This is a genomic window from Mucilaginibacter sp. (assembly GCF_965277465.1).
Taxonomy (GTDB): Bacteria; Bacteroidota; Bacteroidia; order Sphingobacteriales; family Sphingobacteriaceae; genus Mucilaginibacter.
In genome coordinates, this window is sequence record NZ_CBDICW010000001.1 from 461,371 (window position 1) to 519,041 (window position 57,671).

Here is a 57,671-nt window from a genome sequence, read left to right on the forward strand (position 1 = left end):
CGCTAAGGCCATTAAATTTAAAAAAGATATTCAAATTACTTATCCGATGGCGCTTGATCCCGGAGCAGAAATATTCGGCAAGTTTGCTTATAAACAAGCTGGAATCGCGAGGGACATTGTCATAGATCAAAATGGCAGGATAGTCTTTCTGACAAGGCTCTTTGATCAGAAAGAATTTGAAGAGATGACCTTGAAGATTAAGAGTCTCCTGTCCAAATCCTTATAATGATAACGTAGCAACGCGATGATGCCAATCGGAATTACTTATGGGGAAGGAGTTGTTAAGGAAACCCGTTAAATAAAATCGAAATACAGCGCATTGAGCATGAATTGTGCATTTTTTTAATTAAAGGTTGCTCTAAACGCCAGGGGAGAAAGATCGGTTTTTGATTTGAAAAATTTGCTAAAAGACTGAGGATGTTCAAAGCCCAACCGGTAAGCAATTTCACTCACTGAAAGATCGCTTCCAACCAATATTTCTTTTGCCTTTTCAATAAGCTTCAGGTGTATATGCTGTTGTGTGTTATGCCCGGTTAAAGATCTTAATAAATCGCCCAGATATCTTGGTGATACGCCCAACTGTTCCGCCAGCAGTTGAACCGATGGTAATCCTTTTAGTAAGGCGATTTTATCATTAAAGTAGTTATCTAATAGTCGTTCTAATTTCTCAAGTACCAGGTTATTAATCGGCTTTCGGGTAATGAACTGTCGCTTGTAGAAGCGTTGGCTATAGTTAAGCAGCAATTCGATTTGCGATAGGAGAACATCCTGACTGATGTCGTCTATGGCCGTCTCCAGTTCTTCTTCTATGTTTTTCGCAATTGCACTTATAATGGACCGCTCTTTACCGGATAGATGAAGTGATTCGTTAACGGAATAAGAGAAAAAATTGTAACTTTTGATTTTGGCATCCAATAGGTAATTTCGCAGAAAATCGGGATGTATCAACAACGTAAAACCGGCGTCCGAAAATGGCGTGTGCATGATCGTTAGCGGCTGTCCCGGAGAAGTAAATATCATTCCTCCTTCATCAAAATCGTAAGTGGTTTGACCATATTTAGTTTTGCAGCCTGCAGATTCATTGTAAGTGATGTTGTAAAAATTCATCATAAAGGATGGGCTGAGCATGTCCCCGGTAATTTGCACTTTACTGTAATCTAATAGACTGATCAAAGGATGGAGCGGCTTCGGCAAGCCAAAAGCACGTTGGATCTCCGTTATAGAATTGAAGATACGCGGTTTGTTTTTTTGCGCTGATTTCATTTTTTGTCCTTTAATTGCCGGTAAATTAAAAAGTATTTACCGGCAATGTGTTGTTAAATACTGATTAACCTTGAACCATTCCACGGACAAAGTCTCTAAAAGCCTCATCGCCAATCGCAAGTCTGTGCGCGTATAAGTTTTTCGCGTCTTCACCGCATACATAACGCAACGTATTTTTGCCGTCTGTTGCGGCCTCGTAGACTACTTCTGCAATCTGTTCTGCAGTTGTAACGTTAGTGCCTGAGCCGATCACGGCTAAAAATTTATTTAGCAAGGTTTCATAGGCAGGGTGAGAAGCGATGACTGAACTTGCTCCATTATCGGTGGCAACAAGACCGGGCTCTATATTTTTGATACCAATACCAAATTCGTTCAGTTCATAGGATAGACTTTCGCTCCAACCTTCCAAAGCCCACTTACTGGCATCATAAATTGAACTTACTGGGAAACCTGCAAGGCCTGCACTGGAGGTTGTCGTGATAAAAAGACCGGCCTTTCTTTCACGAAAATATGGGATAAAGGCTTGTGTAACCCGGACAACGCCAAAGAAATTAGTTTCCATTTGCTGAACCAGCTGTTGATCGGTAATAGCCTCCAAGGCTCCCAGTAAGGTGTAGCCGGCATTGTTAAATACTATATCTACAGGTCCGAGTGATAAAGTTTCCTTTACAGTGTCCTTAATTTGCTGAAGGTTCGTTACATCCAGCGGTAGTAAGGTTATATTCTCCAATAAATTTAATTCCTGCTCATTTTCGGGTTTGCGCATCGTTGCGATCACATGCCATCCCTTGCCAGCAAAGTGTTTTGCGGTGGCTTTTCCAATCCCGGTAGAGGCACCCGTAATAAAAATTGTCTTTTTCATATATTTATTTTAATACAAAAGTCCCTAATCACAACTTGCTGGACGTAACTGATTTGGTAAATTTTGTAGCCAAATTGGTAAGCTTTATATTGTTATATACAAATTTTTGTCGCTTACTCTTCTTGGTTCACTCATAACTAAACGTTAGTTATATATATAAAGTGCAATTCACCCACTGCTCCGAATCACAGGTTGGGCGCGTTTCCCTGCGACCTAATGGGAATTTCTCAAGCAATTTTATGGAAAGTTGTTAATTAAGCAGGAAAACACCCCGGTGACAGAGCTTCTGCTTTTTGAATTAATTAATGCTGGGGCTGGCAATATTGATATTAATAATCATTAGATATTAATTTATAACCCATGCCGCGTAAACTGACAATTTCCACACCTGGCTCATCTTTAAGCATTCTGCGCAGATGGGCCATAAATACATTCATACTTTTGGAATTATAGTAGTTGTCATCCCCCCATATCTCCAGCAGCGAATCCTGCCGTTTTAAAATGTTGTTTTTATGAAGCAATAACATTTCGAGCAGCGCAACTTCTTTGAAAGAAAGCCTGTATTCACCTGAACTGGTTAACAATTTCTGGTTAACAGTATCCAGCTCGCAATTCCCAAAATGATAAACGGTAACTCTCTTATCAGTAGACGCATCCGACCCGAACCGCTTCAGCAAGGATTCGATCCTTACCAATAATTCCCCCATATTAAATGGCTTTTTAAGATAATCATTTCCACCGCTCTTAAAGCCGTTAATAACATCTTCAGGAAGTGATTTTGCACTTAAAAAAATAATAGGTGTTTTAGATCCCAGCCCCCTTATGTCATCAGCAAGCTTATAGCCGTCTTTTAAAGGCATCATAATATCGAGTATACAAATATCCGGCTGCGCGCTTTTAAACAGGTCAAAAGCCTCCTGCCCGTTACGCGCCTGCAAAACTTCATAACCGCTTTCCACCAGGCCATCTGTAATGATGCCGGATAAAACCGGCTCATCTTCCGCATATAACACTTTCATAGCTGCTTAAATACTGGTAAATACACCATAAATTTACTTCCCTTTCCCTTCTCACTCTGAACATTAACACTACCTCCGTGCATTTCAATGATCTGCTTTACATAATTCAGGCCGAGCCCGGAACCTTCAACATGCGGCACATCGTAAGCGCTGGAAACCCTAAAAAAACGTTCAAATATTTTATCATGGTAGATCGCTTCAATACCCGGCCCGTTATCTTTGATACTGATCTTCACTGTATCTGCATCAGAGGTACAGACAACCACAACATGTACACCCGCCTGGCCATACTTCAGCGCGTTCTCAATCAGGTTGTAAAAGACATTGGTCAAGTGAACAGGATCTCCGCTAACAAAACAGGGTTCTTCCAAAGGCTCGTATATAATTTTCGCATTCTTATTAATGACCTGAACGCTCATCGAAGCTACAACAAGCTTAAGGCATTGCTGAACGTCGTAAAGTTCCTGGTGCAGTTTAATATTTACTTTATCTAAATCATCCAGCCGGAGTGCCTTATCAATCATCTGTTTTAATCTTTGCAGTTCTGTTTTACTGATCTCTAAATAAGTGTTAAGTTTTTCGGGTTTAGCCAATAAATTATAGCGGGTGATAGAATCCAGAGCAACTTCGATAATGGCAAGCGGCGTTTTAAGTTCATGGGACATGTTATTGGTAAATGCCGCTTTAGCTTCTGCATACAACTGTTTGTTGGCGATGGATTTCAAGATATAATAACAGGCGAAACCAATCAGCAGGATAAGGACAAATGCTGAACAGATGTAAATACGCATCCGCCATAAAACCAGACTGTCCAAACCTGGCACGATCAGTTCGTATTTATTTTTGGATCTGAGGTCATAACTATATTTACGGGAACGGAAAGCAGGATGGGTTACCGGATTGTTGATACTATATGTTATTTGTTCGTCATTGTTCCGGTATCGGAAGGCTCCGTAATAGGCGTCCACATTTAAATCAGCCTGTTTCAGCAACACTTTTACGGTGCTGTCCATCTTTAACACAGAACGCTGGTCAATCGCTAACATTCCGGGGCTTACTTGCTTTGGAGAACTAGGAGCCATTGCGACATGATTCACCACAGTCTTTCCGCTGTAAACCTGTAAGTGAATATTAACCACAACACTGTCCCTGAACGCGGAAGAAGCAAAGGAGCTGTTTAAGTAACGGTTAACCTCGCTGTCAGTGATCGCGTCAAACGCAGTTTTCAAATTGATCCATCTGGGGGACAAAAAAAATTGCCGATAGTCGCCGTTTCCACTTTTATCTCCCAACAGGTTCTTGTACATCGCCTCTCTTGAAGCTTTGTTCACCACCTGTTCCAGTTCCTCTTCAACAAGCTGATATTGTTTTTTGAAGAGCTGGTTAAGCCAAATCAGCTGCAGACAGACGGCCAGCAGGATAATGCCAGACATAATTGGAATTAAATACCTGTTTGCAATAATTTTCACAGAACAAAAGTGGTCAATAAAAGTGACTGAGTTTCAGCATACTTAAGATTTAACCTTATTTAATCTTACTTAACCTGCCTTAATCTTAACCCGTGGTAGGTTTGCTGTATGAAAAAGTTACTGATAATGTTCATTTTAAATCTGCCATTTTTGTTAATCGCTCAAACACGGATTAAGGGAATGGTCACTGACCGGTCAGGCCATCCGCTTGATGCGGTAACCATAGCGTTAAGCCAGCAAAATAATGCGGCGACTTATGCGCTTGCCGATTCAGGGCGTTTTACTTTGAATACAAAGAGTCGCGGGTAGTTTTACCCTCACTGCCACACTTATCGGATATAAGACCATTATAAAGTCTATAACGCTGCCGAAAGATACGCTGCTGATTATTATGGAGGAAACTGCAAAGCAGTTAGGCATGGTTACCATTTCAGCCACGAGACCTGTCATTGAAAGAAAAATTGACAGGGTCGTATTTAACGTAGAAAACAGCATTGTCGCCAGCGGCGGAAGTGCCTGGGATGCCATGACCAAAGCACCGGGCGTTCAGCTGAACAGCGGCAATACACTGGCTGCTGATAAAAAAAATGTAACGGTATATGTCGATGACCGGCCGCTGCATTTATCGGCCGATGAGCTGACCACCTATCTTCAGGGGCTTCCCTCAGACGCGGTTTCAAAAATAGAGGTCATTACAAACCCGCCGGCAAAATATGATGCAGAAGGTGGGGCGATCATTAACATCGTAACCAAAAAATCAAAATCGGATGGATTGAATGTCACCCTGAATTCCGGCTATACACAGGCGACCTATGGAAGCTATAATGCCGGGGCGATTTTCAATTACCGTAAGGATAAACTGAATGTTTTCGGCAGTTACAATTACAGCAACAGGGATAAAGATTATAAAGAAACAGACTTTGTAAACTACAATACCCCAGGTAATCCTTCTTTCTGGAACAGTGATGTTGTTAATCACCGGAAATCAGCAGTCAATAATTATAAACTTGGGGCTGATTACCGGCTCAGTAAAAACCAGGTAATCGGATTTCTGGTTACCGGCTATAATGCGGCTGGTAACGGGCATAGCGAAACCAACACTTCCGTAGCAGGCGGCAGCAACGCAACACCTGATTCCCTGCTTCATACCATAACGAACAGTAAAAGCAATACCACCCAGATCGGGTTTAACGCGAATTATACGCTGAAAATCGATACAACCGGAAAAAGTTTGACCGTAGATTTTGATTACCTTCCATTTAGGTCAACTAACAGGCAGTTTCTGGATAATTATTCCTTCCTGCCTGACGGTAGCCCTGCATCAGCCCCTTATCATATATATACCCCAACCACTCAGGGTATCAATATATACTCGGGAAAGGCAGATTATACCAGCAAATTATTTAAGCGCTGGACATTGACATCAGGAATAAAGTACAGCAGCATAAAAACTGACAATACCTTTAATTATTTTAACAACGCAGGTGCGGTACCCGTTCTGGCCAGTAACCAGAGCGATCATTTTACCTACACGGAAAATACAGCAGCATTGTACACCAGCATTAATGGAACCGTAGGTAACTGGACATTCCAAGGCGGTTTACGCGGTGAATACACAAACAGCCGGGGTTTTTCAGCTACACTTGATTCGTTAAATAAACGTAGTTACTTTAAGCTTTTCCCTACCGCTTATGTGATTTATAAACTAAACGACAACAGTGATCTGCAACTGACCTACAGCTACCGTATTCAGCGTCCCGAATATTTCAGGCTGAACCCCTTTAAAACCTATGTTACACCTTATTCATTTGTTGAGGGAAATCCTGCATTACAGCCTTCATTTGTTCAGAATATAGAACTTGGCTATACCTGGAAGAAGCAGTACAACATCACAGGTTATTACAATGTTACACATGACATGTTCACCTACGCAACGGTACAGGATAACGTGGATCATCTCCTTTATACTACCCAGCAAAATCTCGGCTTCAGTTCGAACGCAGGTGTCCGCCTTTCAGCGCCATTTAATCCGGCAGGATGGTGGGAGGTTAACGCCACGGCTGATTTCTCCCGGCAAACTGAAAGGTCAGCATACTTGCAGGGAAGTTACGATTACCATAAGTTAACTTTCAGCGGGACCGTTGACCAAGCCTTTACCATAAACAAAGGTGCGGGGTTGAAAGCAGAATTAAACGCTTGGTATAACACGCCGCATATTGCCGGAATATTTGATATCGCACGAACTTATGATGTTAGCTTCGGTATCCGTAAAACAGTTTTTCATGACGGAACGGTGAAACTGGCCGCAAGTGATATTTTCTATGGAAATTCATTTAATGTGAGTTCACACTACCTGAACCAGGATAATGGCTCACTCATGAAAGGCGATACACGAAATATTAGCCTGTCATTTAGCTACAAATTCGGTAAGAATGTAAAGGATGCGAAGAAAAGGGAAACTTCAAATGAGGACGAAAAAAAAAGGGCGCGCTAATGTAACAAACCGGGCATTTTGTAAAAATTAAATATCAGACCACCTCATATACTTATTACCTTGCTTAAATTTCAACAAACATGACTTTGAGAAACTTATTCGTGACCGCGCCTTTAGTACTATTTTTTTACTTTGGCTGCCATGCGCAAATCAAAAACAATCAAAAATCAATCATAATTCCTTTTGAAGCTCCCAAGTGGGATACTACTGCCGCAAAAGCGGAATTTGTCACTTACAAAGGTGTAAAAGCTATTAAAATGCACCCCAACGGCGGACAAATCAATTTGAAAGGATTAATCTTTACTAATGGCACCATCGAGTTCGATACGCAGCCGATCGATGCGGAAACAAGGGGCTTCGGTCCGATAGGCATATACTTCCGTCAGCAGAATGTAAAGGAAAGCGAATACGTTTACCTGCGAACCAAAAGGGATGATAGCAAGCGCGACAACGATGATATCCAATATGCACCGGTTGTAAACGGTGTGCTGCTCTTTAATATGATGTCGCCTTATGATGGGCCGGCACCTGTACACAACAAGGAATGGAACCATGTTAAGCTGGTAGTTTCCGGTATGCAAATGCGCATGTATGTAAATGATATGAATGAGCCCGTTTTAGAAATTCCAAGATTGGAAAGTAGCAGCAAAGCAGGAACAATCGGATTTGACGGGCTTGCCTATTTTGCAAATTTGACCATTAAGCCAAATGATGTAGGAAATATATCTCCCCTGGAAGGAATTGACCCTACTAAACACGATATGAATTATATCCGGCAATGGGATGTTACTTCCTCAAGGATCAAGGGACAAGGAAGAGAACTAACAACCGGTGATCTGCCCAAAGACTCCACGCAATGGAACGGGATTACTGCGGAAAGGCGCGGGGTTGTCAACTTATCCCGCAAATTTGGAGCAAGCGACACCAGCCGTTACGTTTGGTTGAAAACCACCATTAATTCAACAAAGGATCAGGTTATGCAGATGCAACTTGGTTTTTGTGATGAAGTCTATGTTTTCGCGAATAATAAATTAATTGATGCCGATAAAAATCAATTCGGACTTCCGCTCGCCAAATTTCCGAACGGATGCCTAAATATTGATAATTCGATGGTCAACATCCCTCTTAAAGCCGGTTCAAATACACTGCTAATTGGTGTGGTAAATAACTTTTATAGTTGGGGCATTATTGCCAGGCTCAGGAATTTAAGCGGAATTACGCTGACAAATTGAAAGGTAGTTTACTTGGCGCACTGGCTTGTCCATTGTTGCCGAGAAGAAGGTAGTTACCATGAAGTCTGCTTAATTGACTTGAAACTTTCCTGCATGGCTGTTATGCGCTTAAATTAGCCCACTTAAGTTATATAGAAGTCTTAGGCGATTATTCTCTTCAGCTTTTGCTGACCGTTGCAGGGACTTATCAGGAGTTTTCAGACACTTAAAGCGCGGCAAACCCACACTTGACCATTGACTGCTCAATAGACCAACATTAAAGGGCACCCTGTAGGTTCTTTTGGACTAAATGAGGTAACGTGTGCTGATAAAATACAGTTAAGCAGAAGGGCTAATATCCATTGTCTGCCCATTGTTGTCAATAACACTTTTAAGCATATTTTTTGCAAGGCTAATTTCAAAATCATCTATTTTGGTAACCCTTAAATTTAAACTGTTTATTTCATCAAGCTGTTTAAGGCATTTTGAAATAATTTTCAAAGCCTTAAAATCTGTTTTATCTGCTAAAATGCTCATAACGATTAATTTATAAAGGGGGTGTTTAGCCCCCTGTTGGTTATTGTTAGTTTAACGTATTACCATGTTTGGCAAATTCAGTGCATAAATCAAAGGCGGTTTGACTGCGTTGCAACCCCGTCCCGTACATGATGCTTTTAAATTTGCTTTCATCATCCTTGAAGTTTCGGACATTCTGAAAATATCCCGTAACCGCATTGTAAGCACCAAACAAAGTTCCTTTTGTGGTCGCTTCCTGCTGTGTTGGGCTGGTTAGGGCATATTCCATAACACTACTTACCATATTATTATAAGTAGTGCTTAATTCGTCCTGCTTCCCGTTTTGCAGATTTTGCAATACTTCCTTATTCGGTGCCATTGCAATTTGTATCAAATGCTTAACGGCATTATCTGTAATACGGATTTTCGACCAATGGTTAAACACTTCTTCCAGTTCGTCGGCTAACTGGTTGGTAATCCCTAATAATTGATGTGCTTGTTTTAGCCTTTCGTTTGCGCTGGCGGTATGCCGTATTTTAATGCCGTTGCTATGGTTACGCATGGCAGCGTTTAACGTATTGGCGCAAACTATCCTAACAGGTGTAAAAGCTGCGGTAATACTGCCGTAACCATCGTGCGAAGTAGTTAAAAACAAATACTGCTCTATTAAATCATCTTTTCCAACCCTGATATAATCGGGCAGTTTAGCGGTAATAAAAATACGCTCCCCTTTGCCCAACGCTCCGGCGGTTTCGTATAAAATCCCGTCCTTACCCCCTACGATGCTATCGAAAAACTCAAAGGCGTTTACATTCTGTACCACTTCGTAATCTTTGCCAACTACGCCCAAAACTTGTTCAGTATCGTTGCGGATGGTGGCGTAAAAATCGGGCACTTCAATTTCGGGGATTAAAATATCCATGTCGGGGTCGCCTGTATGATTTTCAGTATCATACGTAAATAAAGGGCGTTTTTCAACGGTGTAGTTTAACCCTGCGTGTATAATCGCTTCTGCGCTCGTGGGATAATCTGTAATGATCTGCCCTAAGTTGTGCCAGGCTTTTTCCTTTACTGAAAAAAAACTGTGCTTTGCTGTTTGCTCGTTATAATTAAGATTGTGTGCCATTGTTGTTTTTGTTTAATTGTTCTTTATTCAGTTTAATAATCTCTGTTTCCAATACTTCCACATTGTCGGTACTGCCGATGCTGTATTGGGTTTGGTTTTCCAATTCTTTCATAGCATCCTGTATATGCTGGTACTTGGTTTGGATAACCACTTTGATAAATAGAAATACGGTGTCTGTCCTCATTGGATTAGTTGTAATTATTAATGAAATCGTTTAACTCGGAATTGAAAACTGTGGGGTTTTCATTTGCTAATTGCTGTGCATAACCATCCCAAAAAATTTGGTTGGTTAATTCGATAAATAATTCTAACATTGTCTTAGCTTTTAAGAAAATAGAAGTTTTTAAAAACGCTCCCTGCAATTCAGATGCAGGGGGCGTTTTCCATTAATTAAGCGGGAATAATGATACCTGCTTCAATCTGCGCCAGTTTGTCTAGACAAAGGGCGTTCACATACTGCGTTACATGAAAAATGATTACCGGGTTTTTAGTGGTAAAGCTTTTGCCCTTGTCATCTGCAATGGTTAGTTCGCACCGGGAATAATTGGTTATCCCGCTTTCTTCGGCTTCATCCTTTTGGTTAACCTCAAAAGCTTCCAAACTTTGGATTGTATCCATTAATTTATCCCGTTGCACCTTACGGCGGTGCAGTTCTTCCACCAATTTTAACGTACTCTCTAAATTCAGTACAGGTTTAGCGGGTTTTACTTCCTCGGCAACTTTCTTTGGTTCTTCTGCCTTTGGCTGTTCTGCCACAAATTTGGGACTGTTCTCCGCCTGTACTATTTCTTTAGGCTGTTCGGTTGCCTGTACGGGTACAGGGGTTTCCGTTTTCTTCGGTTCGTCCTTTTTGGCTTCGCCGTTTAAAGTGGTACTTACAGGCAAATTGTTTGCCTTTGCAGTTTCGTTATTGTTACCTGTGATATTTGCCCTGTTATTGTTAATCTCTGTTGTTTTTACTTCTGCGGTTTTCATAATTTCTAATTTTTAAAAGTTTTTAATAAATTCAGTAATTGCCCTAATGAGGCGTTTTGCAATGGCGGGGCGGTTTGTCCGTTCCGCTGTTGGGCTGTGTGTGGTGGGCTTCTGCCGTTTGCTGTTTTCATGGTTGCTTTTCTTTTTAAAGTCAGTCGGCAGGGCCTCCTGGCTTTTTGTTAAGCAACCTCACCTGAACACAAGCCCTTTGTAAGGCAAGACTTTGCGAAAAAAAATACGCTTGCGAGGAACGAGCAAGGAAGATTTTTTTTCAGCAAACCCGCAGGGCCCCGGTCTTGACGTCAAAGGGCTTGTTCAGAAATTTGCTAACCAAAAAGCCTGGGGGAATTTTTAAAAGGACATAGAAAACAGTATTAGAAAACAAGGAGTGGCGGTAAAAAGTTCGTGTGGTTTGGGTGAGCGCAGGCGATGCCCAAATCGCACGGTCTTTTAAAATGCAGGGAAGCGGCTGAATGAGGGACGAATGAAGTGACTGGACCTGCTGAGATACCTGGTGTCAATGCGGCTTGGCATAGTCAGTATGGTGCAGATTATTCACCAAAGCTTATAGGAGTTTATTGTTTTTTTGCCGACGATAATAATTACATTGATTTGAAATTTAAAGTTTAGCCACCATTTGCCGGGCTTCCTGTACCAGTTCCTCTTTTTCTTTAACCGATGTTGTGAAGCCGAAATTTTCCCGTGCTTTGGCATATTGGTTTAGGATGTATTGGAATTTGATTTTGAGACTTTCTTTGGTTTCCAGTTTTTCCGCGATTGTTTTAATCAGACGCTCCGTTTCCGCTGATTTTTCGATGTGTGCCTGGTGACTATTTATTAAATCTTTATTCGCTTTCAACACCTGACCGTTAAAGCAGTCCAGTATTTTGATTTGGGATTGTACCATGCGGTCAACTTCGGTCTTGACAGGAATTAGTATTTTTTCTTCCTGCGCCCGGATGAAGCGGATGTAAGTGTCATGATTTTTAACAAGCGTATTTTTAAGTATTTCATCATTGATGTCAGAAGGGTCCTTTTTGGTACGGTGGAAATATTCTACCATCTTATTGAAGAACTGGAACTTGCTTAAGCTGAATTTTTGGGAAAGTTTACTAAGCTTTTCGTCTGTCTCCGCTGAAAAACGGAGGGTCTTGCTATAATTGTCTTTTGTGCTCATTTTGTTTGTACTTATAAGGTGACTTATGGTTATTTCGGCCTTGCCGATAGTCCTGGGGCCTCAACTTATACCAGGAGTATAAGTTAACCCCCCGTAGCGATAGCGTAGGGCAAGCAAAGTAGGGCTCTGCCCAACTTCCGCTTGCTCCATTTTTTTTCAAAAATGGACGCGGTTAAAACTCCAAACGATGCTTCGCACCGAAGCCGCTTGCCGGCTGCAATACCGCTTCGCGGGTTGCACCGGGGCGGCGCTTGTCCCTGTGGGCTAAATTCGCTGTCGCGGTGAATAAGAAATGGCAGCTACTTCACTTTTAACAATTACAAATCATCCGATTTATACCCAATTCTTTTGCGCGGTATCGGTTCATTTTTCTTTTCCAATAGTTCATCCAAATAGCGGAATACGATCTCCATGTTTTTATCCTGGTTATCCAACTTTGATTTTATTTTTTCCACCTCTAATCGTAAATCAGTATTATCAAACAGCATTTGCCGCAGTTTGGTGAAAATGCGAATGATCTGTATGTTGACCTTAATCGCCCGTTCGCTGTTTAAAACGCTGGATAACATAGCAACTCCCTGTTCGGTAAAACAAAAAGGAACATACCTTAAACCTTGTTGGTCTGATTTGGAGGTCACAAATTGTGACCTCCAAATTTGAAATTCCTCTTTATCCATTTCAAACATAAAATCCTCCGGGAACCTTACGATGTTACGTTTTACAGACTGTTTCAAAACCTTTGTTTCTACTTGGTATAGCTTAGCCAGATCACGGTCTAACATAACTTTATGATCCCTTATGTAATAGATTTGGTTCATTACTATTTCATCGGGTATTAGTGCGTTCTCTTCCATAATTTGGATGCTTTTAATTTGTCTTAAATTAACTTAAGGTCGCAAATTGCGACCTTAAGTTTTTGAGTAATTTATTCATTAGCAAATTTTTTCCTAAGCAATGCCATATCCTTACTGACTTTCAAATCCAAAACTTTTGCATAATGCTGTGTGGTTTTAATATTGGTGTGACCTAACATCTTGCTCACACTTTCGATAGGTACGCCATTAGATAAAGTTACCGTTGTAGCGAATGTGTGCCGGGCCATGTGAAATGTGAGCGTTTTAGTAATACCGCATATATCAGCTATTTCCTTTAAGTAGCTGTTCATCCGTTGATTACTCAAAACAGGCAAAACAAGGTTCTTATTTACGCATTGCGGGTGATCGGCGTATTTGTTTACAATGTCGGCGGCTATGGCTAATAACGGTATTCTTGAATTGGTATCTGTTTTTTGCCTTGTTGTAAATATCCATTGTTCACCGTCAACACCTTTAGCTATTTGGTGGCGTTGTAATTTCTGCACATCTGCATAACATAAGCCGGTATAACAGCAGAATACAAATATATCCCGCACCTGTATCAGCCTTTCAATAGTGATACCCTTAATCACTATGGCCTCCAGTTCATTCTGCATTAAAAACTCTTTTTCTTTCGCTTTGGCCTTTGATCTGTAATTGATAAATGGATTATCACTTAACCATTTGTTAGCTAAACAATTGTTAACGATCTTTTTTAGGTGCTTTACATATTTGGCGGCAGATACCCCGCTGCATTTGCATACCGTTTTTAGGTAAAATTCATAATTGACAATAAAGGCATGGTTCAAACTTTTAATATCCATATCAGCTATGCCATATTGATGCTGCACAAACAACGACAAGTGTTTATATGAACTGCGATAACTTTTAAGGGTGTTGGCTACAAAGCCATTGCCAATTAATGCTTTTACCTGGTCGTTATGCTCATTAAATAACGCTACTATATAGTAGGGTTTTTCTGCACGGCCAATAAATTGATTACGTAACCTGTCGGCGGTAATACTTTCACCTGCTCCAATTAGTTGCTGGTGCGCATTCATTACTTTGGCTTGCAACGTGTCTAAGTAACTGTTTAAAGCCCTTACTTCCGATTTAGTGCCAATGCCCCGCCCAGCGTGGTTGTTCCACCCTGATGGCTCACAATCCCGTCCGGCAGACACTTCCGAACGTTTGCCATTAACGGTGATACGCATATAGACAGGCATGTTACCTGATACGTAAGCTTTTTGTTTCTTTAAATAAAAAAGCAGATTGAAATTAGTTTTCATGATTACAAGCATTAAAAAGTTAAACAAATGTATGCTTGCAACTAATAGGTATCAAGATGTTCAATTATTGAACTGGTTGACAGTCAATAATTTACAGCGTTTTTGGTGAGTAGTAACTTGACTTTATGGTACTCACCGAATTACTCACTTTTTTAACGTGATTTGGTGCATATTTTGGTGTTTTGACCAAAAAACAAAAGCCTGCAATCATTTGATTTGCAGGCTTTTATCGTATTTTGATATTGATTTTAGTGGTCCCGACGAGAATCGAACTCATATCTAGAGTTTAGGAAACTCCTATTCTATCCGTTGAACTACGGGACCGGTTTGCTTTACGCGGATTTTGAATGTGCAAATGTGCGAATTTTGAACGAGTTAGTCAACAAACATTTGCAGTTATGCGTATTTGCCTTTTTAACGTACTAATTGCAGTTGCGCACTACCTTATTACCGATCCGTTATGCATCTCCTCTGTAGGCGAAACAAAGCTTAGCTTGCCTTCGCTGTTCTCGGCCATCAGGATCATTCCTTGCGATAGTATGCCTTTTATTTCGCGAGGTTCAAGGTTTACCAGGATGCTTACCTTTTGGCCTATAATGGCTTCGGGCTCGTAATGCTCGGCAATGCCCGATACTACGGTGCGCTGGTCAATCCCGGTATCAATGGTAAGCTTCAGTAGCTTTTTTGTTTTGGCAACTTTTTCGGCCGCTAAAATAGTGCCGGTGCGGATATCCATCGTGGCAAACGATTCAAAGTTGATATTTTCTTTAGCGGCAACAACCTCAACTTGTTTTTGCGGGGCCGATGCTGCTTTTTTATCTATCAGTTTCTGGATCTGGAAATCAATCACCTCATCCTCTACCTTTTCAAATAAAAAGGCTGATGGGTTTAGCTGGTGCCCGTTCTCAAAAGCTATTTCCTGCTCAAAGGCTATTGCGCTAAATGACAGGTTAAGCATGCCTATTATTTTTTTAACCGTAGCCGGTAAAAACGGCTGCATACACGCTGCCAGGTGGCCGATAATCACCAAACAGTTATGCAACGCCGTCTTAGCGTCTTCGGGGTTGGTTTTGATGGTTTTCCAGGGCTCTTTTTCGGTCAGATAACGGTTACCCAAGCGGGCAATATCCATTGCGCTTTGCAATGCCTGCCTAAACCTGTATGCCTCTAAATTTACTTCTATCTCTCCATAAAAACGACTGATCTCTGCAGCCAGCGTTTCATCGGTCAGCACAATTTTACCGGCATCGCTTTCAATCTTACCGTCAAAAAACTTGTGCATCAATATCATTACACGGTTTACGTAATTACCTAAAATGGCAACCAATTCGTTATTAACACGTGCCTGGTAATCTTTCCAGGTAAACTCGCTGTCGCTGGTTTCGGGTAATATAGAGGTAAGTACATAGCGCAATTCGTCCTGCTTACCCGGAAACTCTTCCAGATATTCATGCAGCCAAACAGCGTGGTTGCGCGAGGTAGATAGCTTATCCCCCTCTAAATTTAAAAACTCATTGGCAGGTACATTTTGCGGCAAAATATATTCGCCATGCGCATGCAGTATAGATGGGAAAATGATACAATGGAAAACGATATTGTCCTTACCAATAAAGTGCAGCAGGCAGGAGTCGCCAACATCTGGAGTTTGTTTTTTCCAGTATAGCTTCCAATCCTTGCCATTATCAAGGGCCCATTGTTTAGTGGCAGATATATAACCTATCGGCGCATCCATCCAAACATAAAGTTTTTTGCCTTTGGCTTCTTCCAAAGGTACGTCAATACCCCAGTCAAGGTCGCGGGTCATGGAGCGGGGTTGCAAGCCCGATTTAAGCCATGATTTACACTGGCCAAATACGTTTACCTTCCAGTCGCCTTCTTTGGTATCAATCCACTGTTCAAGCCAGGGCTGATATTTATCAAGCGGCAGGTACCAGTGTTTGGTTTCGCGCAAAATGGGTGTTTTTCCGCTCAGGGTCGATACCGGGTTAATCAGGTCAGTTGGATTCAGCGAGGTACCGCAGCGCTCGCACTGATCGCCGTAGGCATTCTCATTTTTACAGTTTGGGCAGGTACCAATAATATAACGGTCGGCCAAAAACTGCTGGTAATCCTCGTCATAATATTGTTCCGAAAACTTCTCTATAAACTCATCCTTCTCGTAAAGGTTCAGAAAAAACTCCTGCGAAAGATCATGGTGTATGGGCGATGAGGTGCGGTGATAAATATCAAAAGCTATCCCGAACTCTTCAAAGCTGTTTTTTATCTGGGTATGGTACTTGTCAATAATTGCCTGCGGGGTGGTATCCTCCTTTTTGGCTTTGATAGTGATGGCAGCGCCATGCTCGTCAGACCCACAGATATAAACCACATCCTTTTTTTTAAGGCGAAGGTAGCGTACAAAAATATCGGCAGGTAAATATGCACCGGCCAAATGGCCTATATGGAGCGGCCCATTAGCATACGGCAATGCCGATGTTACTGTAAACCGTTTAAATTTATTAAGCTTTGACATTAAATAGTAATAATTGTGCAAAGATACCTATTTAGTCGCGAAAGTCCGAAAGCGGGGAAAGTCCGAAAGTTTTTTTATACTTGGTGATGGATACACATTTATCAGCCATAACTGCCCTGCCCGAGATTCCTTTTCTTAAAAAAGGAGATAAGATAGCAATCACCTGCCCGGCCAAGAAACTGCCTAACCCCATGACGGATGCCATAACCCTGCTGCAATCATGGGGCTTAGTAGTTGTTTTGGGCGATACCGTTACTGCCAGCTATAACCAGTTTGCCGGCGATGACGCCTTTAGGGCGAAAGACCTGCAGCGCTTTATTGATGACGACAGCATTAAGGCTATTATTGCTGCACGCGGTGGATACGGAACTGTGAGGATGATTGACCTGGTTGATTTTAGCCGTTTTGCCCAAAACCCAAAATGGGTAATAGGTTTCAGTGATATTACGCTGCTGCATGCGCACTTGTTTGCAAATTACAATGCACCCAGCATACACGGGCAAATGCCCATGACCATTCCCGATGCTTCGGCCAGGTCATTGGATACCTTAAGGAAAGCTTTATTTGGCGAGGAGATCAGTTATCAGCTTGCACCAAATACAATGAACCGGCAAGGTGAAGGAAGCGGCCTGCTGATAGGCGGCAATCTTTCTATATTGCTCTCGGCATCAGGCTCGGTTTCGGATATGGATTACCGGGATAAAATATTGTTTATTGAGGATATTGGCGAGTACCTGTACGCGGTAGACCGGATGCTGCGCACCCTGAAACGCGCAGGAAAGTTAGCACACCTGGCGGGGATAATAGCCGGGGGCTTTACCGATATAAAAGATAATGACATCCCCTTTGGGCAAACCGTACCCGAAATTATTATGGACATAGTTAAAGAATATAATTACCCGGTATGCTTTGATTTCCCGGCAGGGCATGTGCCTGATAATTGCAGCCTGATATTAGGGAAAACGCTAAATTTGTGTGTAACAGCTACAGGCGCAAGCATAAATTACACTTTTTGATCATATTTTTTTCAAACTCCATCTACCAAAAAAACATACAAGCATGGCAATATTGAGCAATTTGGGCAAATACAAAAACTTTGGCCTGTTAATTATCAGGATTGGGTTGGGTATAATGTTCATTTTTCATGGCTACCCTAAATTGGGCGGCGGCGTAAAAACCTGGGAACAGATTGGCACTTCAACCAAATATATTGGTATTCATTTTTGGCCGGTAGTTTTTGGCCTGCTCAGCGTGGTGGTTGAAACATTTGGCGGTTTCCTGCTTATCATAGGCCTTGCATTTAGGCCCGTTTGCCTTTTAATGATAATAAACCTTATTGTAGCCGCTTTATTTCACTTTGGCAAAGGCGATGGCCTTGAAGGTGCTGCGCATGCTATTGAAGATGCGATAATGTTTGCAGGGCTCTTGTTTTTGGGTGCAGGGAAATATAGTGTAGATAAAAAATAGAAAACCGGTTGCAAAAACCAATTCTGCAACCGGAAAATATGCAAACTATTATGGGCAATACTCGCCGCCTGTGCAGGATACGTTTGAGTTATAGCATGAATATTCGCCGCAATACACAGCAGGATCGCCGGTTGAACAGGTACCAGCCGTCATAAAGGGTGATGTAGCGGTATCCTGGCAGTGCCAGATAGTTTTAAGGCCAACGCCACCTGTTACATCTTTCATTTCTTGTCTTGATAGTTTTTCCATGATGAAATTTTAAGGGTTAGTTGTGAATTAAATTGATTTATGATAATTTGCTAAATTAATCAGGGGCATAGTTCAGCACCGGTGCACACTACATTGGAGTTGTAGCAGGAGTATTCACCGCAATGCGCGTAAGGATCGGTTGTTGAACAGGTACCTACCGTCATATAGGGCAGGTTTGGGGTATCTCTGCAATACCAAATGGTTTTAGTAACTATGCCACCAGTTACATCCTTCATTTCTTTTCTGGATAATTTTTTCATTTGCTTTAAGGTTTGGTTTTAACTTATTATCCTAAAGTTAATTAAAATATTAATCAATAAGAAATAGAAAAAATTTAAAAGCATAAAAAAACCCATCCTTAAATTAGGATGGGTTCATAAATCTGAAGTATTAATCTACGTTATTGACCTAAATTAATATTTAAATCAGCTAAATAATCTTCATCCACATCTCTTGAACCCTGATCTGCAATAAACTTATCAGCATCACCGGCAAATATTTCTTTAATTGTTTTTTTCCTAAGTGAGATAGAAACTGGCTTTGCACCATCTTTAACTACATAATACCTTTCAACATCTACATATTCGTCATAACGATGGCCTGATTCAATAACGCCATCAGTATGAAAATCAGCAGCAACCAGTTTTGTATCCACTTTTTTGTAAATCTTAACCTTAGGGCTGTTAACCAAAATCTCTATATACGGTTTACCGTTAATCTCGGGCGCACTTACAAAAATATGCGGGTGGCCTTTGCCATCAAACAACGTAAAACTTTTAACCTCCCCTTTAGGGATCATACTCGTCGTTTTTTTGTCTTCAGATAACAACAGGTTACCATTAATTTTGTCGTAGTTATAAACGGTGCCAATATCAGCCAATAGTGTGTCACTTTTGTTTATGCCAAAAGCGGGTAACCAGTTAGCAAACATGTAACGGCTACCTCTTGTTTCTTCTTGATTAAAGCCGGTTTTAATAGTTTGAGAAAACGCACCTAAATTTGTAGTAACCAATAATTGTCTGTTCATTAAAAAACTATTTGATCCGCCAGCATTATCGGCATCTGTTTTTGTTGAGGCCGCTTCTGAACCATTGGAAATCATTACCATTTTAATTTTTTGACTTCCGCCAATAGCTACTACTTCATTTTTATAATGAGGGGCTAATGCCACCAGTGACGAAGCCGGATCAACCCTTAAATGAAAGTTACCAACAGAGTCAGAAAATGTAGCATAGTTATGTTTTATATCCTTTATAAATGCAAAGGGTACAGGCTCGCCTGCCTGGTTGCTCACCGTTCCGTTAACCAATACGGTTTGCCCAAAACTAAAAGATGCTATAATGCTAAATAAAAAGCAAAAGTTCAAAATTTTCATATGTTCCTATAATAAGATTAAGATTTTTAAAGATAAGGATCATCGCCCAAAACCACCACCTAAGCTGCCTGTTTTATTTTAACCCTGAGTAACAATTTGGTTATAAAACGCTCTATTTCATGCTTAAAGATCTCTTTTATTTAATTATAATATAAATTCTAAGAAATAAAAAAGCCGCCTAATTTATAATTAGACGGCTTTTTTTATTTGGTATTATGCTTAGTTGTGTACTATAACGTCAGCAATTACCCTATTACCTGTACCACCTATATATTTATAGTTAAGGTTAAAGGTTTTAGTTGCAGGATTGTAAGTACAATCACCATTGTTTTGAATAGTTTGATTTGGTGAAGTAGGAGCAGGAGTTACAGTAACAGTATTATCTGCATTTACTGTTAAATACATGTAGTATCCATTTCCGCCCAAATCAGCCGCTTCAGTTTCGCTGGTTGTTGCGTTTATGGTAGTTAAAGGTTTATCACGAGCAGCCCATGACCTGTTTGATGCCGGATTAGGGAATGAAATAGAACCTGTAGCTGAATAATCTCCATCGTAGATGTTTTTAACACCCAACACAGCAACTATAGTATCAGCACTTGTACCATCATCTAAATGCTTTCCAGAAAAACCACCGTGGTTTGTTATTGCATAAGCAACAGCATATTTCTGAGATGGATCAAAATTGGCTCCATTAACATTCAGCACATAGTTTTTTGCAAAAACACCAGCAGCAAAATTCATTGTTACGCCTGTAGCCGATGTAGTAATGCTATTATCTGAAGCTTGTGTTGCCAATGAACTTGGGATAGCACTATAGGTACCGAATTTTGCTTTAAAAGCGGTAGTAGTAATATCAATAGCTGTTAATGTAACGGTTACGGCTTTTTGAAGATCTGCTTTACTTGCAGCATCACGCCTTACAGAAAACATGGTAACAGGTATGGTATTAGTAAACGGCAGGAAAAACTGGTTGTTTTGCTGCGCTTCGGTAATCCACACATAGGTTTTACCTGATTGTAGTGTTTCCTTGCCTTTGTAAGGATCTTTTCGGCACGCGCTGAAAAGCACCATTACAGAGCAACTAAGAAACAGATATTGTAAAAATGTCTTTTTCATTTTAATGTTTTTTTAATGTTATTAAAACTATCACAGGTTTCACCTTCCAAATTCTTTGAGCCTCGGCCCATGATAGTTTCAAAATATATTTAAGAACTAAACAATAATCCTATTGGTTATTTATGCTGGCCTTTACCAATATCCCACCATACCCAATTGTCTTGAGAATCAACACCTGGATTAGGTCCTTTTTCTCTGGCAACTGCAGCTTGTACGCTTGCCTGGTTGGTAGTATACTCACTTGATGCATAAACAAACCTTCTAACAATCTCGCCCGAAGAGTTACTTGCAGCCGGAGCTGGTGTAAGATTAGGGAAACCTGTTTTGCGGAAAATATCCCAGCCCATGTGTCCGTCAGGGTAGCTTGCTAACCACTGTTGGGTAGCAATCCTTCTTTCATTATCAGGAGAACCTGCTGCAGAAATTGCAACCTTAGGTCCGGTTGCATAACCCGGATTACTAACACCCCATTGAGCGAATGATAATGCGATACCATTTGCATAAGAAGTGGCAAGGGTACCTCCATCAATCCAACCAATGTTAGCAGCTTCAGCTTCAGCTAATGCTACCTGTGCGGCACTTACTATAGTAACCCTGCTTGTAGCAGCAGTTGTTACACGTAAATCAGCACGTAAAACAAGCGCCCATGTAGGGTTAGCAGCAGTAAATGCAGTAACCGCTGTGCGGCCTAAACCGTAAGGAACACCAACATTTGAAGTTACAGTACCACCTGTTGTTTGAGCCGGATCTGAAAAAGAACCTCCGAATGGATTTGTTCTTGGATCGTTATAAGCAGATGTAGTATCAGTAACTGTTTTACTTTCTGCCCAGTCAGTTCTACCATTATAAAGGTTATACCAAGGAGAGCTATAAGTTGAACCCGGATAAACAACTGCAAAATTTTGAGCATTTGTTGTTATAGGGCCAGCGTTCATAGCAGCAGTAAAGGCTGCTTTAGCAAAAGCGTTATCAGATGCTTTTGAAGCCTGGATAGCTATCAGCATACTCAAAGAGTTTGCTGCCCTTTTCCATGAAGCGGCATCACCACCATAGATAAGATCACCTTGAACAGTTCCGCCATCCATTGATGCTACTGCAGAAGATAAGGTTGTTAATAATCCCTTGTAGATATCTTCCTGTTTATCATAAGCCGGAGTAATCACCTTTATACCCTGCAATGCCTGGCTGTAAGGAATATCACCATAACTATCTGTAAGTACCCAGAATATGTAAGACTGAAGTATTTTAGCTACAGCTACAGAGTTTTTATCCTGGTTAAGGTTAATAACATTCTGTAAATCGTAAAGGCTACCATTATATGAACCTGTAAAATCAGTGTTTGGCAGGGTATATAATGATGTACCTGGGTATTGTGTTTCTGAAAAGTACTGAGCATATGCACCTGGGCCAATTGCATAAGCATTGGTTGATGCATAACCGCCCACGCCTGACATTACACTTGCCAATAGTGCAGACACAATTGGTTTAGTAGTTGCCGATGGATCAAGGTTCGTTGTTCCAAAGTCGTTTGGCTTTTTACAGCTCGACGCCCCCCATAACATAAGGCCTGCGAGTGTGTATATATATATTTTTTTCATCTTTTTTATGTATCTAAATTTAGTTTTAAATTACGTAATCGCTCAAAAACCAACTTTAAGGTTAAATCCAAAACCTCTTGTTCCTGGCAATTGTCCTTGCTCACCTTGTACAGAGCTGATCTGTGATGGATCAAAGTCTTTGGTTTTTGCATAAATTAACCAAAGGTCATGCGCCTGAAGCTGGAAGGTAGCATTCTTGATGTATGAACCTAAACCTAATTTTTTAACCGGGATGCGGTAAGAAATACCAGCTTCACGTAATTTTATGAATGTTAAATCGTAAACAAACTCATCTTCAGCGCTGTTGTTAAAGTTATTATGATAATAATCATAAGCACTAACATATTTGCTTACTGGCTTACCTGTTGCATCAACACCAACCTGGTGTATACCACCACCATCAGCTACTGCATCACGAACCGGGTTGCCCTTATCGTTCAATGCTGCTGTACGTGCAGTTAAACCGCTGAATGAACCGAATGCATCAGATAATGAAGCAAATTTACCACCAAATTGATAATCGATGTTAAAGTTAACTGCAAAATCTTTCAGGAAAGTAAAGGAGTTTTGTAAACCACCTGTATGTTTTGGTAATACGCTGCCAAAATAAACCGCAGGGTTGTTTTGGTAGAAACCATTAGCATCAAGTATAGGGATACCAGCACCGTTACGCAGGATACCACCACCAAATAATTGTCCCCATGTCATACCTACTTTTTGAACTAAGTAAGGCACGTTTGAGAAAGTGTTACCACCGCCTGAAACAACGATTTGTGTTACGTTATATTTAGGGCTGATAGATATAATTTTATCCTCTAACAGGTTTGAGTAAGTGAAGTTGATATTCCATGAGAAGTTAGCCGTTTTAACAGGGTAACCGTACATAGTTAAATCAAAACCTTTTTTAGCAACTAAACCAAAGTTAGTTAAGATGGTATTAAAACCGCTGGCACCGTTAACTGTTACTGTTTGAGGAATTTCTTTTTCAGAACCGTCCCAATAAGTACCCGCAACACCGATCCTGTCATTCAGGAATCTTAAGTCAATACCTAACTCCTTTTGAGTAACTGTTGCACCATGTATAACAGGGTCAACAAAAGTATCCGGAGTTTGCATTAACAACTGGCCATTGTATTTTGTAGCATTTACGTTGTAAGCAGCTCCCGGGTATCTGTAAGCACCAAATGTTTCGTTTGAAGTACCTAATGCTTTAGGGATCTGTCCGTAAGTTGCTCTTACTTTACCATAGCTTAACCAAGGTGTTTTGTCCTTAAGCAAATCGCTGAATACAAATGATAAACCAGCTGATTTTGATAACACATCATTTTTAGCCTGTGGCAAAGTTGAAAACCAGTCATTACGTAATGAACCATCAAGGAATATCAGGTTTTTCCAGCCTAAAGCTAAACGGCCTAATACAGCTTTGTAAGCTTCCTTAATTCTGGTGTTTGTTAAAGTAGGTGGATTTACGCTGTTATTAACAGTGTAAAGATCAGGTATAGATAAACCTTGGTTGGTTGAAACTGAATTATCTTTGTAAGTCCAGTTAAATACGTCAGTACCAGCATTAGCATCAACAGTAAAATCTTTGATCTTTTTGTTGTAAGTAGCTAAAAACTCATAGTTTTCGCGGTTTGAGTAAGTGTTTTGAGTATAGTAGCTCGCTTTAACACCTGTTTGTACAGCACTTATTTCTTCTTCTGTAGGAACGATGTTCTCAGTATAAGAAGTAGCCTGTTGTTTACGGTAAGTTGCTTTGAAGCTTAAATCGTTATTTACTTTGTAAGTAAATGCGATGTTACCAAATAAACGGTCGCGGTTGTAATAATCTTTGTTTAAATCCTGGTAAGTATAAAAGTTGTACCAGTAGTTACCACCGTAAAATGCTGAAGGGTTAGCTGAGTTCCATGCATTTGGATCATTGTGATTCCAGCTTGCATATTGGCCCGGGCCATATTGTAAACCTCTAAGTTCTTTCATGATACTCATATCAATATCACGGTGGAACCATTGGTCAAATGAACCTGATGACTGGTTAGCATAACCATCCTGAACTAAACCATCTTGTTTCTGGTTAACATAGTTAATGTTAGCAGATAATGAGAAGTGTTTGCTCAAATCATAGTAATAGTTAAGGTTCAGGGTATTTCTTTTTAAGTCCTGATCAGGAATTACGCCTCTTTGGTAAACATTACCGTAAGACATTTTAAAGCTGTAATCATCACCGGCCTTGTTAAAGGTAACACTGTTATCCAACAGATCGCCTGTTTGGAAGAAACTTCTGGTGTTGTTAGGCTGTGGTGTAAATAAAGCAGTTTTGTAAGAGTACTTTGTGCCAGCATACCAGGCATACCAAGGAATATACTCCTGGCCAACCATTTTAGGACCCCAGCTGCTATCATCTGAATAATCAGGATAGTATTTGCCGCTTAATGCTTTCCAGGCAACAGGATCGCCGTCTTTCCAAACGTACTGCTCAAAGTTAGGATCATTACCACCACCATAAGTGTTTTGATAGTTAGGCAAAATGTAAGCCTTGTCAAATGTAGCGCCTAATCTAAGGTCAATACCTAAACCACCATTCTTTTTAGCTTTGCTTGTAGTGATGATGATAGCACCGTTAGCACCTTGCGAACCCAATAGAGCCGCTGCTGCTGCACCTTGCAATACCGTAACGCTTTCAATGTCGTCAAGGTTGATATCATCAGAGTTTGGAAGGATAGTACCATCAACCACGTAAAGGGCACCTGAACCTGTTCCGAAACCAGATGCACCACGAAGCCTTACTTCGGTGTTACGACCCAATGCCGCTGCCGACTGGCTACGAACCTGGATACCTGCAACCTTACCAGCTAAGGCATTGTTGATGTTTGGCTGACGAACCGTGTTCAATTCGGCAGAGGTAACAACCTGTGCTGAGTTTGAAGCCGAACGGCCAGATTGCTTAATACCATAAGCACTTGTAACAACAACTTCTTTCAACTCTTTTGAGTTTGATTCTAAAGTAGCATTTAAAACATCAGTTGCACCAATGTTTAATACAAGCTTGTTGTAACTAACATAAGTGAATGCTAATGATTTTGCCGATGCCGGCACTTTGATGGTAAATTTACCATAGTCATTGGTTTGAGTACCAACTTGCGTTCCTGGTACAGTAACGCTTACTCCAGGAAGCGGCAAGCCGTCGTCCTTAGAAGTAACCGTACCAGTAATTGTTCGATTTTGTGCAAATGCCTGTGTTATGCATAACATCAGGAAACACAAACTTACTAGTAAAAGTTTTTTCATGTTTGTTAATAATAAGATCAGTTAATAGTTAATTAATCATAAAAGTAGTGTTACATTATTAAATTGTCAAGTTAAATCGTAAAAAACATTGCTTTTTTTTAAAAAAAAGTAATGTTATATAGTAAATGTGATAAAATTAATAATATGCATTACAAGGTAGCTGTTTATACCTATATATATGATATTGTTACAAAAACAGGGCAAATTCGTCATAAAAACGAACTTCTATAAGACAAAAAACTACAATTTCAACAAGCAATTTTTAAGTAACACCAGCGCGAAACCTATTAAAACGATTAAAAAACAGGCGAAATAAAAAATCACTTCCTGCTGATAATGAAAAGATTAAGACAAATGCAATACATCGGGACAGATGGAGAACAGCCCGGACAAGTTTAGCTGGCAACTAAACGTTTAAACCAATAAACAGCGTGTAAACGCCCGGAGATGGCGACACGCTAAAAAAATCCGGAAAGCCTAAAAATCAGGCTCTCCGGATTATATTAACTAAATAGGATTATTTTTCGAAAAATAATTTTGTGGTTACCAAATCGCCGCCAATTGCGGTTGCTGCCTGGTTATAACTAACCACATTTACGTTTTGCTCACTTATTGGGTAAGTAAAACGTACCGGAAATGCACTAAATGCATTTGGCGGAGGAGTTAATGCTGGTGATTTTAACCTCCTGGTTGCAATCCATGCATCCCATCCCCTGTTATAATAAGCAAGGTATTCCTGTTTTGCAATTTGTGAAAAATCAGTACCTGTTTCACTAAACGTATTACCTGGTAAGGCTAAATAAGCAGCTGCGCTGGCTGTTGAGCCTGTCCAATAAGCAATTGAAGAAGTAACAGCACTATTATACAAAGCTGCTGCATCGCCTGTTATAAAGCCTCTTTGTACCGCTTCTGCCTGGTTAAAGGCAGTTTCGGTATAATCAAGTAATACGCCAGGGAAATCAGGGTTTGTTAATGAGCCTATTGACCCCTCTGTAAGCAACGGACCAGCAGGTAATGAAAACTGACTGTAAACAATGCCACCATTACCAGAGCCGTTTGAGGCACCTATATAAGTACCTGCTGCATTTTGCGCAAAGTAATATGGTAAACGGGGATCCTGCGTAGCAGTGTTTGGATTTAATAAATTAATAAACTGGCTTGTTCCAACAAAATCATGCCTGCCGCTCTGTACCAAATCAACCCAAACAGGATTGGTATTTGGCGGTGTAGCTACATAGTTAAATGTTGCATTGTCATCGTTTGATGCAAATACACCACCATTAGCCGGTGCTACCGCTGCTGCAATTTCAGTTTTTGCAGTGGCTGCATCATAATCAGCAATGGTGATACCCATTTTTAATTTAATTGAGTTGGCAAACTTTTTCCACTGGCCAATATCGCCGCCATAAATAATATCGGCGCTGCCAATGCTTCCTGCCGAAGTGTTCAAGGCAGCAATATCAGCATCCAAACGGGTAAACAATTCGTAATAAACTGTTTTTGCATCATCGTATTTAGGGAAAGGTTTGGTTATATCCAATGCTTGCGAATATGGGATATTACCAAATGTGGTTATCAGATAATAATAGCTGTAAACCTGTAATATATCGGCCATTGCTATTTCATTTTTTTGAGTACCGCCATCTTTTACATCGGTAGCCATTAACGTTTTTGCATTCTGCAGGTTTTTCAAAACACCTGTATAAAAGGCATTCCAGATATTATCCGGTTGTTTACGGTAAGTGATCTGGTATTGGGTTTCATTTAAATAGGTAGTTTCTGTCCATTGCTGCTCAATTAAACGGAATATATTTAAATTAACACTTGATGATGTTAAAGTATTGCTTAGTAACCTTTCACTTTCGGTAAACAGTGTATATGACGGCACAACCGACGGGTTCTTGGGATCGTTGTTAAGACTGGTAAGGTCCTTTTTACAGCCCGCCAGTAACGTTAGCGACGCTGCAAAAATTAATGCTGTTTTTTTCATGTCTATATATAGATTAGAAACGTAGTTTTAAATTGAATGAAATAGTACGTACTGTTGGGTAAGCACCTTCTTGTATACCTTGCAGGTTACCTGCTGATAATCCTTCTTCAGGATCGGCATACGGAAGGTTTTTATGGATGATCCATAAGTTACGGCCAATAAGCTGGAAAGTAACTTCCTTAACCGGGCCAAGCTTATTTATAGCGCTTGATGGTAAGGTATAGCCAATTAACGCCTCGCGCAGTTTTACATAACTTGCATCGTATACAAACGCTTTAAGCGGTAATAAACCTGCTCCGTCACCAAAGTCACCATAATTATAAGCGGTTACCCTTGTAGTATTAGGCTGGCCGTTTTCGTAAACACCCGGGCGGATAAAACCACCACCATCAGCAAGTGTATTACGTACCGGTTTACCTAAATCATTAGTGTAGGCAGTTAATGGGTAAATACCATCAGCCAAACCGTAAGCTAAGTCATTCGAGAATACTGATCCACCTTTACGAATATCGATCAAGAAGCTTAAGCTAAAGTTTTTATAAGTAAAGCTGTTATTAATACCACCTGTCCAGTCTGGGTTAGTATTACCTATGTTATTGTTTGATGTAGGAGTAATTTCATACTGGCCATCGGCGCCAACAACTTTTTGTCCGTTTTTGTAGATATAGTCAGTTCCCCTGATTGTACCTAATGACTGGCCAAGCGGTGCGTTAAGTGATTCGCCATTCTGGAAACCAGCTAACTCAAGGTTGCTTGCTTCCTGTCCTGTAGCATCCTTATATAATGCAGTAACCTTATTCCTGTTGTGGGTAAAGTTTACATTAATTTTCCAGCTAAAGCTATTAGTTAATACCGGGGTACCGTTTAATGAAAATTCAAACCCTTTGTTTTGAACGTTACCAGCATTTAAATACTCATTGGTATAACCGGTTGCGCCTGATATATTAACAGGTAATATTTCATCAAAAGTATTGGTAACATAATAACTTGCATCAAAACCTACACGGTTTTTAAGGAAAGACATTTCCACACCGATTTCCTTACTTTTTGTTTGCTCTGGTTTTAAGGCCGAGTTATTTTTAGTAGTTGGTGTTACTGCTTGTGGGTTTGCACCAAATGGCGGCACAATAGTATAAGTATCATTTACGCTATATCTTTGCGCATCGCTACCTACCTGAGCATAACTTGCTCGTAACTTACCGTATGATAACCAAGGCAAATCATTTTTAAGCAATTCAGAGAAGATGAAGCCACCTGATACTGAAGGGTAATAATAAGTATTGTTAACTGAAGGCAGTGTTGAAGATTTATCTCTTCTGATAGTACCGTCAACAGTCAGCATGTTTCTCCAGGTTAATGTTGCACCTGCAAAAATACCGTCAACTTCTGATCTTCCATCATACTCACTAGGTGATAACGGAGAGCTTAGGGTGTTTGATAATGAATATAAACCCGGGATAATTAAACCACCATTTGTACTTGCCAAAATGCTGTTGTCATTATTCTTGCGGATGTTTGTACCTAATAAAGCTTTTAAGTTAAAATCTTTTGATAGATCTTTATTTACGTTAGCCAAAAGGTCAAAGTTGGTTTCAGAATAATTGTGATCATACCTTGAATAATAAGGTACACCAATACTACCCACATCATAACGCTCCTGATCTAACTCAGAGTAAGTATCTAATGATACCTTACCGCTAACATTTAACCAGCTGGTTACTTTATAGTTCAGGTTGATGTTACCCAAATACCTGTTACGTGAATCTGTTTCGTAGTTATGGTCAGTTACCCAGTACGGGTTGTTCCAGTACGCAGGCGAAGTATTGCCATTGCCCGGATCGGCCATGTTCCAGGTAATATTTGATTTTGTTCTTTCGTAAGCCGCTTTTAACTCCTGTACGTCAACGTTGGTTTCCCACCATTGCCTAAAGTTGCTCATTACGTTACGGTTATCAGAGTTGCTGCCATCGTAGCCAGTACCACCACGGCCTGTTCCATTGGTATTATAGTAGTTAATGCTTGCGCCTACAGTTAATTTAGGGGTGATGTTGTAGGTAGCTGCAAAATCAACTAAGTTTTTATCTAACTTATTGTTAGGGATAACACCGTTTTCAATGCTTTTGGTGTAGCCTAATTTAAAAGTACCATTTTCGCCACCATTGGTGATCATTATACTTTGGTTAGTTGATACCGGTTTAACAAAAAATGTTGTCGGATCATTTTTAGCGGCAACCCAGGGCGTAGCCTTACCATAGTTTGGCGAAGTAGGGTCAAAAGCATCCCATTGATAAATTTTCAGGTTCGGATCAAATTTTGTTCCGTTTGAAGCATCATCAGATGTTGGGGCAATTTGCGCATTTGGGTTTCCAAAAACATCAGCAGTATTAAAATACTGTGCATAACCTGCACCATATTGTTTCTGATACTGAGGGAAAGTTGATTTATCAATTGAACCTACGCTTACGGTTGAATTAATAACTATACCTAAACCTTTTTTAGCTTTTTTGGTAGTAATTAAAATTACACCATTGCTACCGCGCGAGCCATACAGGGCTGTTGCACCTGCACCTTTCAAAACGGTTACGCTTTCAATATCATCCGGGTTGATATCCGAAGCAGGGCTACCATAATCATAACCACCACCACCAGCCTGCTGACTGCTGCCGTTTGTGTTTTCGTTACCGATAGGAACGCCATCAATTACAAACAAGGCCTGATTGTTACCGTAGATAGATTTTGAACCACGAAGCACTACGTTTGTTGAACCGCCCAGGGTATTGTTCTGGCGGATCTCCAAACCTGATACTTTACCTGATAATCCATCAATAAAGTTTGCTGAACGTTGTTTGCTAACCTCATCGCCGCTAACCTGCTGTGCTGCATAGCTCTGCTGGTTACGGGTACGGGTTATACCTAACGCACCGGTTACTACAACCTCACCAAGCTGTTTGCTTTCGGGGTTAAGTGAAATATTAATAACGCCACCTTTACCAACAGGAACATCTTGCGATGCGTAGCCAATAAAGCTGAAGTTTAATGACGAGCCCGCAGGCACGCTAATGGTGTATTTACCAGATACATCTGTTAAGGTACCGGTAGTAGTACCTTTAATTTTTACTGTGACTCCGGGTAGGGGTAGTCCATCATCCTTACCAATTACCTTACCGGTAACTGTGGTTTGTGCAAACGCCTGTGAGATGCAAAGCGCCAGGAAACACAAACTTACGAGTAAAAGTTTTTTCATGTGTTTTTCAAAAGATTAGTTAATGGTTAATTAATTTACAATATTAAGGTTCCGGCTGTTTATCATCAACGAAAATTCAGCGAATTATTGCCTCAGCAGAAAATTTCGTGCTATTTAGCTATAACGGTAATAACAATTTTACACGATTTGTTTCGGCTTTTTGTTTTTTTAGTACTATGTATTGCATAATACAATTTAAAACATATATCTTTGTGGTATGATTGTTGAAAATACACAAACCCAAATGCGGAAAGGAATACTGGAGTATTGCATTCTTTCCATTATAGCAAAGGGCGAAACATACGCATCTGACATTATTGCAGAGCTGAAAAAAGCCCAATTGCTTGTAGTTGAGGGTACTTTATATCCTTTGCTAACCCGTTTAAAAAACAATGGCCTGCTAACTTATAACTGGGTTGAATCAACCTCGGGCCCACCCCGAAAATACTATATCCTATCGGACGAAGGCCGCAATGTGCTGGAACAACTGGATAAAACCTGGGAAGAACTATCATTTGCAGTACAAACGGCTATTGGCGACAGAAAATAAAAAAACCTGAAATTATTATCAATCATGAACAAAACTATCATCATAAATATAAACGGCATTGTTTTCCATATTGAGGAAGATGCCTACGAAATACTAAAGAGTTATATGACGGATGTAAAACGTCATTTCTCAACCTCGGCAGATAGCCTGGAGATCACCACTGATATTGAAAACCGCATTGCCGAAATGTTTGCTGAGATATTAGCGCGCGAAAACAAACAGGTTATTGTGGAGCAGGATGTTAACATAGTTGTTGAACAAATGGGTTCGGTAGCTGATTTTGAGCATGCCGAGAACGATGCTGCCGCTAATGCAAGTCCGTTTACCTATAATACCGAAGGACGCCGGCTGTTCCGCGATCCGGATGATCATTTGGTGGGCGGGGTTTGTGCAGGTATAGCCAATTACTTTGATATTGACCCGGTATGGATCCGCCTTGCCTTTGCCTTATTTACCCCGGTAGCCGGTTCGGGCTTTTTACTGTACGTTATCTTATGGATTATACTACCAAAAGCTGTTACCCGTGCCGACAGGATGGCCATGAAAGGCGAAAAACAAAACCTGCAGGGCTTTAAAAAGAACTTTGAGGATGAGCTAAGCTCGGTACGCCAAAACCTTACCAACTTTGGGCACGAAGCAAGACCCTTTGTTTACAAGGCCCGTGATTTTGCAGGCGATTTTTTTCATCACCTGGGCGTATTTTTAGGCGGTACCGGTAAAGTGCTTATTAAACTATTAGGTGTTTTATTATTGCTGGCCTGCTTTGGTGGTGTTATTGCGCTTGTGGTAGCATTAATTGCCTTTGTTGCATTAGGCAAACAACCTGTTAGCCTGTTCCCTTTTAATGTTATTCAAAACCATTTTGCAAATAAGGTTTATATCTCAGCATTTTTTGTTGCCTTTATTCCGCTGCTTACCATTATACTGTTAATTATCAAGGGGATATTTAATACCGCCAGCGTTGGCAAATCAACAGGCACGGTTCTTTTAGCCCTTTGGATCTGCGCTTTGGGGATGCTGGTTTTTTATGCCACACGCATCAGTGCCGAGTTCAGGGAATCAGCAAGTTTTACCGAAACCATTAATATTAAACCAACTGCAAATAATACTTATTATTTAAAACTGAACGATATTAAATATTTTTCGCACGAGGACAGCGTAAGGCTTGATATTAAGGACCATTTCCGTAACATGATAGTAACGGATAATGATAACAACGATTTTCATAACGAACCCAACAGCGTTACCATTAATATTGAAAAAAGCGATGTGGATCACCCCATATTGGAAGAATCGTTCAGGGCCAATGGAGGCAACTATGACGATGCTTTATACAATGCCCGCAGTACACGCTATGTGTTTGCACAGTTGGATACTATTTTAAGGTTTGATTATACCCTGCGCAGAAGACCCGGAATATCATGGCATGCCGAAGAGGTGACACTTACCTTAAAAGTACCGCTAAATGCAACTGTTATTATTGACCAGCGCCTTGACCGTTACCTGCATGATATTAATATATATGATTGCAAAGTAGCCAACATGCACGAAAACGCAACCATGGCCGCATTTGTAATGACCAACAACGGCTTACAATGTAAAATTGATTCGGCCGCTATAGCCAAAAAAGATACTTCAAAAGCTATTGTACAAAGCTATAGTACGCAAAGCGCACGATAATAATCTACCGTTTGCAGCGGGCTTTTAAACAGCCTGCTGCAAACTCTTTTTTATGCAAAACCGATTTATTTATACTTAAAACAGGCTATTTGTATCAAAAAGTTGAAATTGTTTGTAACCTTAGGCCTCCTTATTGCATCTTATAGATAACAAAACAAATTTACAGTGCTAACAGCAACCCGAAATTAAGGTTGCTGAATTTTAAAAAAGGGCTAATACCCTAAGGGGATTTTTATTGCCCAAAAACAGGATGAACATTAACTAAAATCAAAAAACAGAATACTTATATAAAACAAATACTAAACCTCGCCCGGTAAAATAAACGGGAAACACCAACATCTTATTCAACTATTTAAAAAAAGAACAACATTCTTTTAACGGGCTTGCTATTGCCCAAAAACTAATAACACAATGAAATCTCTCATCATAAAAATACTCACCCTATCTATATTATTTATAAGCGGCGTATCAATTAGCTATGCTCATACCACTAAACCTCCGGTTAAAGTTTCGGGCTCATTAACTGATGATAAAGGAAAACCGATGGATTATGCCACCGTTAGCTTGCTGAACGCAAAAGATTCGACCGTGATTAAGGGAACCTTAAGTAACGAAAGCGGCCAGTATACATTTGACCGCCTGCCAGCAGGTACCTATATAGTTAAGGCAACCGTAGTTGGTTACGAAAAAACAATAAGCAAGCCTTTTACCGTAACCGATGGATCAACAGATATAACCATCCCTGTATTAAAAATGCAGCAGGCAAGCCATGCTTTAAATACAGTAACCATTACAGCAACCAAACCGCTGATTGAACGCAAAATAGACCGTACCGTAATGAACGTTGAAAACAGCGTGCTTGCCGCCGGAAATTCTGCTTTGGAAATTTTGGAGCGCGCGCCCGGTGTATCTATTGATAAAGATGACAATATCAGCCTGAAAGGGAAACAAGGCGTAACCGTAATGATCAATGATAAGCTTACTTACCTTACCTCATCGCAGCTGGCCACCTTGTTACGCTCAACCGATGGTACAACTATCCAGTCTATCGAGATCATATCAAATCCATCGGCCAAATATGATGCATCAGGTAACTCGGGCATTATCAATATCAAGCTAAAAAAGAACAAACAAAGCGGCACAAACGGCAGCGTTACCTTAGGTGCAGGCTTAGGCAGCGGCGGAAAAGACAATGAAACCATTTCACTGAACCATAAAGACGGTAACTTAAATGTGTTTGGCTCTTTTAGTCATAATGATAGCAAACGCAACCAGGATATACAGATCAAAAGAATTATTACCGACAATACCGGCGGCACTACTTATTTTAACCAGTTTACCAACCTGCTGCAATCAAACCATAATAACAGCTACCGTTTAGGTGCCGATTACGATCTGTCATCAAAGAACACCATCGGATTTGTAATGAATGGCTATTTTAATAAGGAAAACGATGCGAACAATAACTGGACCTACATAGGATCAAACTTTGCCAAAGCCGATTCAACCCTGCATACCGTTTCAGACATTCCGCAAACGTATCATAACATTGCCGTAAACCTGAACGATACCTGGAAATTAGATACCGCAGGCCAGCAGATAAGCACCGATTTGGACTACTCTAAATTTAAAAACACATCCTTGGCAACATACATTACTGATTATTACCTGGCCGATGGCAGCCCACAGCATCCACAGGCTTTTTTAGGGAACAACACCCCATCAACTATTGATATCCGCACCGCAAAAGTTGATTATACCAAACCCATTACCAAATCGGTAAAGCTGGAATCGGGCTTAAAATTCAGTGATGTAAAAACGGATAATGACCTAATGGAAAAAACAGATCAAAGCGCCGATTATGTAAGCACCAATCACTTTATTTATGATGAAAAAATTGATGCTGCTTACCTTAACCTGAGCAAGGATTTTAAACATACCTCGGTACAGTTAGGTTTAAGGGCCGAGTATACCAGCTCAAAAGCATCGGGCGATTCGGCTAACGTAGTATCTGTTATTGACAGGCATTACCTTAACTTTTTCCCAAGCGTATTTATTAACCAGACATTGAACAGCAAAAACGAAATTGGTTTATCATACAGCCGCCGTATTGACCGCCCGCAATATGATAACCTGAACCCTTTTGTTTTTCATTTAGACCCATATACTTACCAAAAGGGAAACCCTTATCTAAAACCACAATACACCGATAACTTTGAACTTAATTACACTTATAATAAAGAGCTTACTCTTACTTTAGGCTACAGCCGTACTACCGATGTAATTACCGAAGTACCGGGAACCGACCCGGCAACCAAGGTTTCATTTATTACCCAGGATAACTTACAGGTACAAAATGCTTATAACGTTAATATCTATTCGCCATATACCATTACCAAATGGTGGACTGGTAATGTTAATGCTACTGCATTTTACCTCGGCTTTAAATCAAATGGTTTAGAGGGTGGTAACCTTGACCGCGGACAAACAGCTTACAACATTCGCGCAACGCAAACATTTACACCGGTAAGCGGCTATAAAGCAGAGTTTACCGCCAACTACCAGTCGGGTTTAACTTATGGCTTGTACAATGTAAAGTCGAGATATTCTGCGGATGCCGGTATCAGCCATTCGTTTGATAACAAAAAGGCAAATATTAAACTATCCATGAGCGATATATTTAATACCCTTAGAAACGATGTGACCAGCAATTACCAAAGCACCGATTTAGATATTCGCCAAAAACGCGAATCGCGTATAACCAGGTTAACTTTCACCTACAACTTTGGCAGCAACAAAATAAAGGCCCGCAACCACCAAACCGGTGCCGATGCAGAAAAAGAAAGGGTAAAGGGCGGGAATTAATCCTAAGCCTCACCTAAATCCTCTCCTTTGGAGAGGACTTGAAAAAAATGCAAATCCAAAGCCCCTCTCCCCCGGAGAGGGGTTGGGGTGAGGCTCCTACTGCCCCACCATAAATACCGCGTTACTAAACAGCAGCTTGCCATTTTCCCAAAAGCTACGGAAGATAGGATCATCAACCATGTAAACTACGGTACCGCGGCCCATTGATTGTACACCAAGCAGTAAGCCGTCCTTAATTTTATCCTTACTTTTTTGGCCCACAAAGCCGGCTACATAACCATTCCCTTTTATGGTGCCTACGTTCCAGCCGTCATCGCCTAAAAAGTCGTAAACATCATCGCTTAATTTAATAGAGTAATAATACGGCGGCAGGCCAAAACCTAAGGGGTGGGTATTATCTAAATTCAGTTTGTAAATGGCACCGGGTACACTTGAGCGCAGGGCATCGCGGTCGCGGTCGTCATATAATTTTACTGGTTGCGGCTTAGTTTTGGCATCTGCCTTATCATCCTTTTTATCTTCTTTTCTTTTTATCAGGAAACCCTTTTTATCAACCAATTCTGCAACCGCATTTTGAAGAGCGATCAGCTTACCGCCATCACGCACCCAGCTCTGTAATTTATCCGACGGAAAATCATCATAATACCCATCCGGAAAAATAACCACATCAAAATCACCAAGCTTTGCCCGGTTCAGATCCTGGTAACGCACCAGCGATACCGGGTAACCTATCTGCTGCTCAAAAAAGTGCCAGATCTCGCCCATTCCTTCTGATGATACTGCGTCACCGGCAACTAATAACACGTGCGGCTGGTGGATATACCTGATCACATCCGACCCAAGATCATACCCTTTATCAACAAAGCCCGACATTAGGGGGGTAAGGTCCTGATTCAGGGAGGTAGCTATTTGCGCTACCCGCTGATCAAAGTCTGCACGATCATTGCCCGCACGGGTAATAAGCAAGGTGCCTGCTGCAAACTTTTTGCCTGCTGCATCAAATGGTTTTTCTGAATACCGTACTTTAATGCCCGCCTTTAATAAAGCGGCTAAAAACTTCACATCATTAACCGACTGCCAGGTTGATACATAGGCGTAAGCATGCGTATTAACCAAAACCTGCTGCTTAGCCGCCAACGCGATGGTTGGCGAAGCAGGTTTAAACGATTCCTTAACGCCGTAAGCTTTTAAGCCGTAGGCATAAGCCAGCGACCATGCCGTAATATCATAAGTGTTAGAGTCGGTCATAAAGGTTTTGGGCTCTAACAACACATTTAACAATACCGATTTTGGCTGATAGGCATTTATTACCAGGTCATTTGCCCCGGCAGTAAATTGCTCTGTTTTGCCCGTTATATAATTATAGCCGCTAACAGTAGCATTTAAACCGAAACCATATTGAATCCCATTCCTGTCAAGCGTTTTGGTTAGCGCGTTTACCTTATCTATATTATCATTTTTAATAACATAGGTTTTGTATTCGCCGGGCGGATTGCTGCGGCTGTTGTCATAAAACTTTTTAAACTGCTCCAAAAGCTTTTGTGCGTTGGCCGAAACGGTTTCTAAAGTACTTAAGCTGGTTGAGTGGTGGTGGGCAATACGGTCTGCTAATTTCAGCGTATCCCCGGTACGGGTTAAAACTGCCAGCCCGGCGCTGATACCTCCCTGCTCATACGTCATCCCGATAGATCCGTTGTACAACGGATAAGTATCCCCGTATGATGGGTACAGCAAATCAAACTCCTGCTTGGTAAAATACAGCCAGCCATTCTGGTCAAAGTATTTAGCATTGTTTTTCCCGATGGTGGTCTGGAACTCGCGCTGCCACGGCGTAATCACTTTATGCATCGGCTCTGCAGCCGGGGCAAAATAATAAGGTGCATTGTAGCCCTGTTCGTGGTAATCTACATGTACCTCAGGCAGCCACTGGCTAAAAAGCGCAAGCCTGGCCTGTGTTTCCTTTTGTGTTTGCCAGGCCCAGTCGCGGTTTAAGTCAAAGTAATAGTGGTTTACACGGCCACCTGGCCAGGGCTCGGCATGCTCGCGCGATGCAGGGTTTGCATCCGGCGTTGCTCCTTTTACCGAATTATAAAAATTCAGGTAGCGCTCGCGGCCGTCGGGATTAAGGCAGGGGTCAATAACCACCACCGTGTTTTTTAAATAAGCAGCAACACGTGTATTTGATGGGTCTACCAGATCATAAAGCGTAGCCATCGAGGCTTCTGATGATGATGGCTCATTACCATGCACATTATAGCTCAGCCAGCAAATAACCGGCGAGTTGGTTGTACCTGCCAAAGTGGTAGTTTTAACGGTATTGCCACTGGCTGCGGTAACGGTTTCCAAACCTGCAAGGCGCAGGTTATTTTGGCGGATATCTTCCAGCTTGCCAATATTCTCATCAGATGCAATGAACATAGCCAATAGCGGGCGGCCCTCGTTAGTGCTGCCGTATTGCAGCAGCTTTACATTTTTTGATACCTGGGCTATGTATTTAAAGTATTCAACAACTTTATAATGCGGGGTAAACTGATCGCCCAATTTATAACCTAAAAATTTTTCGGGCGATTGGATGGCTTGTGAAAAAACATTAAAAAAGAAAGCGACAAGGATTGCCGACAGCAATAGTTTTTTTATCATGATACGGAGCATACGTACTGGCTAATTTATAAAAATATTCTCATCTGTTTATATTAAGGAAGCCAGGCACATCAAAATGTAATTTACACATCTGGTTTCGCACAAATAAATTTTCCTCACCTTTGCCTATCTTCACCTTGCACACAAAAAAGAATAGATGACACCCCTACAGGCACTGCAAAAATATTTCGGATACAGCGAGTTCAGGCACCAGCAGGAAGCCATTATTCAGCGGGTTTTAAATAAAAAAGATGTACTGGCATTAATGCCAACCGGCGGCGGTAAATCGCTTTGCTATCAGTTGCCCGCGGTTTTATTGGATGGGCTCACCATAGTAATTTCGCCATTAATTGCCCTGATGAAAGACCAGGTTGATAGCCTGAATGTTAACGGCATACCCGCCGCCTTTTTAAACTCGAGCCAAACACCCGATGAGCAGGTACGCTTAACCGCCCAGCTTCAAAACAAGCAGATCAAACTGCTATACCTTGCGCCCGAACGCTTGTTTGGTAACGATGGTAAGCTGATCGGCTTTTTAAAATCGCTTACAGTATCATTAATAGCTATTGATGAGGCGCACTGTATTTCACATTGGGGGCACGATTTCAGGCCCGAATACCTGATGCTGGCCGGGCTGAAAGATCATTTTCCAAACGTGCCCGTAATTGCGCTTACTGCCACTGCCGATAAGCTGACCAAAAAGGATATTGAAGATAAGCTGAACCTTAAAGAAACTGCCGTATTTATATCTTCCTTTAACCGGGCCAATATTACTTACCGCGTTATCCCTAAAAGGAAAAGCATTAACCAGCTGCTGGCTTTTTTAGATGAGCGTAAGGATGATTCAGGTATTATTTATTGCCTTTCGCGTAAGTCGACCGAATCATTGGCTGCAGAGTTGCAGGCCGAAGGTTTTTCGGCCGAAGCCTATCATGCCGGTTTAGATAATGAGCTTAAGGCCCGGCGGCAGGAAGCTTTTTTAAGGGACGAAGTAAAGATAATGATAGCTACCATTGCCTTTGGGATGGGCATCAATAAATCAAACGTGCGTTACGTGGTACATGCCGATATGCCCAAAAACATTGAAGGCTATTACCAGGAAACGGGCCGCGCCGGTCGGGATGGCCTGCCATCTGATGCCATGCTGCTGTATTCGCCGGGGGATGCCATTAAGCTAAAGCAGTTTGCCATGATTGATGACAATCCCGAGCAAAGCCGTATAATGCTCAACAAACTGGATGACATGGTAAAATATTGCCAGCTCCATGCTTGCCGCAGGCAGTTTTTGCTTAAGTATTTTGATGAGGATGCCCCCGGCAACTGTGGCTCCTGCGATTTTTGCTTAACCGAATATGAGAAGTTTGATGGTACCCTCATCGCCCAAAAAGCATTATCGGCAGTAACCCGTTTAAAAGAACGTTTCGGCACCACCTACGTGGTGGACCTGCTGCGCGGCTCAAAAAACGAAAAGATAAGGGCCGAGCACAAAGAACTTAAAACCTATGGCATTGGTGCCGATATTAGTAAGGCCGACTGGATGCGATATATCCGCGAGTTAACCGCCATGGGTTATTTACAGCTTACTGATGATGCCTACCCGGTTTTAAAACTCACTTACAAAAGCGAAGCCGTTTTAAAAGGGTATGAAAAGGTAGAACTGATCGCCTCAGAAACCACCGAAGAACAAAAACCAGCCGAGGCCCTACCGTTTGAAACCACTTTGCTTAACGAGTTAAAAGCCATCCGCCGGGATATTGCTATGCACGAAAATGTGCCGCCTTATGTGATCCTGTCGGATGCTACTTTGCAGGAGATTGCTACCTACCTGCCCCAAAGCCTCGACGAACTGCGTTTAATTTCGGGCTTTGGCGATATTAAACTGGCCCGTTATGGCCGTGAGTTTTTGCTACCCGTTAAAAGCTACTGCGACAAAAATGGCCTGTCGTCACAAATAAAACTAAAATCGGCCAAAAGGGAGCGCAAAACAAAAACAGAAAGAGCGCCTAAAACGGCAAGGGCATCCAATACCTCGCAAGAGAGCTTTACTTTATACCGGTCGGGCAGAAGCATTAACGAAATTGCCAAGGTGCGCGGGCTCTCTACCTCAACTATCGAAGGACATCTGAGCTCCTATATTTATACCGGCGAGATGAATTTAAGTGAGATGGTGGATGAAGAAAAGAAAGGTCCTATCAAAAACGCGATTGAAAGCTATGGCGCCGACAAGTTATCACCCCTAAAAGAAATATTAGGCGATGCGTATAGCTATGGCGAAATTAAAGCTGTTATAGCATGGATGAAAAAAGAAGGCGTGATTGGATAGCGAAAAGAAGTTATTCTAATATTTGTATCAACTCATTCAGTTCTGCAACCTTCTCTGCCGACCCTAAATGTTCATACGCGCTGATCAGGTTACGGAGCACCCTTTTTATAATATCGGTATTGGAGCAGGGCTCATAAAACTGCTTATCGTATTTAAGGTTAAGCTGTTTTAAAAACATATCCACATCGCGGCGGCCAAAAATAAAGCCTTTGTTAAAGGCATTGATGTAGAAAAGGATGCCGCTTTCAAATTCGCTTTGCAGGCTTTCGTCAAGATAGGCCAAAATAAAATGCTGCGGCAGGTTAACCCCATAAACCGGAATATCCAGCTTTTGCGCAATAATGGAATAAATAATAGCCAGCGAGATCTGATTACCCTTCTTGGTTTCAAGGACCTGGCTCAGGTAACTATTTTGCGGATCGAGGTGATTAGCGGTATTACCGCTAAAGCCATATATGTTATAAAACACATGGTTTATAAGCTTTACCTGCTCTGCCGGGCTCGATTCGTTCATCATTTGGATCCATATATCGCGCTTAATGCCTTCAATCTGGTTAATTACCTTTTGCTCATCAAGGTCAGGATATTGATACCGGTTAATGATAAGGATGCCTTGCAACAGATCAAACGCGCCGGACTGGTGCCATAGCTGCAGGTCTTTTTTTACAATATCAAACTGGATTTCGTGTACTAAGTTGGCAATGCGCTCCTGTTGTACAGCGTCAAATGCCTGTTCCCAGGCCTGCTCTAAATATTCAATAGCCTCCGGGCCGTACGACAGTAGTTTTTGATGCACATGTTCAAAGACCTCCCCGTCCGGATCATCCAGTAAGCGTATCAGCGAATTTACTTCTGTTGGATTTATCATGCTCAGTTTTGCTAAAATACTAAACGTTTGTATATTTTTACAGCCATGTTAAATATACGGTTCGCCACAGATTACCTGCTCCACCGGCTTAAATCAAAAAACAGGCATGGTGTGCACTCGCCATTTGTTTACCGGCTGGTTGATGAGGTAATTTACGATTTTGATGCCAAAAAAGTATACACAGATGTTGAGAATATTCGCGAACAGTTATTTATTGACAATCGGATTATAACCATTACCGATTTAGGTGCTGGGTCGCATGTGAACAATAACCGCCAAAAGAAGATCAGCGATATTGCAAATAATGCCCTGAAACCCCCTAAACTGGCGCAACTGCTTTATCGCTTAGTGGCCGATTTAAAACCGAAAAACATTATTGAATTAGGCACCTGCTTAGGTATCACCACCCTTTACCTGCAAAAAGCTGCTCCTGAGGCTGCCGTTTATACAATGGAAGGCTGCCCCGAAACTGCCGGGGTTGCTAAAGAAACCTTTAAAAAAGGCAACATAGGCAATATTGAACCCGTAATTGGCAACTTTGACGATACCCTGCCCGGCGTAATTAAAAAGTTAGCACAGCTTGATTTTGTTTTTGTTGATGGTAACCATCAAAAGGATGCCACCCTTAATTATTTTGAATGGTGCCTGCCTAAGGTGCATGAAAACACAATGCTTATTTTTGATGACATTTACTGGAGCACCGGCATGAAAGAGGCATGGGCACAGATAAAAGCTCACCCCCAGGTTACTGTAACTATTGATCTGTTTTGGATTGGCCTTGTATTTTTTAAACCCGCGCAGGCAAAAGAGGATTTTTTAATAAAGATCTGACACTTTCTTTTTCACTAAAAAGATTGCCCCAGGGCTATATAAATGCCGCTTTCGCGTTTTTCGCCGGTTGGTTTTTCGCCAACCCCATAATCAAGGCGAATGGCCAGTCCTTTTTCAACATCAAAAAAGTAACGTACACCACCACCATAATTGGGTTTTAATTGCGGCAGGCTAAAAGCGGAGTGGAACACCTCGCCCGTACCAACAAAGCCTGCTAAGCCAAAGCGGTTATCAACACGGTAACGCAGTTCGGTTTGCCCGGCAATGTAATTACGATCGCGGTAGCGGCCGCCATAATATCCGCGCATCATTTCGTCGCTTCCCATTTCGGGCAATAAATAAAATGGCGATCTGCTGCCAGTTAAGCTTTGCTCCTGTATATCAAGCCCTAAAACCAGCTTTTTACTTAATGCGAAAAATTCCGAGTATTCGATATTAAAAAATCCACCTACGTAGCCATTATTTATAAATGCGCCGTGCATTAAATTATAATAGGCATTAATAATAACCCCCTTGGTGGTATAGGTGTTATTGTTACGGGTATCATAAGTAAAGCTCGGGCCGCCAAAAACAGCAGCACCACCCCGTTTATCTTCAATTGAAGGGTCGGTGTTTAAAATACCGTAGGGATCCCTGTCGTACTTGTAATAATATTTAAAGGCACCGAGGGTAACGCCGCCGTAAAAGTTTTTGGTTAAAAGCTTTTCTGCCGATATGCTGCTTTTATAGCGCTTTTCATACACGTAATCTTTATTAGCCAGGCGCGTGTTATTGCCTATACCATAAAAGTTAAACGGAAAATTATAAAAGCTGATATTGCCGGATAAATGGAGCTTATTTTGGGGTGTCCAGTAGCTGGCGTTAAGGCTAAGCTTGGTTTGTCCCTTTGTGGTAATGGTGGAGTATCCAAAAATGTTTGATACCCTTGTACCGCGGTCAAGCGTGTCAGAATAAAAGGAAAGCAGCGCAGCACCGCCAAATTCAAGGCCGGTTTCGGGTGCCGAACTTAGGGCCGGTAACAGTACAAAGCTTGGTTTGCGGTTAGTATCTTTTTTAAAATACATTTGCCGTACAAACTTTGGTAAAAAGCTTAACTGTGCAAAAACACACTGAAAGCCAAGCAGCAGAACAGATAAGGTAAAAAGTTTTTTCATTGAAAGTAGATGTGGCTAAGGTAAGCCATTTTGGCTATAAATTAAGCCTGTGGTTATTTAAAAAACCTTTACTACACTATTAAGGAGCTAAAATTCACTAAAATACCTACTTTTGCACCAAATTTATTGATCCAAAAATGAGCACTACAAAAGGACCTATAAGCCAGTTTATTGAAAAAAACTACCTGCACTTTAATGCAGCAGCCTTGGTTGACGCCGCAAAAGGTTATGAAACGCACCTTTTAGAAGGCGGCAAAATGATGGTTACCTTAGCCGGTGCGATGAGCACGGCCGAACTTGGTATCTCGCTTGCCGAAATGATCCGTCAGGATAAGATTGCCATTATATCATGTACCGGCGCTAACCTGGAAGAAGATATTATGAACCTGGTTGCGCACTCTCACTACAAGCGCGTACCTAACTACCGCGACCTTAGTCCGCAGGATGAATGGGACCTGTTAGAGAATCATTACAACCGCGTTACTGATACCTGTATCCCTGAAGAAGAAGCATTCCGCCGCCTGCAAAAACATATTTACAAAATATGGAAAGATGCCGATACCAACGGCGAGCGCTTTTTTCCGCATGAGTTTATGTACAAGATATTGTTAAGCGGCGAGCTGGAGCAGTATTATGAAATAGACCCTAAAAACTCATGGATGCTGGCTGCTGCCGAAAAGAATTTGCCAATTGTAGTACCCGGATGGGAAGACAGCACAATGGGTAACATCTTTGCATCATACGTTATAAAAAACGAAATTAAACCTACCACTGTTAAAGGCGGTATTGAATATATGGCCTGGCTTGCCGACTGGTATATCAAAAACTCAGCCGGCAAAGGCATTGGCTTTTTCCAGATTGGTGGTGGTATAGCCGGCGATTTCCCGATTTGTGTAGTACCAATGCTTTACCAGGATATGGAAATGCCTGAGATCCCTTTCTGGAGCTATTTCTGCCAGATCTCTGATTCAACCACCTCTTATGGTTCATACTCTGGTGCTGTACCGAACGAGAAGATAACCTGGGGTAAGCTGGATATTCACACCCCTAAATTCATTGTTGAGTCTGATGCTACCATTGTAGTGCCATTGATCTTTGCTTATATTTTAGGAGAATAATTTAAGAAATTCTTACAACTAAAAAGGCATCCTGTTCGGGATGCCTTTTTTTTATATCATCCGGGGTTCTATAAACGCCGGTAATTTTATTTATGCTTTTTTGATTTTTGCCGGTGCTGCAATGGCAGGCAGTTCGGCCAATACGGTGCGGCCGCCTTTTACAACCTGGCCAAGTTCAACCTTAATTTCTGATCCAAGGGGTAAAAAAACATCAACCCTTGAGCCAAACTTTATAAAGCCAAACTGCGCACCCTGCTCAACGGTATCACCTTCTTTTACATACCATACAATACGGCGGGCTAAGGCCCCCGCTATCTGGCGGAACAATACAACTACACCCTCTTTATTTTCAATGGCGATGGTTGTACGCTCATTTTCGGTTGATGATTTTGGGTGCCATGCCACCAGGTATTTACCCGGGTTATATTTAAAATATTTAACCACACCCGCTATTGGGTTACGGTTAATATGCACATTTACAGGCGACATAAAAACCGAAAGCTGGATCCTTTTATCCTTCAAAAATTCAGTTTCAACAATCTCTTCAATTACTACTACCTTACCATCGGCAGGGCAAAGTACTTGCTTGTCGTCGGTATTTATAGTGATTGAAGGGCTGCGGAAAAACTGTACGATGATTACAAACAGCAGGAACGAAAGTATGTATATGATCCACTTCACAACATGTGCTTCGGGAAAATAAAACTGTACCACGGCATTTAAAACCATGATGAACAGTATGCAAATGGCAAGTGAGGTGTATCCTTCTTTATGGAAAGTCATTTTTTTATTCTTTTTACAAAGTTATTAATTTGAAATTAAGTACAGATAAGTATATACAATTGGTGCTGCTATAAACAAACCATCAAAACGATCGAGCAAACCACCGTGGCCGGGCAGTATGCCGCCGGAGTCTTTTACGTTGATGCTGCGCTTAAACATCGATTCAATTAAATCGCCCAAAGTACCAAAGCAGGAGATGAGTACCGCAACAGATAGCCATTGGGTCCATTGCAGCTCGGGAAAGAAATGACCTATGGCAAATGATGCCGCCCCGGCAATTACTACGCCACCGATAAAACCTTCCCATGTTTTTTTAGGCGAATGGCGCTCAAACAGTTTGGTACGGCCAAACTTATAGCCAACCAGGTAAGCGCCTGTATCATTAGCCCAAAGCAGCAGCATAAATGCCAGCGGGTAATGAAAGTTAAAATCGCCTTTTATATAGGCCATTGCATGGAAAAAGGTAAATGGCACACACACAAGCCCTAAACCTAACAGGGTATAAGCTATGTTGGTAAACGGCGCTTCAGATTTTTTGAACAGCTCGTGTATAAAAATACTGCTTACGGTAAGCGTAAGCAAAAACAGTAGTTTATGCACATCGGGGCTATCCTTATAGGTAATTAAGGCAAATACAATATAAATAAACGCACCGTTTATTAAGCCTGCCTGCGTATTGGGTTGCAGGCCGGTTTGTTTAATAAGGCCGTAAAACTCCCGCAAGCATAAAATACTCAGTATTAAAAAAAAGATACCGAATGGATAATGCCCGAAAAAGAAAGAGCAAAGCATTACAAGTACAAAAAAGAAGCCGGTTATGGCGCGTGTTTTCATGGGTTAATTTGATTCAGTATTATAATTTCAATAGCATTGCTAAAATCGCGCTGGTGCACATAAACTTCAATATTGCCAAAAACGCGGTGAGATGAATCCTGTTTGTTAAGCAATACGGCGTCAATATGATTTCCTTCCAAGGCCTGTTTTACCATTTCTGATCTGAAATAATTAGAAGAGGTAAAGATCCTGACCCAGTTTTTTTCCATTAATATTGCAATGATTGTTCTTTTCGGGCTGTTATTTTTTTATAAATAAATAGCAAAAGTATCACAATTAGCAGGCTTAATAAATAGCCGGCATAATTAAATACATGCTGGTTGTTTGGATCAATATTGATCACCTTATGCTGAATCAGGTAAGTAGCAATCACATCGGTAGCGTTATTAATAAAATGCGCTAAAACCCCTGTCCATATACTGCCGCTCCAGGCAACAAAATAACCAAAAAATGCGCCCAGTAAAAGCCTTGGTAAAAAACCTAAAAACTCCATATGGAAGGCACTGAACAATATAGCCGTTATCCAAACGGCGGCATGGGTGTTTTTTGTCCACCTTACAAATATGGTTTGCAGTACCCCCCTGAACATAAACTCCTCAACAATGGCGGTAAGCAGGCCAATAAACAGCACATCAAATATCATATCGGCAATACCGTTCATCTTCAGCATTACTACCATTAGTTTTTGGGCGCTGGCCTCGCTGTCAACTATCCATTTTTGCAGACCGCTTAAGGATTTGGGCAGCATCAGTTTTTGGTTGATGTTTGATAAATACTCTATCAAAGGCATCGAGGCAAACATAATTACGAAGATGACCACGATCAGTTTCCAGTCAAACCGGAAGCTTGGCTTAATATAATCCTGAGGATCGCGGGCAATTACATAAGCAAAAAACACAGGGGCCGCAAAAATGGGGAAGGTAGTGCCTACGGTTTGCAGTATCCATAAAGCCGTAACAAAATGCGGTGCGGTAGTATCCAAACTACCTATTGACATAAGTGTTTTGGCCCCGTAAAGCGCAAAAATAGCAGCTATACCCAACAAATTAGCCACAAAAAAGAAACCCGCAAATACCCCTGCAAATATTAAAAACTGTAAAGCCGGATGTGTTTGGTTGTAACCGTTTTGTAAGTCTTTGTATGGCTTGTCTGTCATCCGCTTAAAATTCGTATTTTTGCAACGAAGATAAGTCATGTCTGTACAAATAGGAAATATAGATTTAGGAGAGTTCCCGCTGTTGCTGGCGCCGATGGAAGATGTAAGCGATCCGCCATTCCGGTACGTGTGCAAACAGCATGGGGCTGATATGATGTATACGGAGTTCATCTCAAGCGAGGGATTGATCCGTGATGCAGCCAAAAGCCGCCAGAAACTTGATATTTTTGAATACGAGCGCCCTATAGGCATCCAGATCTTCGGCAGTGATATTGAACACATGCGCGAAGCTACCGAAATAGCATCCTTGGCAGGCCCTGACCTGATGGATATTAACTATGGTTGCCCTGTAAAACAGGTAGCATGCCGCGGTGCAGGTGCAAGCCTTTTACAGGATATTGATAAAATGGTAGCCATGACCAAAGCGGTTGTTAATGCTACCCATTTGCCGGTAACCGTAAAAACACGCCTGGGCTGGGACGATAACACTAAAAATGTTTACGAAGTTGCCGAACGTTTGCAGGATGTTGGTATTAAGGCATTAACCATACATGGCCGCACAAGGGCACAAATGTATAAAGGCGTTGCCGATTGGGCCCTGATCCGCGATATTAAAAAGAACCCGAGGATAAAGATTCCGATTTTTGGCAACGGGGATATTGATTCGCCCGAGAAGGCAGCCAACTGGCGCATGGAATATGATGTTGACGGTATGATGATTGGCCGGGCGGCAATAGGCTACCCCTGGATCTTCAGAGAGATAAAGCACTTTTTTAAAACCGGCGAACACCTGGAAAAACCAACCATTGCCGAGCGTATTGATGCCTGCACAACGCATCTGCATAAATCAATGGAGTGGAAAGGCCCTAAAACCGGGATATTTGAAATGCGCAGGCATTACTCCAACTACTTTAAGGGGATTGACAACTTTAAAGAATACCGCATGCGCCTGGTTACCGCCGGAACGCTTGACGAAGTAATGTGTATATTAAACGAAGTAAGCCAAAACCCAAGGTATGCCGGCGAAGCAGTAAGCCTGTAGCAATACTCACAGCACTGTAAAAAGGTTTTAATACTTTCAGCTCAGGGCGTTATACTTATAAAATTCTATGATTTTTTTTATTAATGGCTCAATATTTGACCTATTAATATATATTTGAATTAAAACAGATCCTGATATGGTTACTACTATTACAGACGGTGTTAAGGTTTCGGTGGAAACCATCTATCAGCCTGAATATTCTAATCCGGGTAATGATCATTTTATGTTTGCTTATAAAGTAACCATAGAAAACCTGGGTAGTTATGCAGTGAGGCTTTTAGGAAGGCATTGGTATATATTTGACTCAAATGGAGCAAAAAGAGAAGTTGAAGGCGAAGGCGTTGTAGGACAACAGCCAATTATTGAGCCCGGGCAATCGCATGAGTATGTTTCGGGCTGTAACTTAAAAACGGATATGGGCAGCATGAAAGGCGAATACCAGATGTCGCGCATGGTTGATAACTCATCATTTAATGTACAGATCCCTGAGTTTTACCTGATCGCTCCGTACAGAATGAACTAAGAAAAATTATTTCTTCACTATAAAATAAAACCCCGGCTGAAGTTCAGCCGGGGTTTTATTTTATACCTTATTACCTGTGCCTTTGATGTTGTTCGGCAGGCCTTGGGTTATTGTGCGGCTGCTGTACATGTTGCGCATGCTGCTGCGGTTGTGCATGTTGCTGCTGCATCCGTTGCTGCTGCTGGCCTTGTGGTTGGCGCTGCTGCTGTTGAGCATGTTGTTGTTGCTGTGCGTGCTGCTGTTGCATACGCTCCTGCTGCGGGGCCTGTGCATGTTGCTCACCCGCTTGCCTCTCAGCATTTGGCTGGCGGCCTGCATTAGGTTGATGGTTAGCTTCACCTTCGCGATTGGCTACGTTATGGTTGGCTGGTGCAGCATGACCCTGCTGATTAAATGAATGCCCGCCTACCCTGTTCATAGCTGTTGCAGCAGGCCTTCCGTGGTTTACCGATGCAAACTGAGCTCTGTCGCTGTGAGCGGCCTGCTGGTGGGCCAATTGCCTGCTGGTTGGCTGTACGTGCTGCTCTCTCATGGCTGCCTCTTCTTCGGGGCGTGGCCTTGCATTAACACCACCCGGGCCATTAAAGCTGGCGTGGTTATTTATAGTTGTGTTATTAATAACCGTACGGTCAATGTAAGTATTATGTATCACTGTTCTGTTAACATTCACAACAGCTGTGTTATAACGGAAATGGTTTCCAGACCATCCACCGCCAACAAAACCTACGCCGCCGTAACCAAAACCATAATTAATACCGCCGTAAAAGCCTACGTGCGGGCCCCAGTAACCTGGATGGTAACCATACATTCCGCCGGCATAACCCCAGTAAGATGGTGTCCATAATAATCCCGGATTTGGCGGGGCTACCCAAACACCGGGTACCCAGTAATAACCATCGGCATCATCATAAGCCCAGTAACCGGGCTGCCATAAATAACCATCAGTTGGGCATGGTGGCTGTACATAAACAGGCAATGCCGGCGGGCCTATCCTAACGGATACACCTATACTTACTTGTGCATAGGTTCTTGGCGCTGCAAAGCATACCAAACAAGCTAACGCTAATATTTTTGCTATCTTTTTCATTATAGATTTATTTTAATGGTATGACAAACAAAAATTAAGAATGTTTAATCAACCCAGCCTTAAAAGCAAATTCTAATGCAATCCTAATCTCATGCATCCCTGCAAAATCAACCATAAAAACGCAAAAAAGCCTCCCTTTTGATGCTGGGAAGCTTTTTACAATCAATTCATCTATCGCATTAGTTTCGCCTGTTCACCAAAAACGATGCGTAATATAACAAGGTAGCCAATGCACTTAAAGCAGCAACAACATAGGTCATGGCGGCCCACCAAAGGGCATCTTTGGCTTGTTCATGCTCCTTGCTGGTTTGCATTACCGCGTAATTATTGTTTAACCAGGCAAGCGCCCTGTTGCTGGCATCAAACTCAACGGGGAGGGTTATAAAACTAAAAGCAGTAACTACCGCCAGCGCTGCAACACCAATGGCCAGCACATAGGGGTTATGTGTAAAAAACAACAGCATAACACCTATAAATAAGGTCCATTGTGTTAAGGTTGAAGCCACATTAATAACCGGAACCATTGCCGTACGCATATTTAGCCAGCTATAGGAGCGCGCATGCTGAACTGCGTGCCCGCACTCATGCGCGGCAACTGCAGCCGAGGCCACGCTGCGGCTGTAATAAACATCAGGGCTTAGGTTAACGGTTTTTGTTTCGGGGTTGTAATGATCGGTTAGCTGGCCCTCAACTGATACCACCTGCACATCATAAATACCATTATCGCGCAGCATCTGTTCGGCTACTTCCTTTCCTGAAAGGCCCGAGAGCAGGCTGATCTCGGCATATTGTTTAAATTTACTTTTGAAACGCCATTGAACAATAAAGCTTACTATTGCAATAACGATCATCAAAAACCAGGCTGAATTATAGCCTATAAAACCGGTAATTAATGCTAAATGGTTCATGTTTTTATTAGTTTTAGGTGTGGCGCATTAACGTTTCCGCCGGGCAATGAAATTTAATAATTTTAATGCCGACATAATTAGCACTCCACAAATAAGATTTACAAAAAGTATTCCGTAAAATATAATAACGTATTGGGAACAAACACATTTTCGTACTGGGAACGTACCGCATTTATTGATAATGCCGATGTAATTATCATTGGCAGCGGCCTGGTGGGTTTAAGTGCGGCGCTGCATTTAAAAAAACAAGCGCCGGCCTTAAAAATACTGGTTTTGGAGCGGGGCTTTTTACCCACCGGTGCAAGTACAAAAAATGCCGGGTTTGCTTGTTTCGGTACCGTTTCTGAGCAAATTGATGCACTTAGCCATTCTACCGCCGATGAAGTTTTGCTCTTGGTTAACTATAAATGGCGAGGACTGCAGCGACTGCGCCAAAACTTAGGCGACGATGCAATTAACTATCAGCAGCATGGCGGTTACGAATTGTTTATGGACGATGATACTACCCGAGCAGATAACTGCATTAAACAGCTGGATAAACTGAACAATTTGTTAAAAGAGGCTATTGAAGGTCACGACATTTATTCAGTAGCTAATGCCAAAATAGCAGACTTTGGTTTTAAGGGCGTAAGCAGGATGATCTATAACCCGTTTGAAGGACAGATACATACCGGTAAAATGATGCGTGCTTTATTAAGCAGAGTTTACAATGCGGGCATACTTGTTTTAAACGGCTGTGAGATTTTGAAGATAGAAAACAACGGCGGCCAGGTTGAGCTGCAAACCACGCAGGGCAATTTTAAAGCGGGCAAAGTAATTTTAGCAACCAATGCATTTGCCAGCCAGCTCTTTCCGGAGTTGAAGGTGATACCTGGCCGCGGGCAGGTGCTGGTAACCAAACCCATTGCGGGGCTTAAGTTAAAAGGCACATATCATTTTGATGAGGGCTATTACTATTTCCGCAATATTGATAACCGGGTACTTTTTGGCGGTGGCCGTAATCTTGATTTTGCTGCCGAAGAAACCCTGGAGTTTGGACAAACCGAAGCCGTTCAGCAAAAATTAACCCACTATTTAAAAAAAGTAATATTACCCGGCCAGCCATTTGAAATTGATTATTGGTGGAGCGGTATCATGGGTTTTGGTGAGGCTATCAACCCGATTGTTAAACAGGTTGAGCCCGGTATATTTTGCGCTGTACGATGCAATGGCATGGGCGTAGCAATGGGTAGCCTGGTTGGAGAAGAAGTTGCAGATTTAGTATTGGCAGCTTTGTAAAGTTAAAAAATCCTCATGCAGAAGAGTTCTAATCATGTGGACAAGGCCTTTGCGCTTACCCTTCGAATACCTCAGGGTGACAGCCACTTAATAGCGGTAAAACGTTAACTCACTTATAACAAATCAAACCCAATATCCTTCCGGAAATACATACCATCGTAATAAATACGGGCGGCATCGGCTGTGGCTTGTTGCAGGGCAGCAAACATATTATCCTGTAAAGAAGTAACCGCTAAAACGCGACCGCCTGATGTTTTAACATCCTCACCATCCATATATGTACCGGCATGAAAAACCTGTGAGTCGCGCACATTCTCAATCCCGGTAATGGTTTTATGCTTTAAGTATTCGCTTGGATAACCGCCCGCAACCATCACTACGGTTGCAGCTGTTTTTGGCGATATGATTAATTCTTTTTCGTTCAGGTTGCCCTCGGCAACGCCTTGCAGCAAGTCCACAAAGTCTGATTCTATCCGTAACATTACACTTTCGGTTTCCGGGTCGCCCATGCGGCAATTGTATTCAATTACATTAGGTTCGCCATCGCTGTTCATCAGGCCAATAAAAATAAAGCCCTTGTATGGTATATTTTCCTTTTTTAACCCTTCAACGGTTGGTATAATTACGCGCTCCTCTACCTTCTTCATAAAGGCAGCATCAGCAAACGGCACCGGCGATACAGAACCCATGCCCCCGGTATTTAAACCGGTATCACCTTCGCCAATGCGTTTATAGTCTTTTGCTTCGGGTAATATTTTATAGTTGGTACCATCGCTTAAAACAAAAACCGAAAGCTCTATTCCCTGTAAAAACTGCTCAACCACCACGCGAGAGCTGGCATCACCAAATTTGGCTTCGGTAAGCATTTCTTTTAGCTCCTGCTGTGCTTCTTCAACGCTCAGGCATATCAGTACACCCTTACCGGCTGCCAACCCATCTGCTTTTAAAACTATGGGCAATCCTATGGTTGCCAGGTATTGGTTACCTTCCTGTAAAGTATCTTTAGTAAAAGTTTTTGATGCTGCCGCCGGGATGTTGTTGCGCACCATAAACTGCTTTGAAAAATCTTTGCTGCCTTCCAGTTGGGCACCTTCCTGCTGCGGGCCAACAACGGGGATATTCTTCAATAAATCATCCGCCAGGAAAAAATCATGGATCCCTTTAACCAGTGGTTCTTCGGGGCCTACCAAAACAAGGTTAATATCCTTATTTAAAACAAGGGTCTTAATGCCTTCAAAATCGGTTACCTTAATATCAACATTGGTACCATACTGGCTGGTGCCGGCATTACCGGGTGCAATAAAAAGGTTTTCACATTTAGGGCTTTGTGATAATTTCCAGGCGAAGGCACTTTCCCTTCCGCCAGAACCGATGATCAGGATATTCATGGGGCAAAGATAGTTTTTTGAGTCAGAAAGTCTGCAAAACCATCTATCCGGAAGAAAGAGTTTAACAGCATGCTTTTAAACCCTATAACTATATTAATGCTTAACTTCACATAAAACACCTGGCTATGACCCGTCGCTTAGAAAAATATGAAAAGCTGCCCGTTTATCAAAAAGCGCAGGAACTGTTTGACCTTGTTGAGGTTATTGCCGATGCGCTGAAAGAAAACGAGATGAAAGAAGACCTGGCCGCACAAATGTTTAGCAACGCAGCCATGATACAGGCAAAAATAGCAGGCGCCGAAGGTGGCGGCCTGTATACCCTGCGCATGCAGAACGCCGTTTTGATAAAACTTGCCGTACACGATATGCTGAATGCCATTACGTTTGCATCAATGGTTGAAATAAACGAGGAAGATTATGTAGACCTGATGCGGGATAAAGTAGAGGAGTTCCGCATGGTGTTTGTGGATTGGATACTGGGCTTTGATAAAAGCTATGATATACCCGATAACTGGGCTATCCGTTTTGATAGCAGCACCCCCGAGCAGGAAAAGCTGGAAGAATTAATGTTTGATGAAGACCGCTTTTTTGAGGAGTTTGACGAAGGTGAGGATGACGAAGAAGAAGATAACAGCGATATGGAAGACAATCAATAATCTGCCATCTTTAATTTACTTATAACTCTGTAGTATAAAATACCGTATAAACCGTTACGGCTTTTTTATTAATTTAAATTTGCTGTAAAACAATGCTTTATTACGGTGATAAAGCGCGTTGAATGTTACAATCAAATTAATAAAACATGGTCACTGAACAGTTTAAGCCCCTAACAAATTACAGTGAGGTTAAAGGTGTAGATAAACGGACAAATTTATCGCAGGATGAATTTATAAACGAGTATGTAAAACACTCGCGCCCGGTAGTTTTAACCGATGCTGCCAAAGAGTGGAAAGCGATGAAAAAGCTTACACCGCAGTATTTTAAAGATAATTACGCCCATATAACCAAAACCATAAATGGAGTTACCTATAAAATGGACGATTTTATCGACCAGATGTTAGCTTCAACCGCCGCAAACCCGGCACCATATCCGTACAACTTTAATGTGGAAAAGGTTTTTCCTGAACTGATGGCCGATTTTTTACCCGAGATCATCTACGGAAAAATTGACCGCATCAATCATAAGCTGATGCCCAAACAGCTTTTGCAGGGCACTACCGTTTATGAAATATTTTTAGGTGGCAATGGCTCAAGTTTCCCATACCTGCATTACGATGCCTTGTTTATGCACACGCAAATAACACAGGTATACGGCTCAAAGGTATTTATCATGTATCCGCCGGAGCAAACACCAAGTATGTACCCGTTTCCGGATAATCCTAAATTTTCGCAGGTTAACTTTTTAGATCCGGATTATGAAAAGTTCCCGCTGTTTAAGGAAGCAAAACCCATTGAATTTACACTGTTAGAAGGCGAAACCTTGTTGTTTCCTTCGGGATGGTGGCATACTACCAAAATTACCGAGCCTTGTATCTCGCTGGGCCGCGCACAGCTTAACGGCAATAACTGGGATAACTTTATTAATGACCGTTATGTAAACTGGAAGAAAAAGATCTCGTATGCTGCAGCACCTGTACTTATTTACGGCAAAATTGTAGGCGGCATCATGAACGCACAGGAACGATAATAAGTTAAGTAACCTATCCTTATTTTTGAAGATAGCTGCTCACGCATATCAATATCAAATGTCTCTTATCCATAGTAAGGGACATTTTTATTTTCAATTCCCCGGAATTTAAGGCTGATTACCGCGTTCATTAATCGTTGAAATCATAATAATCGGCAAAAATCTGTGATTAAACTGTAACTTTGTCTGTCATAATGGCTCATAATTGCACATGGCGCAATTGTTGAGTTTGTTGCACCATATAAAAATAACATGCTAAATTTTATAAGTAAGCTTTTCGGAAGCAAATCAGAACGGGATGTAAAAAGTTTACTGCCTGTAGTTGAAAAAGTTAGGGCAGAATATGTCAAGCTTGATCAATTGAGCAATGATGAACTTAGGGCAAAAACCATCTGGTTCAAAGAAAAAATAAGTGAAGGCCTTGCCGAAATTGACAGCGAAATAGCTGCTATTAAGGAAAGGACCGAGAACGAAGCCGATTTAGACGTAAATGAAAAAGTTGAGCTATATACCCAGTTAGATAAGTTAGAAAAGGACCGTAACAAGGAACTGGAAAAGATTTTATTAGAAATTCTTCCGGCTGGTTTTGCAGTGGTTAAAGAAACTGCCCGCAGGTTTACCGAAAATAAAACCATTGAGGTTACTGCAACCCAGTTTGACCGTGACCTTGCCGCGCGCAAATCAAACGTAATTATAAAAGGCGATAAGGCTATTCACCATAATACCTGGTTAGCCGCCGGTAACGAAGTTACCTGGAACATGGTACACTACGATGTACAGCTGATAGGTGGCTCGGTATTGCACCAGGGTAAAATTGCCGAAATGGCTACTGGTGAGGGTAAAACATTGGTGGCTACGCTGCCTGCTTACTTAAATGCACTTGCAGGCCAGGGCGTACACATTGTAACCGTGAACGATTACTTAGCACGCCGTGACTCGGAGTGGATGGGCCCATTATATGAGTTCCACGGGTTATCGGTTGATTGTATTGACAAGCATGAGCCAAACTCTGAGGAGCGCCGCAAAGCGTACCAGTCAGACATTATTTTTGGTACCAATAACGAGTTCGGCTTTGATTACCTGCGTGACAACATGACACGCAGCCCTGAAGAGCTGGTACAAGGCAAGCTGCATTTTGCAATGGTGGATGAGGTCGATTCAGTTTTAATTGATGATGCCCGTACACCTTTAATTATTTCAGGCCCTATCCCGCGTGGTGATGAGCATGAGTTTTATGAGCTAAAACCACGCATTGAGCGTTTGGTTAATGCACAAAAAAATTATGTTAATGGCATACTGAACGATGCTAAGAAACAAATTGCAGAAGGCAAAACCGGTCCTGAAGAAGGCGGCATGTCGTTATTACGTGCCTTTAGGGGCATGCCTAAAAGCAAGGCACTGATCAAATATTTAAGCGAGGGGGCTAACAGATCGCTGCTGCAAAAAACAGAGAACTATTACATGCAGGACCAAAATAAGGAAATGCATAAGGTTGATGCCGAGCTGTTCTTCATCATTGATGAAAAGAACAACCAGGTTGAGCTTGCCGAAAAAGGTATTGAGCTGATCACCGCTTCGGGCGAGGATACTCATTTCTTTGTGATGCCTGATGTGGGTACCGAGATCTCTGAAATTGAGAAGTCAAACCTGCCCGCCGAAGAAAAAGTTAGCCGTAAGGATGAACTGATGCGCGATTTTTCGATCAAATCTGAACGGATCCACTCTGTTAACCAGTTATTAAAGGCTTACACCCTGTTTGAAAAAGATACCGAATACATTTTAGATGATGGCAAGGTTAAGATAGTTGATGAGCAAACAGGCCGTGTGCTTGATGGTCGCCGCTACTCTGATGGCTTGCACCA

General features: G+C 41.6%; 48 protein-coding genes and 1 tRNA gene (2 of these 49 only partly in view). 18 read left to right on the forward strand and 31 right to left on the reverse strand.

Annotation, left to right across the window (positions count from 1 at the left end; genetic code table 11):
- Positions 1 to 226 carry the 3' end of a TlpA family protein disulfide reductase gene (locus ACQY4U_RS02055; protein WP_428327704.1) on the forward strand. The gene continues 323 nt to the left of window position 1, outside the view, so 226 of the gene's 549 nt are visible here — the last part of the coding sequence; its start codon lies beyond the left edge, outside the window; it ends in the stop codon at positions 224 to 226.
- 116 nt (positions 227 to 342) lie between these two features.
- Here ACQY4U_RS02055 and ACQY4U_RS02060 read toward each other — a convergent pair whose 3' ends face one another.
- From ACQY4U_RS02060 to ACQY4U_RS02075, 4 genes are all read right to left on the reverse strand, one after another.
- Positions 343 to 1,263, reverse strand: a complete 921-nt coding sequence (locus ACQY4U_RS02060) for a helix-turn-helix domain-containing protein (protein WP_428327705.1) — start codon at positions 1,261 to 1,263, stop codon at positions 343 to 345.
- Positions 1,264 to 1,327: 64 nt separating this feature from the next.
- Positions 1,328 to 2,125, reverse strand: coding sequence for an SDR family oxidoreductase (locus ACQY4U_RS02065; RefSeq protein ID WP_428327706.1), 798 nt, complete (start codon positions 2,123 to 2,125; stop codon positions 1,328 to 1,330).
- A 329-nt stretch (positions 2,126 to 2,454) separates the two neighbouring features.
- A complete protein-coding gene (locus ACQY4U_RS02070) occupies positions 2,455 to 3,144 on the reverse strand; it encodes a response regulator transcription factor (RefSeq protein WP_428327708.1) in 690 nt (229 codons plus the stop codon).
- Positions 3,141 to 4,613, reverse strand: a complete 1,473-nt coding sequence (locus ACQY4U_RS02075; protein ID WP_428327709.1) for a sensor histidine kinase — start codon at positions 4,611 to 4,613, stop codon at positions 3,141 to 3,143. The genes ACQY4U_RS02070 and ACQY4U_RS02075 overlap by 4 nt, the downstream gene beginning before the upstream one ends.
- A 108-nt stretch (positions 4,614 to 4,721) precedes the next feature.
- On the opposite strand from ACQY4U_RS02075, the gene ACQY4U_RS02080 reads away from it, so the two are divergent.
- The 3 genes from ACQY4U_RS02080 (at position 4,722) to ACQY4U_RS02090 (ending at position 8,339) form a co-directional block, all read left to right on the forward strand.
- Positions 4,722 to 4,922 (forward strand): hypothetical protein, encoded by a 201-nt coding sequence (locus ACQY4U_RS02080; protein ID WP_428327710.1) that lies wholly within the window; start codon positions 4,722 to 4,724, stop codon positions 4,920 to 4,922.
- 82 nt (positions 4,923 to 5,004) lie between these two features.
- A complete protein-coding gene (locus ACQY4U_RS02085) occupies positions 5,005 to 7,107 on the forward strand; it encodes a TonB-dependent receptor domain-containing protein (RefSeq protein WP_428327711.1) in 2,103 nt (700 codons plus the stop codon).
- An 80-nt stretch (positions 7,108 to 7,187) separates the two neighbouring features.
- Entirely contained in the window at positions 7,188 to 8,339 is a 1,152-nt protein-coding gene (locus ACQY4U_RS02090) for a hypothetical protein (RefSeq protein WP_428327712.1), read from the forward strand.
- Positions 8,340 to 8,657: 318 nt separating this feature from the next.
- Here ACQY4U_RS02090 and ACQY4U_RS02095 read toward each other — a convergent pair whose 3' ends face one another.
- The 9 genes from ACQY4U_RS02095 to metG form a co-directional block, all read right to left on the reverse strand.
- Positions 8,658 to 8,855, reverse strand: a complete 198-nt coding sequence (locus ACQY4U_RS02095; protein ID WP_428327713.1) for a hypothetical protein — start codon at positions 8,853 to 8,855, stop codon at positions 8,658 to 8,660.
- 46 nt (positions 8,856 to 8,901) lie between these two features.
- Positions 8,902 to 9,960, reverse strand: coding sequence for a DUF932 domain-containing protein (locus ACQY4U_RS02100; RefSeq protein WP_428327714.1), 1,059 nt, complete (start codon positions 9,958 to 9,960; stop codon positions 8,902 to 8,904).
- Positions 9,944 to 10,144 (reverse strand): hypothetical protein, encoded by a 201-nt coding sequence (locus ACQY4U_RS02105; protein ID WP_428327715.1) that lies wholly within the window; start codon positions 10,142 to 10,144, stop codon positions 9,944 to 9,946. The genes ACQY4U_RS02100 and ACQY4U_RS02105 overlap by 17 nt, the downstream gene beginning before the upstream one ends.
- Before the next feature lie 206 nt (positions 10,145 to 10,350).
- Positions 10,351 to 10,935 (reverse strand): hypothetical protein, encoded by a 585-nt coding sequence (locus ACQY4U_RS02110; RefSeq protein ID WP_428327717.1) that lies wholly within the window; start codon positions 10,933 to 10,935, stop codon positions 10,351 to 10,353.
- 619 nt (positions 10,936 to 11,554) lie between these two features.
- Positions 11,555 to 12,112, reverse strand: a complete 558-nt coding sequence (locus ACQY4U_RS02115; RefSeq protein WP_428327718.1) for a BfmA/BtgA family mobilization protein — start codon at positions 12,110 to 12,112, stop codon at positions 11,555 to 11,557.
- A 317-nt stretch (positions 12,113 to 12,429) separates the two neighbouring features.
- A complete protein-coding gene (locus ACQY4U_RS02120) occupies positions 12,430 to 12,966 on the reverse strand; it encodes an ORF6N domain-containing protein (RefSeq protein WP_428327719.1) in 537 nt (178 codons plus the stop codon).
- A 71-nt stretch (positions 12,967 to 13,037) separates the two neighbouring features.
- On the reverse strand, positions 13,038 to 14,255 hold the full coding sequence (locus ACQY4U_RS02125) for a site-specific integrase (RefSeq protein WP_428327720.1): 1,218 nt from the start codon (positions 14,253 to 14,255) through the stop codon (positions 13,038 to 13,040).
- Between the two features lie 252 nt (positions 14,256 to 14,507).
- Positions 14,508 to 14,579: transfer RNA gene (locus ACQY4U_RS02130), tRNA-Arg, on the reverse strand.
- Between the two features lie 115 nt (positions 14,580 to 14,694).
- Positions 14,695 to 16,767 (reverse strand): methionine--tRNA ligase, encoded by a 2,073-nt coding sequence (metG, locus tag ACQY4U_RS02135; protein WP_428327721.1) that lies wholly within the window; start codon positions 16,765 to 16,767, stop codon positions 14,695 to 14,697.
- 86 nt (positions 16,768 to 16,853) lie between these two features.
- Between metG and ACQY4U_RS02140 the strand changes: the two genes are divergently transcribed.
- Both ACQY4U_RS02140 and ACQY4U_RS02145 read left to right on the forward strand, forming a co-directional pair.
- Positions 16,854 to 17,783 carry a S66 peptidase family protein gene (locus ACQY4U_RS02140; protein WP_428327723.1) on the forward strand — a complete coding sequence of 310 codons (930 nt, stop codon included), beginning with the start codon at positions 16,854 to 16,856 and terminating at the stop codon, positions 17,781 to 17,783.
- A 43-nt stretch (positions 17,784 to 17,826) separates the two neighbouring features.
- Positions 17,827 to 18,234: a DoxX family protein gene (locus tag ACQY4U_RS02145; RefSeq protein WP_428327724.1), complete on the forward strand. Its 408-nt coding sequence runs from the start codon at positions 17,827 to 17,829 to the stop codon at positions 18,232 to 18,234.
- 48 nt (positions 18,235 to 18,282) lie between these two features.
- Here the strand turns inward: ACQY4U_RS02145 and ACQY4U_RS02150 are convergent, their stop codons facing one another.
- The 8 genes from ACQY4U_RS02150 to ACQY4U_RS02185 all read right to left on the reverse strand — a co-directional run bounded on the left by ACQY4U_RS02150 (position 18,283) and on the right by ACQY4U_RS02185 (position 31,094).
- Entirely contained in the window at positions 18,283 to 18,483 is a 201-nt protein-coding gene (locus ACQY4U_RS02150) for a hypothetical protein (RefSeq protein WP_428327725.1), read from the reverse strand.
- A 59-nt stretch (positions 18,484 to 18,542) separates the two neighbouring features.
- Positions 18,543 to 18,743, reverse strand: coding sequence for a bacteriocin-like protein (locus ACQY4U_RS02155; RefSeq protein WP_428327726.1), 201 nt, complete (start codon positions 18,741 to 18,743; stop codon positions 18,543 to 18,545).
- Between the two features lie 140 nt (positions 18,744 to 18,883).
- Positions 18,884 to 19,858 (reverse strand): hypothetical protein, encoded by a 975-nt coding sequence (locus ACQY4U_RS02160; protein WP_428327728.1) that lies wholly within the window; start codon positions 19,856 to 19,858, stop codon positions 18,884 to 18,886.
- Between the two features lie 219 nt (positions 19,859 to 20,077).
- The gene (locus ACQY4U_RS02165) at positions 20,078 to 20,974 is read right to left on the reverse strand and encodes a BT_3044 domain-containing protein (protein WP_428327729.1); all 897 of its coding nucleotides are present in this window, start codon (positions 20,972 to 20,974) and stop codon (positions 20,078 to 20,080) included.
- Between the two features lie 116 nt (positions 20,975 to 21,090).
- Positions 21,091 to 22,572, reverse strand: coding sequence for a SusD/RagB family nutrient-binding outer membrane lipoprotein (locus tag ACQY4U_RS02170; protein WP_428327730.1), 1,482 nt, complete (start codon positions 22,570 to 22,572; stop codon positions 21,091 to 21,093).
- A 42-nt stretch (positions 22,573 to 22,614) separates the two neighbouring features.
- Positions 22,615 to 25,860 carry a SusC/RagA family TonB-linked outer membrane protein gene (locus tag ACQY4U_RS02175; protein WP_428327731.1) on the reverse strand — a complete coding sequence of 1,082 codons (3,246 nt, stop codon included), beginning with the start codon at positions 25,858 to 25,860 and terminating at the stop codon, positions 22,615 to 22,617.
- Between the two features lie 517 nt (positions 25,861 to 26,377).
- Positions 26,378 to 27,850 carry a SusD/RagB family nutrient-binding outer membrane lipoprotein gene (locus ACQY4U_RS02180; protein ID WP_428327732.1) on the reverse strand — a complete coding sequence of 491 codons (1,473 nt, stop codon included), beginning with the start codon at positions 27,848 to 27,850 and terminating at the stop codon, positions 26,378 to 26,380.
- 13 nt (positions 27,851 to 27,863) lie between these two features.
- Positions 27,864 to 31,094 carry a SusC/RagA family TonB-linked outer membrane protein gene (locus ACQY4U_RS02185; protein ID WP_428327733.1) on the reverse strand — a complete coding sequence of 1,077 codons (3,231 nt, stop codon included), beginning with the start codon at positions 31,092 to 31,094 and terminating at the stop codon, positions 27,864 to 27,866.
- 217 nt (positions 31,095 to 31,311) lie between these two features.
- On the opposite strand from ACQY4U_RS02185, the gene ACQY4U_RS02190 reads away from it, so the two are divergent.
- The 3 genes from ACQY4U_RS02190 (at position 31,312) to ACQY4U_RS02200 (ending at position 36,189) form a co-directional block, all read left to right on the forward strand.
- Positions 31,312 to 31,644 (forward strand): PadR family transcriptional regulator, encoded by a 333-nt coding sequence (locus ACQY4U_RS02190; RefSeq protein WP_428327734.1) that lies wholly within the window; start codon positions 31,312 to 31,314, stop codon positions 31,642 to 31,644.
- Between the two features lie 24 nt (positions 31,645 to 31,668).
- Positions 31,669 to 33,324, forward strand: coding sequence for a PspC domain-containing protein (locus ACQY4U_RS02195; protein WP_428327735.1), 1,656 nt, complete (start codon positions 31,669 to 31,671; stop codon positions 33,322 to 33,324).
- Between the two features lie 411 nt (positions 33,325 to 33,735).
- Positions 33,736 to 36,189 (forward strand): TonB-dependent receptor domain-containing protein, encoded by a 2,454-nt coding sequence (locus ACQY4U_RS02200; protein WP_428327736.1) that lies wholly within the window; start codon positions 33,736 to 33,738, stop codon positions 36,187 to 36,189.
- Positions 36,190 to 36,285: 96 nt separating this feature from the next.
- On the opposite strand, the gene ACQY4U_RS02205 is transcribed toward ACQY4U_RS02200, so the two are convergent.
- Positions 36,286 to 38,829 (reverse strand): M14 family metallopeptidase, encoded by a 2,544-nt coding sequence (locus ACQY4U_RS02205; protein ID WP_428327737.1) that lies wholly within the window; start codon positions 38,827 to 38,829, stop codon positions 36,286 to 36,288.
- A 157-nt stretch (positions 38,830 to 38,986) separates the two neighbouring features.
- On the opposite strand from ACQY4U_RS02205, the gene recQ reads away from it, so the two are divergent.
- On the forward strand, positions 38,987 to 41,152 hold the full coding sequence (gene recQ, locus ACQY4U_RS02210) for a DNA helicase RecQ (RefSeq protein WP_428327738.1): 2,166 nt from the start codon (positions 38,987 to 38,989) through the stop codon (positions 41,150 to 41,152).
- 10 nt (positions 41,153 to 41,162) lie between these two features.
- Here recQ and ACQY4U_RS02215 read toward each other — a convergent pair whose 3' ends face one another.
- Positions 41,163 to 42,020 (reverse strand): transglutaminase-like domain-containing protein, encoded by an 858-nt coding sequence (locus ACQY4U_RS02215; RefSeq protein WP_428327739.1) that lies wholly within the window; start codon positions 42,018 to 42,020, stop codon positions 41,163 to 41,165.
- Positions 42,021 to 42,065: 45 nt separating this feature from the next.
- Here ACQY4U_RS02215 and ACQY4U_RS02220 point away from each other — a divergent pair, with 45 nt between their 5' ends.
- The gene (locus ACQY4U_RS02220) at positions 42,066 to 42,851 is read left to right on the forward strand and encodes an O-methyltransferase (protein WP_428327740.1); all 786 of its coding nucleotides are present in this window, start codon (positions 42,066 to 42,068) and stop codon (positions 42,849 to 42,851) included.
- Between the two features lie 14 nt (positions 42,852 to 42,865).
- Here ACQY4U_RS02220 and ACQY4U_RS02225 read toward each other — a convergent pair whose 3' ends face one another.
- Positions 42,866 to 44,005 carry a polymerase gene (locus ACQY4U_RS02225; RefSeq protein WP_428327741.1) on the reverse strand — a complete coding sequence of 380 codons (1,140 nt, stop codon included), beginning with the start codon at positions 44,003 to 44,005 and terminating at the stop codon, positions 42,866 to 42,868.
- Between the two features lie 137 nt (positions 44,006 to 44,142).
- On the opposite strand from ACQY4U_RS02225, the gene ACQY4U_RS02230 reads away from it, so the two are divergent.
- The gene (locus ACQY4U_RS02230) at positions 44,143 to 45,123 is read left to right on the forward strand and encodes a deoxyhypusine synthase family protein (RefSeq protein ID WP_428327742.1); all 981 of its coding nucleotides are present in this window, start codon (positions 44,143 to 44,145) and stop codon (positions 45,121 to 45,123) included.
- Between the two features lie 90 nt (positions 45,124 to 45,213).
- Here the strand turns inward: ACQY4U_RS02230 and ACQY4U_RS02235 are convergent, their stop codons facing one another.
- The 4 genes from ACQY4U_RS02235 to ACQY4U_RS02250 are packed head-to-tail and all read right to left on the reverse strand — an operon-like array spanning position 45,214 to position 47,896.
- Positions 45,214 to 45,906, reverse strand: a complete 693-nt coding sequence (locus tag ACQY4U_RS02235) for a phosphatidylserine decarboxylase family protein (RefSeq protein ID WP_428327743.1) — start codon at positions 45,904 to 45,906, stop codon at positions 45,214 to 45,216.
- Positions 45,907 to 45,930: 24 nt separating this feature from the next.
- Positions 45,931 to 46,740: a phosphatidate cytidylyltransferase gene (locus tag ACQY4U_RS02240; RefSeq protein WP_428327744.1), complete on the reverse strand. Its 810-nt coding sequence runs from the start codon at positions 46,738 to 46,740 to the stop codon at positions 45,931 to 45,933.
- Positions 46,737 to 46,949, reverse strand: coding sequence for a putative signal transducing protein (locus ACQY4U_RS02245; RefSeq protein ID WP_428327745.1), 213 nt, complete (start codon positions 46,947 to 46,949; stop codon positions 46,737 to 46,739). The genes ACQY4U_RS02240 and ACQY4U_RS02245 overlap by 4 nt, the downstream gene beginning before the upstream one ends.
- Positions 46,949 to 47,896 carry a lysostaphin resistance A-like protein gene (locus tag ACQY4U_RS02250; protein WP_428327746.1) on the reverse strand — a complete coding sequence of 316 codons (948 nt, stop codon included), beginning with the start codon at positions 47,894 to 47,896 and terminating at the stop codon, positions 46,949 to 46,951. The genes ACQY4U_RS02245 and ACQY4U_RS02250 overlap by 1 nt, the downstream gene beginning before the upstream one ends.
- A 37-nt stretch (positions 47,897 to 47,933) precedes the next feature.
- Here ACQY4U_RS02250 and dusB point away from each other — a divergent pair, with 37 nt between their 5' ends.
- Both dusB and apaG read left to right on the forward strand, forming a co-directional pair.
- The gene (dusB, locus tag ACQY4U_RS02255) at positions 47,934 to 48,938 is read left to right on the forward strand and encodes a tRNA dihydrouridine synthase DusB (RefSeq protein ID WP_428327747.1); all 1,005 of its coding nucleotides are present in this window, start codon (positions 47,934 to 47,936) and stop codon (positions 48,936 to 48,938) included.
- A 136-nt stretch (positions 48,939 to 49,074) separates the two neighbouring features.
- On the forward strand, positions 49,075 to 49,461 hold the full coding sequence (gene apaG, locus ACQY4U_RS02260; RefSeq protein WP_428327748.1) for a Co2+/Mg2+ efflux protein ApaG: 387 nt from the start codon (positions 49,075 to 49,077) through the stop codon (positions 49,459 to 49,461).
- Between the two features lie 70 nt (positions 49,462 to 49,531).
- Here apaG and ACQY4U_RS02265 read toward each other — a convergent pair whose 3' ends face one another.
- Positions 49,532 to 50,548, reverse strand: a complete 1,017-nt coding sequence (locus ACQY4U_RS02265; RefSeq protein WP_428327749.1) for a YXWGXW repeat-containing protein — start codon at positions 50,546 to 50,548, stop codon at positions 49,532 to 49,534.
- Between the two features lie 179 nt (positions 50,549 to 50,727).
- Complete coding sequence (locus tag ACQY4U_RS02270; RefSeq protein WP_428327750.1) at positions 50,728 to 51,456, reverse strand: zinc metallopeptidase; 729 nt, start codon at positions 51,454 to 51,456, stop codon at positions 50,728 to 50,730.
- A gap of 132 nt (positions 51,457 to 51,588) precedes the next feature.
- Between ACQY4U_RS02270 and ACQY4U_RS02275 the strand changes: the two genes are divergently transcribed.
- Positions 51,589 to 52,734 carry an NAD(P)/FAD-dependent oxidoreductase gene (locus ACQY4U_RS02275; RefSeq protein WP_428327751.1) on the forward strand — a complete coding sequence of 382 codons (1,146 nt, stop codon included), beginning with the start codon at positions 51,589 to 51,591 and terminating at the stop codon, positions 52,732 to 52,734.
- 113 nt (positions 52,735 to 52,847) lie between these two features.
- Here the strand turns inward: ACQY4U_RS02275 and purD are convergent, their stop codons facing one another.
- Positions 52,848 to 54,122 carry a phosphoribosylamine--glycine ligase gene (gene purD, locus ACQY4U_RS02280; RefSeq protein ID WP_428327752.1) on the reverse strand — a complete coding sequence of 425 codons (1,275 nt, stop codon included), beginning with the start codon at positions 54,120 to 54,122 and terminating at the stop codon, positions 52,848 to 52,850.
- A gap of 125 nt (positions 54,123 to 54,247) precedes the next feature.
- On the opposite strand from purD, the gene ACQY4U_RS02285 reads away from it, so the two are divergent.
- From ACQY4U_RS02285 to secA, 3 genes are all read left to right on the forward strand, one after another.
- On the forward strand, positions 54,248 to 54,778 hold the full coding sequence (locus ACQY4U_RS02285; protein WP_428327753.1) for a hypothetical protein: 531 nt from the start codon (positions 54,248 to 54,250) through the stop codon (positions 54,776 to 54,778).
- A gap of 146 nt (positions 54,779 to 54,924) precedes the next feature.
- A complete protein-coding gene (locus ACQY4U_RS02290) occupies positions 54,925 to 55,809 on the forward strand; it encodes a cupin-like domain-containing protein (RefSeq protein WP_428327754.1) in 885 nt (294 codons plus the stop codon).
- Positions 55,810 to 56,061: 252 nt separating this feature from the next.
- On the forward strand, positions 56,062 to 57,671 hold the 5' end (the start) of the coding sequence (secA, locus tag ACQY4U_RS02295) for a preprotein translocase subunit SecA (RefSeq protein ID WP_428327755.1). 1,699 nt of this gene lie beyond the right edge of the window; 1,610 of the gene's 3,309 nt are visible here — the first part of the coding sequence; it begins with the start codon at positions 56,062 to 56,064; its stop codon lies off the right edge, out of view.

What these genes read in the sequence shown, in the direction of transcription:
- ACQY4U_RS02095 (WP_428327713.1), bottom strand. Translation starts at nt 8,855, where the DNA reads ATGAGCATTTTAGCAGATAAAACAGATTTTAAGGCTTTGAAAATTATT.
- ACQY4U_RS02065 (WP_428327706.1), bottom strand. Translation starts at nt 2,125, where the DNA reads ATGAAAAAGACAATTTTTATTACGGGTGCCTCTACCGGGATTGGAAAA.
- apaG (WP_428327748.1), top strand. Translation starts at nt 49,075, where the DNA reads ATGGTTACTACTATTACAGACGGTGTTAAGGTTTCGGTGGAAACCATC.
- ACQY4U_RS02110 (WP_428327717.1), bottom strand. Translation starts at nt 10,935, where the DNA reads ATGAAAACCGCAGAAGTAAAAACAACAGAGATTAACAATAACAGGGCA.
- ACQY4U_RS02250 (WP_428327746.1), bottom strand. Translation starts at nt 47,896, where the DNA reads ATGACAGACAAGCCATACAAAGACTTACAAAACGGTTACAACCAAACA.
- ACQY4U_RS02190 (WP_428327734.1), top strand. Translation starts at nt 31,312, where the DNA reads ATGATTGTTGAAAATACACAAACCCAAATGCGGAAAGGAATACTGGAG.
- ACQY4U_RS02060 (WP_428327705.1), bottom strand. Translation starts at nt 1,263, where the DNA reads ATGAAATCAGCGCAAAAAAACAAACCGCGTATCTTCAATTCTATAACG.
- ACQY4U_RS02245 (WP_428327745.1), bottom strand. Translation starts at nt 46,949, where the DNA reads ATGGAAAAAAACTGGGTCAGGATCTTTACCTCTTCTAATTATTTCAGA.
- ACQY4U_RS02165 (WP_428327729.1), bottom strand. Translation starts at nt 20,974, where the DNA reads ATGAAAAAGACATTTTTACAATATCTGTTTCTTAGTTGCTCTGTAATG.
- ACQY4U_RS02120 (WP_428327719.1), bottom strand. Translation starts at nt 12,966, where the DNA reads ATGGAAGAGAACGCACTAATACCCGATGAAATAGTAATGAACCAAATC.
- ACQY4U_RS02085 (WP_428327711.1), top strand. Translation starts at nt 5,005, where the DNA reads ATGGAGGAAACTGCAAAGCAGTTAGGCATGGTTACCATTTCAGCCACG.
- ACQY4U_RS02180 (WP_428327732.1), bottom strand. Translation starts at nt 27,850, where the DNA reads ATGAAAAAAACAGCATTAATTTTTGCAGCGTCGCTAACGTTACTGGCG.
- ACQY4U_RS02080 (WP_428327710.1), top strand. Translation starts at nt 4,722, where the DNA reads ATGAAAAAGTTACTGATAATGTTCATTTTAAATCTGCCATTTTTGTTA.
- ACQY4U_RS02265 (WP_428327749.1), bottom strand. Translation starts at nt 50,548, where the DNA reads ATGAAAAAGATAGCAAAAATATTAGCGTTAGCTTGTTTGGTATGCTTT.
- ACQY4U_RS02185 (WP_428327733.1), bottom strand. Translation starts at nt 31,094, where the DNA reads ATGAAAAAACTTTTACTCGTAAGTTTGTGTTTCCTGGCGCTTTGCATC.
- ACQY4U_RS02215 (WP_428327739.1), bottom strand. Translation starts at nt 42,020, where the DNA reads ATGATAAATCCAACAGAAGTAAATTCGCTGATACGCTTACTGGATGAT.
- metG (WP_428327721.1), bottom strand. Translation starts at nt 16,767, where the DNA reads ATGTCAAAGCTTAATAAATTTAAACGGTTTACAGTAACATCGGCATTG.
- purD (WP_428327752.1), bottom strand. Translation starts at nt 54,122, where the DNA reads ATGAATATCCTGATCATCGGTTCTGGCGGAAGGGAAAGTGCCTTCGCC.
- ACQY4U_RS02145 (WP_428327724.1), top strand. Translation starts at nt 17,827, where the DNA reads ATGGCAATATTGAGCAATTTGGGCAAATACAAAAACTTTGGCCTGTTA.
- ACQY4U_RS02150 (WP_428327725.1), bottom strand. Translation starts at nt 18,483, where the DNA reads ATGGAAAAACTATCAAGACAAGAAATGAAAGATGTAACAGGTGGCGTT.
- ACQY4U_RS02270 (WP_428327750.1), bottom strand. Translation starts at nt 51,456, where the DNA reads ATGAACCATTTAGCATTAATTACCGGTTTTATAGGCTATAATTCAGCC.
- ACQY4U_RS02195 (WP_428327735.1), top strand. Translation starts at nt 31,669, where the DNA reads ATGAACAAAACTATCATCATAAATATAAACGGCATTGTTTTCCATATT.
- recQ (WP_428327738.1), top strand. Translation starts at nt 38,987, where the DNA reads ATGACACCCCTACAGGCACTGCAAAAATATTTCGGATACAGCGAGTTC.
- ACQY4U_RS02070 (WP_428327708.1), bottom strand. Translation starts at nt 3,144, where the DNA reads ATGAAAGTGTTATATGCGGAAGATGAGCCGGTTTTATCCGGCATCATT.
- ACQY4U_RS02100 (WP_428327714.1), bottom strand. Translation starts at nt 9,960, where the DNA reads ATGGCACACAATCTTAATTATAACGAGCAAACAGCAAAGCACAGTTTT.
- ACQY4U_RS02140 (WP_428327723.1), top strand. Translation starts at nt 16,854, where the DNA reads ATGGATACACATTTATCAGCCATAACTGCCCTGCCCGAGATTCCTTTT.
- ACQY4U_RS02155 (WP_428327726.1), bottom strand. Translation starts at nt 18,743, where the DNA reads ATGAAAAAATTATCCAGAAAAGAAATGAAGGATGTAACTGGTGGCATA.
- dusB (WP_428327747.1), top strand. Translation starts at nt 47,934, where the DNA reads ATGTCTGTACAAATAGGAAATATAGATTTAGGAGAGTTCCCGCTGTTG.
- ACQY4U_RS02170 (WP_428327730.1), bottom strand. Translation starts at nt 22,572, where the DNA reads ATGAAAAAAATATATATATACACACTCGCAGGCCTTATGTTATGGGGG.
- ACQY4U_RS02125 (WP_428327720.1), bottom strand. Translation starts at nt 14,255, where the DNA reads ATGAAAACTAATTTCAATCTGCTTTTTTATTTAAAGAAACAAAAAGCT.
- ACQY4U_RS02225 (WP_428327741.1), bottom strand. Translation starts at nt 44,005, where the DNA reads ATGAAAAAACTTTTTACCTTATCTGTTCTGCTGCTTGGCTTTCAGTGT.
- ACQY4U_RS02290 (WP_428327754.1), top strand. Translation starts at nt 54,925, where the DNA reads ATGGTCACTGAACAGTTTAAGCCCCTAACAAATTACAGTGAGGTTAAA.
- ACQY4U_RS02220 (WP_428327740.1), top strand. Translation starts at nt 42,066, where the DNA reads ATGTTAAATATACGGTTCGCCACAGATTACCTGCTCCACCGGCTTAAA.
- ACQY4U_RS02090 (WP_428327712.1), top strand. Translation starts at nt 7,188, where the DNA reads ATGACTTTGAGAAACTTATTCGTGACCGCGCCTTTAGTACTATTTTTT.
- ACQY4U_RS02160 (WP_428327728.1), bottom strand. Translation starts at nt 19,858, where the DNA reads ATGAAAATTTTGAACTTTTGCTTTTTATTTAGCATTATAGCATCTTTT.
- ACQY4U_RS02240 (WP_428327744.1), bottom strand. Translation starts at nt 46,740, where the DNA reads ATGAAAACACGCGCCATAACCGGCTTCTTTTTTGTACTTGTAATGCTT.
- ACQY4U_RS02105 (WP_428327715.1), bottom strand. Translation starts at nt 10,144, where the DNA reads ATGAGGACAGACACCGTATTTCTATTTATCAAAGTGGTTATCCAAACC.
- ACQY4U_RS02235 (WP_428327743.1), bottom strand. Translation starts at nt 45,906, where the DNA reads ATGACTTTCCATAAAGAAGGATACACCTCACTTGCCATTTGCATACTG.
- ACQY4U_RS02175 (WP_428327731.1), bottom strand. Translation starts at nt 25,860, where the DNA reads ATGAAAAAACTTTTACTAGTAAGTTTGTGTTTCCTGATGTTATGCATA.
- ACQY4U_RS02115 (WP_428327718.1), bottom strand. Translation starts at nt 12,112, where the DNA reads ATGAGCACAAAAGACAATTATAGCAAGACCCTCCGTTTTTCAGCGGAG.
- ACQY4U_RS02205 (WP_428327737.1), bottom strand. Translation starts at nt 38,829, where the DNA reads ATGATAAAAAAACTATTGCTGTCGGCAATCCTTGTCGCTTTCTTTTTT.
- ACQY4U_RS02285 (WP_428327753.1), top strand. Translation starts at nt 54,248, where the DNA reads ATGACCCGTCGCTTAGAAAAATATGAAAAGCTGCCCGTTTATCAAAAA.
- ACQY4U_RS02230 (WP_428327742.1), top strand. Translation starts at nt 44,143, where the DNA reads ATGAGCACTACAAAAGGACCTATAAGCCAGTTTATTGAAAAAAACTAC.
- ACQY4U_RS02200 (WP_428327736.1), top strand. Translation starts at nt 33,736, where the DNA reads ATGAAATCTCTCATCATAAAAATACTCACCCTATCTATATTATTTATA.